Here is a 56032-nt window from a genome sequence, read left to right on the forward strand (position 1 = left end):
CTGATTATGTCTGGCGCATTTGATAAGTTAGGGCCACATCGTGCGGCGTTATCTAAGAATCTAGAAGATGCACTCAAAGCCTCTGATCAGCATGCAAAAGATGAGGCCATGGGGCAAACCGATATGTTCGGTGTGCTGACAGAAACACACGAAGAAGTGGAAAATGCTTACGCCCATACGCCACCTTACACAGAAAAACAAATTCTAGATGGTGAGCGTGAAACCCTTGGTTTGTATTTAAGCAGCCATCCGGTAAGTCGTTATTTAAAAGAGCTTTCTCATTACAGTTCTACGAGATTAAAAGATCTCACGCCAAATCGCCGTGGGCAAATTAGCACGGCAGCCGGTTTGTTGGTATCAACTCGTTTCGCAACGACGAAAAAAGGCAATCGCATCGGTATCGCAACCATTGATGACCGATCTGGGCGTTTAGACCTAACCCTATTCGGCGAAAGCTTAGACCAATTCGGCGAAAAACTACAAAAAGATACGGTTGTAGTGGTATCTGGTCAGGTGAGTTTTGACGATTTTTCTGGTGGATTAAAAATGTCGGTACGGGATTTAATGACCTTAGATGAGGCGCGTTCCCGTTATGCAAAATCTTTGGCTATCAGTTTGTCTGAGGAGCAGATTAGCCCAAGTTTTATTAAGAAATTGAAAGAAATGTTAGAACCTGTTAGTGGCGGTACTTTACCAATTAACGTATATTATCAAAGCGCAAAAGGTCGTGCGTTATTGCGTTTAGGGATTCAATGGTCGATTACACCAACGGATGAAATTCTAACTGAATTGGTGAATTTGCTTGGTGAAAATGCGGTAGAGCTAGAATTCGGTTAATATTCCAGTGAAAGTGCGGTCAAAAAATCAGTGTTTTTTTTACCGCACTTGGACTATGTAAACAAAGCGAGAGATAAAATGGAAAAAATCATTATTGATGCAGACAGATTTTTACGCACCATTTCACGTATTTCCCATGAAATTATTGAAAAGCACCAAGATTTCGATAATGTGATTTTAGTTGGGGTAAAACGTCGCGGAGCAGAAATTGCAGAATTGATTCAACGTCGTATTGAAGAATTGAATGGTGTAAGTCTTCCCATGATGGAATTGGATATCACGTTTTACCGCGATGACTTAGAGTATGTTGAACCTGAAAATCCAACTCCCGTGTATAGCGGCGCCTCCAGTTATATGAATATTCAGGGTAAAGAAGTCATTTTGATCGATGATGTTCTATTCACCGGGAGAACCATTCGTGCCGCTATGGATGCGTTAACGGATTTTGGTCGAGCAGCTAAAATTGAGTTGGTGATTTTAGTGGATCGTGGACATCGTGAATTGCCGATTCGGGCAGACTATGTAGGTAAAAATGTGCCGACCTCCCGTGATGAACAAGTTCAGGTGCGTACATTAAAATATGATGGTTGTTATGAAGTGGCATTATTGCCTAAATAACGATCAGCCTATTGTGAACCTTTGATAAAATTGATAATCTAACGAGCATTATCCTATTATTTTTTAAGACAACTAAAATGAAAAAATCAATGTTAAAATCTCTTTTGTTTGCCATGATCGGTCTGTTTACGTTTTCTCAAGTACAAGCAGAAGAACGCGTTGTGGCGACCGTAAATGGTACACCAATTTTACAAAGCCAAGTGAATGCTGTGATGGGCAAAAAAGGTAGCCAACGTGCAGCATTAGATAAGATTATTGATGATATGCTGACAGAGAAAGCGATCAAAGAATCAGGCGTAAAAGTAAACCAAGCTGAAGTAAACCGTATCGTAGAAGATATTGCGGCGAAAAATGGTTTAACTTATGGTCAATTCTTAGATGCGCTTGATTATCAAGGCATTTCCTTAAATGCATTTAAACAACAAATTTCTCGTCAAATGTTAATGGCGGGTGTGCGTAATCATGCTATTCAAAATAGCGTAGATGTGACTCGCGAGCAAGTGGATGCATTGGGTAAACAAATGCTCGATGAAGCAAAAGCAAAAGGTACCGCGCAAAAAGTGATGGGCAAAGAGTATGAAGTTCGTCATATTTTATTAAAACTAAACCCATTACTGAACGATGCACAAGCGAAAGCTGAATTAGAGCGTATTCGTGGTGATATTGTTTCAGGAAAAATGACTTTTGCAGATGCAGCCTTAAAATATTCTAAAGATTATTTATCAGGTGCGAATGGCGGCAGTTTAGGCTATGCCTTCCCAGAAGCTTATGTGGGCCCATTTGCAAAAATGGTTGAAACTACACCACAAGGTACTATTTCTGCACCATTTAAATCTGAATTTGGTTGGCATATTCTCGAAGTAACCGGCAGTCGTGATGGCGATAAAACAGAAGATGCTTATCGTCAAAAAGCTTACGAACAAATCGTGAATAGCCAATTACAAGAAGCAACCAAAGACTGGGTGAAAGCATTACGTAAAAATGCTGATATTCAATATTTCGATAAATAACAGAAAACGTTAGAATAAGGGGGCATTTTGCCCCTTTTGTCGTTTTTATAAAATGAGTGACGCATGAAAAAATTTTTTGTCTTTTTACTAATTCTTCTGCTAATTCTTGGCGGTGTTGGTTTTTGGGGTTATCAAAAACTAACGGAGTTTGTTCATACACCAGTGAATGTCACGCAAGATCAATTGCTGACAATTGAACGAGGAACTACGGGCAGTAAACTCGCCGCTTTATTAGAGCAAGAAAAAATTCTTGAACATGCCGATTTATTACCTTGGTTATTGAAATTACAACCGCAGCTCAACAAAGTGAAAGCCGGGACTTATTCTTTAACGGGTGTGAAAACGTTACAAGATTTATTGGATATGATTAATTCCGGCAAGGAAGCACAATTTAGTGTGAAGTTTATTGAGGGTAAAACGTTCAAGGAATGGCGTAAAAACCTTGAAAATGCACCGCACTTAAAACAAACCTTGCAAGGTAAAAGTGATAAAGAAATTATGGCGTTATTGGATATTCCAGCCGTTGCAAAAGCCGTTTACGAATGGAATAACATGGATGGATGGTTGTATCCTGATACCTATAATTACACGCCTAACTCGACTGATCTTGAATTATTAAAGCGTTCAACTACTCGTTTACAAAAAGCCTTAGATAAAGCGTGGAATGAACGTGATGAAAATCTCTCATTAACGGATCCATATCAGATGCTGATTTTGGCTTCTATTGTGGAGAAAGAAACGGGGATTGCGGCGGAGCGCCCACAAGTGGCTTCCGTATTTATTAATCGTTTAAAAGCCAATATGAAACTGCAAACTGACCCAACCGTGATTTATGGAATGGGTGAGAGTTATACCGGCAATATTCGTAAGAAAGATTTGGAAACGATAACCCCTTACAATACCTATATGATTGAGGGGTTACCACCAACACCAATTGCGATGGTGAGTGAGAGTGCTTTGCAGGCTGTGGCGCATCCAGCAAAAACAGATTTTTATTATTTTGTTGCCGATGGAAGTGGTGGTCATAAATTCACTCGTAATCTGAACGAGCATAATAAAGCAGTGCAAGAATATTTACGTTGGTATCGTAGCCAACAAAAAGGAGCCAACTAATGCAAGGCAAATTTATCGTCATTGAAGGGCTGGAAGGTGCAGGTAAAAGTACTGCTGTGCAAACGGTGGTGGATACATTAAAATCCCTTGGTGTAAATGATATCGTATTTACTCGTGAGCCGGGTGGTACACCGTTAGCAGAAAAATTGCGCCATTTAATTAAACATGAAACAGAAGAACCTGTTACGGATAAAGCAGAATTATTGATGCTTTATGCGGCACGAATTCAATTGGTAGAAAATGTGATTAAGCCAGCATTGGCAGAAGGCAAAATTGTGCTGGGTGATCGACATGATATGTCTTCACAGGCCTATCAAGGTGGTGGGCGTCAGTTTGACCAAACGCTTATGGCGAATTTAAAAAATATGGTATTAGGCGATTTTGAGCCTGATTTTGTACTGTATTTAGACATTGATCCTGCAGAAGGGCTTGCTCGTGCTAGAGGTCGTGGTGAATTAGACCGCATTGAACAACAAGGACTGGATTTCTTCCATCGTACCCGCCAACGTTATTTGGAATTAGTACAGAACAACCCAAAAACCGCCATTGTTAATGCAGGCCAGCCTTTGGAAAAAGTACAAGCAGACATTCAAAGTGCGGTCAAAAATTGGTGGGTTTCACAAGCAAAATGAGCGAACTTTATCCTTGGTTAGTGCCTATTTATCACAAAATTAGCCAAACTTTTAGCGAAGGTTTGGGGCATCATGCATTATTGATTAAAGCTGATCAAGGTCTCGGTGCTGAAGGTTTGTTTGAGGCTTTGACAAAACACATTATGTGTCAAACGCCAGATAATGCACCTTGTGGCCATTGTCATGCTTGCCATTTAATGGCAGCGCACAGTCACCCTGATTTTCATGTTTTAGCCTCTCAAGAAGGCAAAGACATTGGAGTTGATCAGGTACGGATGATTAATGAAGTTGTCAGCCAACACGCGCAACAAAACGGCAATAAATTAGTATATATTCAAGATGCAGAACGTCTTACGGAAGCGGCAGCGAATGCATTGCTCAAAACCTTGGAAGAGCCACGTCCGAATACGTATTTCTTATTGCAAACAGAACCCTCCTCTTCGTTGTTAGCGACTATTTACAGCCGTTGCCAGGTGTGGAATGTGCCTTTGCCAACGGAAGCGGAAGCCCTAAATTGGCTTTCTTCTCAATTTCAGGCAGAAACATCAGAATTATTGACCGCACTTGCGATGAATTTGGGGCGCCCACTGTTAGCATTGGAAACTCTCCAGCAAGGATTAATTGAACAACGGAAGAATTTCCTACGCCAATTTTGGCTGTTTTATCGTCGTCGTTCGCCTTTGGAAATTTTGCCTTTCTTTGAAAAAGAACGCACTATACAGCAAGTGGATTGGATTTTAGCGTTTTTAAGCGATGCCATTAAATACAAACTCGAAATACAAAGTGGCTGGCAAACACTTGATCTTAAAACAGGTGTAACTCAATTTGCAGACGAGCAAACAGCGCTTGGGTTATTAACCGCAAATAAAATTATGCAAAAAGTACGCTCGGATTTACTCACTATCAACGGCGTTAACACAGAATTAATGTTATTAGATGGTTTGACAAAGTTAATTACCGACGTATTTAAGGACTAAATAAATTATGTTTATCGTAGATTCCCATTGTCATTTAGATGCATTGGATTATGAAAATTTACACAAAGATATTGCTGATGTAGTGACCAAAGCCAACGCACGAGATGTGAAGCATTTATTGGCGATTGGCGTAACATTAAGCCGTTTTGAAAAAGCTTACCCTGAGTTAGCAAAATTTCCGAATGTGTCTTTAGCTTGCGGCGTGCATCCATTAGATCTTGAAGAAGAACCTTACGATGCCGATCGTTTATTACGTTTATCCCAAGATAAAAAAGTGATTGCAATTGGCGAAATGGGTTTGGATTATTATTACAGTGCAGATAATAAGGCATTGCAGCAAACGGTTTTTGCGGATCAAATCAGAATTGCTAATGAAGTGGATAAACCCGTGATTATTCATACGCGTTCAGCGCCAGAAGATACCATTGCCATGTTGCGTGAGCACCAGGCAGAAAAGTGCGGTGGATTAATTCATTGTTTTACGGAAACCTTAGATTTTGCGAAAAAGGCACTTGATTTAGGGTTTTATATTTCTTGTTCGGGTATTATTACCTTTAAAAATGCGGAAAGTATTCGTGAAGCTATTCGTTATGTGCCGGTAGATCGTTTGTTAGTTGAAACGGATTCGCCCTACTTAGCACCCGTGCCTTATCGTGGTAAAGAGAACCAGCCTGCCTATACGCGAGAGGTGTGTGAATATGTGGCAGCGTTAAAAGGGCTGTCTATGGAAGAATTTGCAAAAATTAGTACACAAAACTTCGAACGTTTATTTAAAATTAATGTACAATGATTCATTAATGTCAACGGAGGATTGTATGAATAAGTTTTTTCGATATTTTTTATTTTTAGTATTATTTGTTTTCCATGGATTTATGTTTGCTGTGGTCAACTATGTTTTTCCGCATTATGATGTAACGCGAGTAACCGGAGTGGAAGTGAAACGTGTGGATAAAGATGGCCCTATTACAAAATCGAATCCAGCTGATGGCCCAACGCGCGATGTGTATTTTATTAATACCCAGAATGATGATGGCAAAATCATGGTGTATCGTAATGAAGATACCCGTTGGGGTTTCCCGTTCTACTTTAAATTTGGTTCAGCGAACTTACAGGCTGAGGTACAAGCTTTAGGTAATGAAAACAAATTAGTGCAAATTAAGTATTACGGTTGGCGAATGACGATGTTTGATGAATATCGTAATGCCTTGTCAGTAAAAGAAATAAGCGGCGATATGACACCAAGCCATCCGATTTTATCTTGGGTATTCTATGCCTTCCTATTACTTACCCTTTTCCTTTCTATCCAATTTGTACGTGGCTGGTTCGACAGCGAAAATTAAAGCCTATCAATACTCAGGGCGCGTGTTGCGCCCTGAAAACATTTCTAATAAAAAATACGCGGTAAATTGACCGCACTTTTAAAACCAACAAAGAGAATATTATGAGTTTATCCGAAGCGATTTTTATTTTAATCGTGTTAATTGTGATTAGTGCAATCATGTCATCGGCAGAAATTTCTCTTGCCGGAGCAAGACGCATTAAACTACAAACCTTAGCGAATGAAGGTAATATTAATGCTGCAAAAGTTTTACAGTTACAAGAGCACCCAGGCCGTTTTATTACTGTGGTACAAATTGGGCTGAATATGGTGGCTATACTCGGTGGTGTAATTGGTGAAGCGACAATTAGTCTTCACTTACAGAGTTTTTTACATGAATACACTAGGGCGGAATGGGTTGAGCCTGCTTCCTCTTGGCTCGCTTTTTTCATTGTAACAACGACATTCATTTTATTAGCTGATTTAATTCCAAAGCGTCTTGCACTGATTAATCCAGAAGGCGTAGCGCTTCGAACGGTTGGTATTATGCAGACGTTTATTTTTATCTTAAAACCAATCGTATGGTTTTTTGATGGAACGTCTAATGTCTTATTCCGTTTAATGCGAGTTTCTACTCAGCGCGAAGATAACATGACTCCAGAAGACATTGTGGCGATCGTAGAGGCTGGAGCTGAAGCGGGTGTGCTAAAAACACAAGAGCATTATCTGATTGAAAATATCTTTGAAATGCAAGAGCGTACTGTGTCTTCAACCATGACGACTCGTGAAAACATCGTATTTTTAGACCGCACTTTTACTCGTCAGGAAGTGTTGAATACCTTATCAGCAGACTCTCATTCTAAATTAGTGATCTGTGATAATGGTTTGGACAAGATCTTAGGTTATGTAGAATCACATACCTTATTAACACTCTATCTTCAACAAGAAGTGGTAGATTTAACAGATAGCCGTTTATTACGCAAAGCGTTATTTATCCCAGATACTCTGTCGCTATACGAAGTATTGGAGTTATTTAAATCAACAGGTGAAGATTTTGCCATTATCGTTAATGAGTATGCTCTGGTCGTAGGCTTGATTACTTTAAACGATGTGATGAGTATTGTGATGGGCGAATTGGTTTCTAACGAAGAAGAGCAAATCGTCAGCCGTGATGAAAACTCTTGGTTGATTGATGGGGCAACGCCGCTTGAAGATGTGATGCGTGCTTTAGATATTGAATCTTTCCCTGATGAAGAAAACTATGAAACTATCAGTGGTTTTATGATGTATATGTTACGAAAAATCCCGAAAAAAACCGATTTTGTCGTATACGATAAATATAAATTTGAAGTCATTGATACCGAAAACTTCAAAATTGATCAAATTTTAGTTTCGATTGTCAAAGACAGCGGAGTGAGCAAAGAATCAGCGTAATGCTAGGTGCTGCCTTGCTTAATCCCCCATTCTAAGTATAATTAACAACGGTTTTAACCGCCTATAAATAAGGAAAATTTAATGTTAAAAAAAATCTCGATATTCTTTGTTGCAGTAATGCTTGCGGGTTGTTCTTCGATTTCAGATATGACCTCTTACATTCCGTTTATGGGTAAAGACAAAAAAGTCATTAATTTAGATAAAGATAAAATCGATCAAAAATCTTACGCGGCAGCTTATGAAGCCACTGTGGCAACCTATAAAGATCGCGTAAACAAGAATTTCTTTGTGGATAATTTTGCAAGTGGTGCAAATGACTGGTATCTCGGTCGCATCGTCGTACCAATCAAACAAATTCAAGATAAACTCTACACGGGTGGGCACGACTCTGATGTGTATGCTTACTATAGCGGTGTGTTACATGCAGAAGCATTACAAACTAACTTCAGCCGTTTAAGTGAAAATTGTTGGCAAAAAGTGGATTCGTCAAGTGTGACGCAAGGGATCTACGATGCAATGCGTGATTTGCAAAAAGGCAAAGAGCGCGGTGAAAATGACGCCTACATTTCCCAAGGTAGCGAAATGCTACTCAAAGCCTGTACCGGCCAATAATCAATTTGAGCTGTTGATGAGAGACCTCATCAGCAGCTTTTCTTTTTTTAAATCATCAATGTGAAGGAGCGAGAATGTTAGAACTTTCGGAAAGCAACATTCATTTAAATGCTACGGCAACAAATAAGCTGCAAGCTATTGAAATGGCTGCAAGTGCGTTGGAGCAAGCTGGTAATGTTGAACAAGGCTATTTACAAGGCATGCTTGGACGTGAACAACAAACCTCCACTTTTTTAGGCAATGGGATTGCGATTCCACACGGTACATTAGAAACCCGTTCGATGGTGAAAAAAACCGGTGTGCAAGTTTTCCAATTTCCACAAGGTATTGAGTGGGGAGAAGGTAATGTTGCTTATGTTGTGATTGGTATTGCTGCCCGTTCTGATGAGCATCTTGCTTTACTTCGTCAATTAACGCATGTTTTAGGTGATGAAGACACTGCGGTACAGTTAGCGACATTAACCGATGTTGAAAAATTCCGTGCGATTTTATTAGGTGAAAGCGATGCTTTTAGCATGACTGAAGAAACATTAAGTTTAGATATTGAAACGCAAAGTTTGCTCACCCTTACCGCCATCAATGCAGGTAAATTACAACAGCAAAGTACGGTTGAAAATAGCTTTGTTTCTGAAGTGGTATCCAATTCTGCTCTGCCACTAGGTAAAGGTTTATGGGTTACAGATGCCGTATCAGGTAATGTGAAAAATGCGTTGGCATTCAGTCGTGCGAAAACCATTTTTAATCATAATGGCAAAGCGGTGAAAGGCGTATTGACGATTTCGGCGGTTAATGATCAAATTAATGAGACATTAGCGCGTTTATTAGATGATGAAGTCCAAAATATTTTATTAAGTGGTAATACGCAGCAAATTTTGACCGCACTTAATGGTGGTAAAGTGCCTGTTGCAGCTGCTCAATCTGAAGGTCAAATCGCTACGGGTGCAGTGATTGGGACCTTTACAGTTCGCAATGAACATGGCTTACACGCTCGCCCAAGTGCTGTGCTTGTTAATGAAGTGAAAAAATTCACCTCCAAGATTACGGTACAAAATCTTACTCGAGAAACCGCACCAGTTAGTGCAAAAAGTTTAATGAAAATCGTGGCATTGGGTGTAATTCAAGGTCATCGCTTACGTTTTGTTGCGGAAGGTGATGATGCGAAACAAGCCATTGAAGCCTTAGGTAAGATTATTGCGAGTGGGCTTGGCGAAAGCGTATCTGCCGTACCACCGGCTGAACCCGATACCATTGAAGTAAGCAGCGAGCATGCACCACAAATTCACGAAGAAAACACAGGCTTACCAGCCGATGCCATTGAAGCGGTATTTATGATTCGTAATGAACACGGTTTACACGCTCGTCCAAGTGCCGTGCTCGTTAATGAAGTGAAAAAATATAATGCGTCTGTTGCGGTGCAAAACTTAGATCGTGACACCCAATTAGTCAGTGCAAAAAGTTTGATGAAAATTGTGGCGCTCGGTGTCGTGAAAGGTCACCGCCTACGCTTCGTAGCGAGTGGTGAAGAAGCTCAACAAGCGATTGAAGGTATTGGTGCAGTCATTGAAAGTGGTTTAGGCGAAGGTCGGGGGTAAGTGATGGTAAAAGTAGCAACAATTACCTTAAATGCCGCTTACGATTTAGTCGGGCGTTTGCCTCGTATTGAAATCGGTGAAGTGAATACCGTTGAAACACTCGGTATTTTCCCTGCCGGGAAAGGTATCAATGTCGCTAAGGTGTTAAAAGATTTGGGCGTAGAGGTAGCCGTTGGTGGCTTCTTAGGTGAAGACAACATTGGTGATTTCGAAACCCTATTTAAAAAACAAGGATTAGAAGACAAATTCCATCGTGTTGCGGGTAAAACTCGTATTAATGTAAAGATTACGGAAACCGAAGCAGATGTAACAGATTTAAATTTCTTAGGCTATCAAATCACCCCAGAAGCTTGGCAGCAATTTACAGCAGATTCATTAGCGTACTGCCAAAACTTTGACATTGTCGCGGTATGTGGCAGTTTACCGCGTGGTGTGAGTCCTGAATTGTTTGCTGACTGGCTTAATCAGTTACATAAAGCTGGTGTGAAAGTCGTATTAGATAGCAGTAATGCCGCACTCGCGGCTGGTTTGAAAGCGCATCCTTGGTTGGTGAAACCAAATCATCGCGAATTAGAAGCGTGGATTGGTTATCCGTTAAATTCTCTTGATGAAATTATTGCTGCATCCAAAAAACTTAAAGCAGAAGGCATTGCTAATGTGATTATTTCGATGGGGGCAAACGGTTCTTTATGGCTGAGTGAACAGGCTGTGATTCAAGCTCAACCACCTAAATGTGAAAACGTAGTGAGCACCGTAGGCGCAGGCGATTCTATGGTGGCTGGCTTAATTTACGGTATTGAAAAAGGCTTATCTCAAGCGGAAACCTTAGCGTTTGCGAGTGCTGTTTCCGCCTTTGCGGTTTCACAAAGTAATGTGGGCGTGAGTGATATCGCCTTGCTTGAGCCAATTCTGGCGAATGTCAAAATTTCTGTGATTGAAGGATAATGTAATGAATTTGTTTTTAACTCAATCTCCGCAAATTGGTGCGGCAAAAGCCTATTTACTTCGTCAAGCATTGAGCGAGGTAGCGAAAAAAGCCAATCATACTGTGGTTGAACAAGCCAAAGAGGCGGATTTAGTGATTGTTTTCGGTTCTACTTTGCCAAACTCTGTTGATCTTGTGGGCAAAAAAGTATTTTTAGCTAATGAAGACGCAGTAATTGCCTCACCAGAAGTGACGCTTACGAATGCTCTCAATCAAGCAGTGGACTATGTTCAACCGACTCAAAGTGCGATTGGCTTTGGTGGCATTTTTGGCGTCAAAAATATTGTCGCAGTTACAGCTTGTCCGACAGGGGTTGCGCATACCTTTATGTCTGCTGAAGCCATTGAAACTTATGCGAAAAAACAAGGGTGGCAGGTAAAAGTCGAAACGCGTGGTCAAGTGGGTGCAGGTAATGAAATTACCCCTGAAGAAGTTGCTGCAGCAGATTTAGTCTTTGTTGCGGCCGATATTGATGTGCCGTTAGATAAATTCCAAGGAAAACCGATGTATCGTACGTCGACCGGTTTGGCTTTAAAGAAAACGGCACAGGAATTCGATAAGGCATTTAAAGAAGCGAAAATTTATGAAGGTGGCGCAGCAAAATCTTCTGCTAAATCAGAAGAAAGTGGCGAGAAAAAAGGCGTCTATAAACATTTGATGACCGGTGTATCGCACATGTTGCCGTTGGTGGTTGCCGGTGGTTTATTAATCGCGATTTCCTTTATGTTTGGTATTGAAGCCTTCAAAGATGAAACGATTTTCCATGGTATTCCAAAAGCCTTAATGGATATCGGTGGTGGAGCGGCATTCCATCTGATGATTGCAGTATTTGCCGGCTATGTGGCCTTTTCTATAGCAGACCGTCCGGGGCTTGCGGTAGGTCTTATTGGCGGTATGTTAGCCACCACGGCGGGTGCCGGGGTTTTAGGTGGGATTATCGCGGGTTTTTTAGCGGGTTATGTGGTGAAAGGATTAAATGCAACCATTAAATTGCCGGCAAGTTTAACTTCCTTAAAACCGATTCTAATTCTCCCGCTCTTTGGTACCTTGATTGTTGGTCTTGCCATGATTTATGTGATTAACCCACCGGTTTCACAAATTATGACCACCTTAAGCGATTGGTTAAAATCCATGGGTGAAGTCAATGCGATGGTGTTAGGCGCGATTATCGGTGCGATGATGTGTATTGATATGGGCGGTCCAGTAAATAAAGCGGCTTATACGTTCTCCGTGGGAATGTTAGCTTCTCAAGTTCACACACCAATGGCAGCTGCCATGGCAGCCGGTATGGTGCCACCAATTGGGATGGCGATTGCAACTTGGATTGCTCGCAGTAAATTTACCAGCAATCAACGTGATGCAGGTAAAGCCTCTTTTGTCTTAGGCTTGTGCTTTATCTCTGAAGGGGCATTACCGTTTGTGGCTGCCGATCCATTACGTGTTATTATTAGCTCGGTTATTGGTGGTGCAACTGCCGGTGCCATTTCAATGGCATTAAATATTTCTCTGCAAGCACCACATGGTGGTTTATTTGTGATTCCATTTGTTTCTGAGCCATTACTCTACTTAGGGGCAATCGCAACGGGGGCATTATTAACCGGTGTGGTTTACGCGGTGATTAAACCAAAGGCGACAGAATAGCCAATTCTTTGATTAAAAAAGTGCGGTAATTTTTAACCGCACTTTTCATTTATCAGGTATAATTACAATGATTTAGGGATAAATTATGGATAAATACAATAAACTCCGTATTGAATGGGATTGTCGTCGAGGTATGCTTGAGCTGGATAAAATCATCATGCCTTTTTATAAAGCGCATTTTGACCAATTAACTGACGACAAAAAAGATATTTTTATTCGTTTACTTGCCGCCACGGATTTACAACTTTTTTCGTGGTTTTTTAATGGCAGTCAATCAGACGATGCCGAAGTGCAAGCGATGGTTGAATATATCCAAGATGTGCAGAAAACGAATGTCTGTTAATTTTTTTGAAATTTTTTATACATAAGGAACTTTTCAATTTTAACTCTGTCTGATAAAGCAACAATAGCTTGCTGTCTTGAATATATGAAGGCGTGTTAGACGTAGCATAGGAGATATATGGCTGAACAGCTAACAGATCAGGCTTTGGTAGAAAGAGTGCAGCAAGGCGATAAAAAAGCCTTTAATTTATTGGTTTCTCGTTATCAAAACAAAGTAGCCGGACTTTTAACCCGCTACATTTCTCATAACGACATTCCAGATGTTGTACAAGAATCCTTTATTAAGGCCTATCGTTCCATTGAATCCTTTCGGGGCGATAGTGCATTCTACACTTGGCTATATCGAATTGCCGTTAATACGGCAAAGAATTACTTAACGGCACAGGGGCGCCGTCCACCGAGCGAAGATATTTTGGCTGAAGATGCCGAAAGCTACGATGTGGGAACTCATCTACGTGATGTAGATACCCCTGAAAATGAAATGTTATCTAGCGAATTGGAAAAAGTGGTGTTTGATACTATTCACAGTTTGCCAGAAGATTTAAGAACCGCGATTACCCTACGTGAGCTTGAAGGGTTAAGCTACGAAGAAATCGCAGAAATAATGGATTGCCCAGTAGGCACTGTACGTTCTCGCATTTTCCGTGCTCGGGAAGTGATTGAGAACAAAATACAACCGCTTATGCAACGTTAAAATAAAGTCGGAGTTTATAAAATGCAAAAAGAGTTACTTTCAGCCTATATGGATGGAGAAGAAGTCAGTGCCGAGTTGACGGAACAACTTTGTCAGGATAAAGATTCACAAGAATCTTGGGCGGCATATCACACCGTAAGAGCAGTTATGCGTAAAGAGTCACCAGTATTATTAGGTGCTGATTTTACCGCGAAAATGGCTGATTTAATTGAATTAGAAGAAGTAAAACACGTTGAGATTACTGTCTCTCAACCAACACCAGAAGAAGCTGACAGCTTACCATTCGTGCAAAAATTAAAAGCATTCTTTGCACCAATGACACAAATTGCGGTGGCTGCGGGGGTGTGTTTAGTGGCAGTAGTAGGTGTGCAATCATTTAATGCGAAAAGCACGTCGGTTACACCAGAAAACCCTGTTTTACAAACCTTACCATTTAACAGTTCAGTTCAAGAAGTAAGTTACAACGCTCCGACCAAAGATGTAGCCACTTCGGAACAGGTTGAACAAAAAAATCGCCGTATTGGTACGATGTTACAAAACTATGAATTACAGCGTCGTATGCATGCAGATAGCTTAAATGTGGGTAGCAACCAAGCGAAATAATTACAGCAATTAATCGATAATTCACCACCTTAGGCGTGGTGAATTTTTTTATGGATCAATTGATTTATTTATGAAAAAAACGTTTCTAAAATTAACCGCACTTTTAGGCTTATTCTTGTTGCCTTTCATGGCATTTGCAGAAGAGCCAATCCAGTCATTAAATAAAATGTCGCAAGCCATGCGAGATTTAAATTATGAGATTGCTTTTGTGCAAACGACACCAACGAATATGGACTCGTTCCGCTATCGCCATATTAAGCAAGGGCAAAAAGTGTATGCGCAGTTGGTGACATTAGATGGTGAACAGCAAGAAATCATCCAGCGCGGTAATTTAGTTAGCTATTTCCAGCCGGGTTCACGTGCTTTCACGATTAACAGTGGTGAGATTGTGGATGCGCTTCCGGCAGTGATTCGTACTGATTTTAGCAAGCTGAGTCAGAATTATGACTTTATTAAGCTTGGAAAAGACCGAATTGCAGGCCGATTCGTCGATACCATTCGTATTGTGCCAAAAGATGATTTTCGCTATCAATATCTCGTTTTCTTAGATGAAGAAAATGGTTTATTATTACGTGGCGATATGCTTGATCGCGAAGGCAAATTATTGGATCAATTCCGCGTGGTGACGTTATATATCGATGATCGTCTACGTGGTTTAACCGATTACCTTAATAAGGTATCAGTGCCGCCACTTTTAAATGAAGGAAAACAAGAATCATCGCTTTCAATCAATTGGAAAACTGATTGGTTACCGCAAGGGTTTGATTTAATTCGCCAGAATCAAGATGTGATAGATGGTGAAGTGATTGAAAATGCGTTATTTAGTGACGGTCTTTTCACTTTCACACTTTATATCAATAAAGCGGATAGCACTGCTGCAAAAGAAAACACGTGGAAACAAGGGGCTTACACGATTTACAGTGAAGTCATAGGCGATAAAGAAATTACCTTTATCGGACAGCTTCCAATTGCCGCAGCTAAACGAATTGTACAAGGTGTAACATTCCTAAAATAATTCAGTAGCAGTGAGAAAGTTGCTATTTTGTTTCCCCTTGCTATACTTTCTTCACCTAATGGATTTTGATAGCTAAACCCCGTCCTGCGGGGTTTTGTTTTATCAAGTGCGGTCATTTTTCTTAAGGTTTTTACAATGAATAATCCCCTTCCTCTTCTTGGCATCACAGGTTACAGCGGTAGTGGCAAAACCACATTGCTGGAAAAATTGCTTCCTCAATTAATTAAAAAAGGCCTACGTGTTTCAGTGATTAAACACAGTCATCACAACGCTCATGTGGATAAAGAAGGAAAAGACAGTTGGCGCATGAAAGAGGCGGGGTCTGCGCAAGTTATTATGGCTTGTGATACTCGCTGGGCGTTGATGACAGAAACCCCTCAAGAGCCGGTTTCATTAACCTATTTAAGCCAACAATTTGATTGTCATTTAACGGATTTAGTTTTGGTGGAAGGATTTAAACAAGAACCCATTCCAAAGATTCTATTGCATCGACAAGAGATGACAAAACCGTTGCCGGAATTAGATGAAAACGTGTTGGCTTTAGCAACAGATTATTCGCTTGAAACTGACCGCACTTTATTAGATATTAATCACATTGAACAAATCGCTGAGTTTATTTATCAATGGTGGAAAAAGACGCAGTAATAGAACGTCAGCATTATAAAGGGCTGGCTTGGGTGGCTTCCATGGCTTTGTTTATGCAAAGCTTGGATGCGACTATTTTAAATACTGCCTTACCCACCATCGCAACAGATCTGCAAACCCCCGTCTTTGAAATGCAAATGGCGATTATCGCCTATTCTCTTGCCGTAGCCTTATTTATTCCTTTAACTGCTTGGGCGGCAGCTAAATTTGGTACGCTTACTGTTTTCCGCTCAGCAGTTTTTACCTTTGTATTCGGTTCAGTCGCTTGTGCGATGGCAACGTCTCTCGAGACCCTTGTGCTTGCACGGATTCTCCAAGGTATTGGCGGGGCATTTATGATGCCTGTCGCTCGCCTTGCGATTATTCAAACGGTACCGAAAAATCAATTAATTAATGCCTGGAATTTAATGGCGACAGCAGGACTCATCGGCCCGATTCTTGGCCCGATTTTAGGTGGTTGGCTTGTTGTACATACGTCATGGCATTGGATTTTCTTAATCAATATTCCGATTGGCATGTTAGGCTTTTGGGCGGCGGCTAAAGTGATGGGAAATCATAAGGGTAATGCGAATAAGTTAGACTGGACAGGCTTTTTACTCTTTGCATTTGGTTTAGCCGGTTTAACGCTTGGGCTTGATTTACTGGGCGAAAGTCACCGTGACAATATGACTACATATAGTGCATTGTCGATTGGTATTGCATTATTGGTGGCCTATTATTTTTATGCAAAAGGTAATGAACGTGCCATTTTGCCTTTATCTCTTTTCAATACAAGAACATTTCGATTAGGCATTGCAGCCAATATCTTTATCCGTCTTTCCGGTTCGGCTGTGCCGTTCTTATTGCCATTAATGTTCCAACTTTCTTTTGGATATTCAGCTGAAGAGTCAGGTTGGTTGCTTGCACCCATTGCGCTAATGTCTGTCGTATTTAAACGTTTTATTGGGCATATCTTAAATATCTTAGGTTATAAAACCACGTTAATTTTATCGTCACTTTTAATGGCAGGTTCAACGGTTTCCATGTCATGGCTTGATACCTCATCATCAACGACGTGGATTATATGTAATCTGATGTGGTATGGTGCCTGCATGTCGATGATTTTTACCTCAATTAATACACTTACCGTTGGCGATCTATCACAGGCACAAAGCGGTGTAGGCTCAACGGTGCTGAGTATTGTGCAACAAGTGGGTATTGGATTTGGTATCGCTGTAGCATCTATTATTTTGACGTTATATCGTCAATTCATGGGTAACGACGACGGCGCATTACAACATGCTTTCAGTTATACATTTCTGACCACTTCCATTTTTGCTATCGCATTAGTTTGGATATTGAGTTATTTACGTAAAACAGACGGGGATCATTTGCGGAAAAAACGCTGATATTGAATGTCTTAGTCTAATTTGTTATAAGAAAGATCTTTTTCTTATTTCGTAAAAGTTTGATTTGCTTATATCTTAGGTAAAATTTTATATTCATGTTTGGGTGTTTTGCCCGATTAAAGAAGGAAAACTTATGAAATTAAAAGCGACCTTAACTCTTATTGCTGCTAGTTTGTTTTTAGCGGCTTGTGATCAATCTGGTTCTGCTGCAAAAGAAACCGCAAAAGCAGAAACAGCGAAACCTTCAGGCAATAACACATTTGTGTACTGTACAGCGAAAGCACCACTTAGCTTTAGCCCTGCATTGGTAATGGAAGGCACATCTTACAATGCAAGTTCACAACAAGTGTATAACCGTTTGGTTGAATTCAAAAAAGGTTCGACTGACCTTGAGCCAGCCTTGGCTGAAAGCTGGGAGATCAGTGACGATGGTTTAACTTATACTTTCCATTTACGTAAAGGGGTGAAATTCCATACGACAAAAGAATTTACGCCAACACGTGATTTTAATGCAGATGACGTGATCTTTTCTTTCCAACGTCAGTTAGATCCTAATCACCCTTACCACAATGTATCAAAAGGGACTTATCCGTATTTCAAAGCAATGAAATTCCCAGATTTATTAAAATCAGTTGAGAAAGTGGATGACAACACCGTTCGTATCACCTTAAATAAAAAAGATGCGACTTTCTTAGCTAGCTTGGGTATGGACTTTATCTCTATTTACTCAGCTGAATATGCAGATGCGATGTTGAAAGCGGGTAAACCAGAAACAATCGATAACAAACCAGTGGGGACAGGTCCGTTTATTTTTGTGGATTACAAAACTGACCAAGCGGCACAATACGTAGCGAATGAAACCTATTGGAAAGGTCGTACACCACTTGACCGCTTAGTCATCAGCATCGTGCCAGATGCGACTACGCGTTATGCGAAGTTACAAGCGGGTTCTTGTGATTTAATTCTCTTCCCGAACGTGGCGGATTTAGCCAAAATGAAAACAGATCCAAAAGTACAGCTTTTGGAACAAAAAGGTTTGAACGTGGCATATATCGCATTCAATACAGAAAAAGCACCGTTTGATAACGTGAAAGTGCGCCAAGCATTGAACTATGCAGTGGACAAAAAAGCGATTATTGAAGCGGTTTATCAAGGTGCAGGCACTGCAGCGAAAAACCCACTACCACCAACAATCTGGAGTTATAACGACGAAATCCAAGATTATCCGTATGATCCAGAGAAAGCGAAACAGCTTTTAGCGGAAGCAGGTTATCCAAACGGTTTTGAAACAGACTTCTGGATTCAACCGGTGGTGCGTGCGTCTAATCCAAATCCAAAACGTATGGCTGAACTTGTGATGGCAGACTGGGCGAAAGTTGGCGTAAAAGCAAATCCAGTAACGTTTGAATGGGCTGACTATCAAAAACGTGCTAAAGCAGGCGAATTAACGGCAGGTATCTTCGGTTGGTCAGGTGATAACGGTGATCCGGATAACTTCCTTTCTCCATTACTTGCAAGTGCTAACGCTGGCAACTCAAACTTTGCTCGTTTCAAAAATGCAGAATTTGATGCCTTATTAGATAAAGCGATTGGCTTAACCAATAAAGATGAACGCGCGGCGCTTTATAAACAAGCACAAGTGATTTTCCATGAGCAAGCACCGTGGATTCCAGTTGCACACTCTGTTGGTTTCGCACCACTTAGCCCTCGCGTAAAAGGTTACGTACAAAGCCCATTCGGCTACGATGCGTTTTATGGCGTGAGTGTTGATGGTAAATAATTAACGGACTATACTAGCCCTTGCAACTGCAAGGGCTTTTTGTTTTCAAGCAAAAGGAGAAAGAAAATGGACTTACATGATATTCGTGAGGATTATTGCAAACAGGCGCTTTCTCAGCATGATTGCGATCCCAACCCAATAAAACAATTTGAAAAATGGCTCAACGAAGCGATTACGGCTAAAGTCAATGAGCCAACAGGTGTTAATGTCTCGACAGTCAATGAAGATGGTCGTCCAACAAGTCGAATGGTGCTGTTGAAAGAAGTGAACGAACAAGGCTTTGTCTTTTTCACAAATTATCACAGCCGAAAAGGTCGCGCCATAGAACATAATCCTTTCGTCGCCCTGACATTCTTTTGGCCAGAATTAGAACGTTCTGTTCGCATTGAGGGCAAAGCCGAAAAAATCTCGCCTGAACAATCAGATGAATATTTTGCAACGCGCCCTTACACCAGCCGAATCGGCGCTTGGGCAAGCGAGCAAAGTGCGGTCATTTCTAGTCACAAATCTTTATTAGCAAAAGCCGCATTGATTGCAGCAAAACACCCATTAAACGTACCTCGTCCACCACATTGGGGCGGTTATCTTGTGATTCCTGATCGTATCGAATTCTGGCAAGGTCGTCCAAGTCGTTTACATGACCGAATTTGTTATTTATTCAATGATGGAAAATGGGAAAGAGAGCGGTTATCGCCGTAAGTTTCTTAAAAACATTCAAAAAAACAACCGCACTTTGATTTTTAACCAAAGTGCGGTTTATTTTTACGTTATTTTTATTTACCGATGATTTCTGCTAAATCAACTTTGCGGTTTTCGTAACGAGAACGGGTACATGCATCGGCAGTAGCGATAGCAGCGCGGGCAGCCTCACCGGTGAGTAATTTTGCAAATTCCTCCGTTGGTTCCATACCATGAAGAATATCGTTTAAATAACGCATTTCTTTTTTCATGATAGAACTCAACCAGAGCGGTGTGCGTTTGCCTGGTTTACCGTATTGAATCGCACCGTCCATTTCTGTGCTGTTGTAAATACGGGTACGGTCATCATCTTCTTCTTGGGTTTCGTGAATGAGGAAATAGGTGTCTTTTCCATCCACGCGAAGGGTGCCTTTGGTATTGTACATATCAAGTTTGATCGCGCCTTTTTCCCCTTGAATTAATACATAATGCTCACCCCAACGGAAAGCGGAACCCCATTCTAGAACTGCGAAGCGATTATCATCGTATTCCATAGTGACAAAAATCATATCGTCTTCATCACCGAATTTTTCGCCTTTGTGTGCAACATTGGCTGCTGCCATGGTGACGGTTTTTGGCATACCACCCATAATGAATTGTACGCAGTCTAATTCGTGAATATGGTGGTATAAGTGACCGCCAGATTTTTCACGGATTTTTTTCCATGAAATAGTCGGTTGTTGTTCTTCCCAGCCATTACGTGCGGTATGGCAGTAAAGCACTTTACCGATCACGCCTTGATTGATTAATTCTTTGGCATGGTGAACACCGTTAAAGAAGTTCATTACATGGCCAGCCATAAAGGTGACGCCATTCTCTTCGCAAGCGCGCACCATGTCATCACAGTCTTGATAACTTAAGGCGATTGGTTTTTCACAGAAAACATGTTTTTTGTTTTTCGCTGCAAGGATGACTGGTTCTTTGTGTAAGTAGTTTGGAGTGGCGACAATTACGCAATCCACCTCAGGGGAAGTGACTAATTCTTCAAGCGATTTTGCCGCTACGCATTGTAATTCTTTAGCAATGGTTTCACCATTTTCAGGGTCGTATACCATGGTAATCTGTGCATCATCAAATTCATTCATGAAACGGGCTAAATCCGCACCAAAATAGCCAACGCCAACAACACCATATCGCATCATAATAAACTCCTTATTTTTTCACTGAGATTTGTTTTTCCGTTACCATGGATTGCTTCGCTGCTTCTGCAACTTCGATGGCTTCAGTTAAACATAGACTTAATGGGCTGGTTTTTCCTTGCGTTAATTGCTCTACCACGCTTTGCACTTCGATTTCAGCCGCTCGGCTTAACCAAAGTTGGCAAGGTGCGTGGGTGACATTATATTGCTGTGTGCCTTTGGCACTTTCGCGTAAAGATAAATCGGCCTCAAATTCATCAAATAAATCAACGTGTTCTATTTTTCCATCTAGATAATTAAACGTGACACTCGAGGTAAAGAAATTGACTTCAATCACACCGTTTTCACCATGAATTTGAATGCCCCATTGGTGTAATCGATAAGCCGTGCCCATTTCGAGCGAACCTAACACGCCATTTTTAAAACGTAATAACAACTGCAACACATCACGGCTGTCTGGCGTATCGTGATGCGCTTGATTAGCCGCTTGAGCAAAGACCGCCTCAATATCGCCTAGTAACCAACAGAGTAAATCCAGTTCATGAATGAGGTGGAAAAGCTCGCCGCCTGTAAGATTGGCATCTAATTTCCACCATTCTTTGTTTGGTAGATTTTCAATCCAACGCTGACGCATAGCACGAGCTACTGTAATGCGGCCTAATTTTCCTTGTTCTAAAGCCGCTTTGACTTTCAACATGCCAGGTAAAGTACGTTCTAAATGGCCTACAAAAATGAATTTGCCTTTTTCTTCGGCAAGATGGCGTAAATGTTGGCCTTGGGAAGAACTTAAGGTAAAAGGTGTTTCAATAAAGACATGACATCCGGCATTTAACGCCAAAATAGCCGGAGAATAATGAGCGTAGTTTGGTGTGGCGATGACCACTAAATCAGGTTTGGTTTCAGCCAACATTTCTTCCACACTAAAAAAGGCTTGGCTGCCGTATTGGTCTGCAAGTTTTTGTGCAAGAGAAGGGTTGATATCGGTCACCGCAATTAAGTTTGCTTGGGCTTTATCAAATGCTGAAGCCAACTGAACGCCAAAAAAGCCACAGCCGATTAAGGCAATGTTTAATCCATTAGTTTGCATCATGCCCTCCTTGTTGTAAGCGTTGGCGAATACTTTGGAAATATTGCAAGATCGCGCGTTGCATCCGTACCAAATCATGTGCTTCTACCGCATCAATTAATTCACGATGTTGCATGGCTAATTTTTCAGGAGAAAGTATTGGTGGCGGTAAGCTTTTTTCTACTTGCTGATAAATTTGCCAAAACGCATCTAAATATTGAATCAGTAATGGGTTATTTAATGGTTCATAAAGTTTTAAATGAATGTGGTATTCATCTTTAGGCGAAAATTTTTGCTCACGGGCATTTTTTTCCATATTGGCCACTGATTTTTGCAAAAGTGCGGTCTGTTCTTGGCTAATTTTTCCCAACACCATTGGAGCAAAGCCGTATTCCAAAATTTCCCGAATATCCAAAATATTAATCAGCTGATTATGATCATTATGCAAATTCAGTTGAGTGTGAAAACTTAATCCGCGAATCATGGGTACAAGAGACGATTCGCTCACAAAGGTGCCGACGCCATGGCGAATGTCTAAAATGTGTAGCGCCTCTAAAGATTTAATGGCTTCACGTAAACTGGAACGGCTCACACCGAGCTGTTCAATCAGCTCATTTTCTGTTGGCATCAAATCGCCAGATTTAAGATTTTGTTTGATGATGAGCGATTTGATTTTATCCTGCAAAACGAGACTTGCTTCTTTTTTACTTGTTTTTTTCATTTCTGTTCTCATTTTCTAATCTATTTTCTGAATTTGTGATCCAGCTCTCATTCTCTCTAATTGACATAAGACATCATACGTCTTATCTTTATTTATGCAAGCAGAAATTAGCAGTGATTTTAAATTCTGTGATCTATACCACAAAATTCTCAAATACAAGGAAGGAGGTTGTTATGGCAACATCATTACCATGGTATAAAGAAGTCAGTCCTACGCAAAAAAAAGCGTTATTTGCGGCTTGGTTAGGTTATGTTTTTGATGGCTTCGATTATATGCTTATCACTTACGTGCTTTTGGATATTCAAAAAGAATTCGCCATGAGCACAACGGAAACATCTACATTATTACTTGCAGCGTTCGTCGCACGTCCATTAGGTGGGGCAATTTTTGGTAGTTTTGCCGATAAATATGGTCGTCGTTTGGCGATGATTGTTTCCATTATCACGTATTCCGTTGGCACATTCTTGTGCGGCTTATCCACCAGTTATATTTGGCTTTTCATCTTCCGTATGATTATCGGCATGGGGATGGCGGGTGAATATGCGTGTTCTTCCTCTTATGCCATTGAAAGTTGGCCACAACATTTACGTACAAAAGCCAGTGCATTCTTAGTGAGCGGCTTCTCCATTGGTAATATTCTTGCTTCTCAAGTGATTCCTTGGGTGTCTCAAACTTATGGTTGGCGTATGGCTTTCTTCATTGGTTTAGCACCAGTCGCTTTAGTGCTCTACGTTCGTCGCCATGCCCCTGAAAGTGAAGAATGGGCGCAAGCAAAAGCGGCGGGTAAAGTGAATAAAGTTCCACTTACTGACCTATTCACTAAAAAACAATTACCAATCACCTTAATTATTTTCTTAGTTTGCTATTCAATTTTCTCCGTAAACTGGCCGGTAGTAGGTTTACTTCCACTTTACCTCAAAGAAAACGGCTATGCTGAAAATGTGAAATCACTGATGTTTTGGGCAGGCTTTGGTATCCTCATCGGTACCTTAATTGCAGGCTTTATCGGGGACAAATTGGGTGAGAAGAAAACCTTTGTATATAGCTTATTGTTATCACTTTTCTTCCTCTTCCCAGTATTCTATTTGCCAGAAAATAATGTATTAGCACTTGGTGCGTTGCTCTTCTTCTTACTTGCAACTAACTTAGGGATTGCCGGTTTGGTACCAAAATATATGGCGACTTTCTTCCCGGCTGAAATGCGAAGCACAGGTATCGGTTTCATCTATAACTTCGCTGCGATCGGTGGTGGGGTGTCTCCTGTGATTGCCGCCGCACTTAGCGAGAGAGTGGGACTTGGTTCAGCCCTTGTGTATGTAACCTTATTCTGGACAATTGTCCTTGTTGCTCTCGTTGGATTAAGATTGCCAGAACGTATTCAAGCTCGTATGCAACAATAAAAAACGAAAGAAAATAGACCGCACTTTTAGGTGCGGTTTGTTGTTTATACAAAAATAGTTTGAAGCGTGTCACAAATTTGTTAAAAATATGTTTTAATTTTTTCGGTTAAATGCTAATTAATAATCTCCCCTATCGTTTTATAGGAGATTGTATATGCAAACTCAACAAACCTTTCTCTCTAAATATAAAAGTCTCATTATTCTTGCCTCAGACTTTGTCTTCATGTTGGTGTTAATTAAAATACTGCCGTTCTCTGCTCAAGAGAATCGCGGGTTAGCCTTGCTGATTTTTATTGGTATTTTATGGTTAACGGAAGCCTTTAATATTACTGTGACATCCCTTATGGTGCCTGTCGTGGCCATAGGATTAGGCTTGATTAATACGCAAAAAGCGCTTGCTCCATTCTCTACCCCAATTATTTATATGTTCTTTGGGGGATTTGTGGTAGCTGCGGTGCTGCAAATTCAGAACCTAGATAAGATTATTGCGAATTACATTATCCGTTTGGCCAAAGGAAACTTAAAACTTTCTATCACATATCTTTTCACCGCAACTACATTCCTTTCCATGTGGATTAATAACACCGCTGTGGCGGCGATGATGTTACCGCTTACTATGGGGATGTTAAAAGGTATCAATGCAGAGAAAAATCATCGGTTGTACGCCTTCGTATTATTAGGCATGGCATTTAGTGCCAGCATCGGCGGTATTGGTACATTAGTGGGAAGTGCGCCGAATGCGATTTTGGCATCTCAAATTCAAGTGACCTTCACGGAATGGTTAGGTTACGGTTTCCCAGTGATGGTATTACTTGTGCCTTCAATGATTTTTTCTTTATGGGTGATTTTACGTCCAGACTTTTCTGTGGATTTTAATCCATCACTTGAGAAAGTCAGCTTTAATCGAAAAAATATCATTACCTTAATGATCTTTATCGGTATGGCGATTATGTTGCTTTTCAGCTCTCTCTTAAACCCATGGATTAGTGCTTTCCTTGAATTACCGAGAAAAATCGAAAACTTTGATACGGTAATTGCGCTATGCGTTGTGATCTTTATCTGTGTTTCAGGTGTCGCGAGTTGGAAAGAAATTCAAGAGCGCGTTGAATGGGGCGTGCTCGTTTTATTCGGTGGGGGTTTAACACTCAGTATCGTGATGAAAGATTCTGGCGCCAGTAAGATTATGGCGGATAGTATTGTTCAGTTTGTGCAAACCAAACCACTTTGGGTACTTTGCTTTGTGATAACCGCATTTATTATTTTCTTAACAGAATTCACATCGAATACTGCCAGCGCTGCATTAATTATGCCAATTGTGATTTCAGTGGCACAATCGATGAATTTACCGCCTATCGCTTTAGCCGCAATTATCGCTTGTGGGGCAAGTTGTGCATTTATGTTGCCAATCGCTACACCGCCTAATGCTATCGTGTTTGCAACAGGAAATGTGAAACAACTCGATATGGCTAAAGTCGGTTTGATTTTAAACCTATTCTGTATCGCCATCATCGGCAGTATGACTTATTTTGTTTGGCTGTAAATGTGGTTAAAACTGACCGCACTTTATTAGCCTATAAAAGTAAACCGCACGTTAACGTGCGGTTTATTATTTATCTCGAAATAACCTCTTTTGTGAAGGCTTCCATTTCGGCTTTACGCCATGGCGTTGAGAAGAAAATGGTATCTTTCAAACCAGATTCACTATTTAGTGGACGAACACCGAATTCTTGGTTTAATTTCTGTTGTACTTCAGGTGAGGTAATCCAATGGACGAAAACAAGTGATGCGGCTGGATTTGGTGCATTTTTTGCTACAGTTACAACATTACCACCACCAGGCATCCCAAATTTTGGTACATAGAATTTTAAACGGTCAGTAATTGCACCTTGTTTTTGTAAGCTGAACAAGTGATCTTGCCATGCGGAGACAATTACTAACTCGCCGTCGTTTAAACGGGTTAGACTATCAGCATTTGAAGCGGTACGGATTAACGCATCTTTTTTACTGGTAAACCAATCCCAGGTTTTCTTCCAATTAGCAATCTGTGCTTCATCGATTTTATCGGTGCGATAATCATAATCCCCATTGATGTACACTAAAGCTCGTTGAATGAAAGCATTACCAGAGCTACCACCATTTGGATCTGAATAGCCGAATTTTTTTGGATTTTTATCAATATAGCTTTCCATGTCTGCCCAAGATTGTGGTAATTCCTCTTCTTTGATTCGCATAGGATCATAAGCTAGACCGGTTTGGTTTCCCCAATAACCTACTGCCATATCGCCCAATTCAACACCTTGTAAGTGGTGATTTAATTTATCGAAATTTGGTAAGTTATTGAGTTTTACAAGAATGTCATTTTTCGCTACGTTGCTTAAACGGTCAGCATTTAAAACAACCACATCCATTTTGCCGGTTTCTAGATTTTTTTCAGCGATCAGTTTATTGATATTACCGTCCAAGGTGCCTTCAGGTACTTTGACTTTAATACCGTATTGATTTTCAAATTCTTTAACAAAATTACGGAATTGCGGCTGCAAATACCAAACGCTAACTGTCAATTTTCCTTCTTTTTTAGCGAGTTCTTCGATTTCACTCCAAGATTTACCACTTAAGTCAGTGGAAGCCGAGGCGAAAGTACTGACAGCCAAGGCGGCAGCGGTAAGACCAATGGATAGAAGTTTACGGATGTTTTTTTGCATAAGATGCTCCTTGTGAAAATTATGCTTTTCCTGTGGATTGAGAGAGATAATTCCCTTTCAACAATTTTTCGATAATCATCATCAAAATAATGTTTGGTACCAACAAAATAATCGATACAACGGCCGCATTCGGACGAATAAAAGAATAACCGAGGAAAGAATATAAAATGGTTGGCACGGTAATAAAGTCTGGTGAGCCGATAACGAAAGCGATAGCAAACTCTTCAATACTTTTCACTAAACAGAAAATAATTGATGCTAAAAAACTTGGTTTTAACATCGGCATATACACGTCTTTGAAAACGGTAAATTTAGATGCACCTAAGTCACGGCTAGCATCAATAAGGTCTTGCGGTACAGAAGAAAAGCCCGCGGATAAAATCCGAATAGCATAAGGTAACGTGAGTACCACATGCCCAATAACAATGCCGATGAATGGATTATTAATATTTAAATCCAATAACATACGGCTAAAGAATAGGGCAATAATCATGCCTGGAATAACTAATGGAATCAGTGTTAATAATTCTGCTAATTTTTTACCTCTAAACTCCATACGTCCAAATGCATAAGCTGTTGGGAGAGAGAGTAAAATAGTGATCAATGAAACCGTAGGCGCAATAGTATAGCTATTAAACATTGCTTCAGGTAAAGAGGTGGTTTCCCAGACGATTTTCCAACGCTCAAAAGATAATGATTGAGGGAAAATATCTGGATAACTCCACGGTTTAGCAGGATCAACCAATGACCATAAACCTGCCATTAAAAAGGGTAGGAACAACCAAATAAAATTAGCAAGAATAAAGAAAGTTAAGGAAATACGTGCGATTAATCGACCATTTTTCGTTGTGATTTGTACGGAACTACTCATTTGACTTCTCCACGTTTGACGGCTAATGGTTTAATCAATAATGACACTAGGATGGTGAAGAAGGCAGAGGTCAACATAATAGTTAATGCCATGACCGCACTTTGATTCCATTCTTCAAATTCATAGGCAGACATTTGCATTAAACGTGCTAAAGAATAGGTACTACGAGGACCTGCAATACTATAAAAGGCGAAATCGCCTAGTGCGCCGATAAAGATCAAAATAAAGGAAACTTGTACCGCACCTAAGGTTAGTGGGAAGATCACATAACGAAAACGTTGCCAAGGACTCGAACCTAAATTAGCTGCCGCATCTAATAAGTCAGTTTTCAGTGAATTGACCGCTCCACCAATAAGAATTAAAGCAAAGGGGATATTTTTCCACATTTGTAAAATCACGACCCCCCAACCAAACTCATCATTTTGTAAGGTTTTTGGTTCGTCCCAAATGCCTAAATAAACAAATACCTCATTAAGAATACCGTGGTAAGAAATCATATTGACGAACAAGAAGGCTGCAACTAATCCTGGTACCAACATAGGCGCCCGCAAGATGGTTATAATTGTTACCTTGGCTGGTAATTTTTTACGTAACCACATGGCAATGGGATAAGCCACGATGATAGATAAAACCGCCCCTAATAAAGACACTTTTACGGAATAAATATACGAATTTTGGAATACAGGACTATTTAATACAGCTTGCCAATACTCCAAACTAAATTGGCTTTCTTCCCCGCCCATACTGTATAAACCAAGGCTTTGAGATACTACAATGTAGAACGTGGAGCCCATTAAAAATAGGATCGTACCTAAACCACTGCACAGCAATAACCATGCTTTTACATCATTTTTGAGACTTTTCATTTAACGGACTCCAAGAATTTAATCGCATGGCGGGGAACCGTAAAGGTAAGTTTATCGCTCAAATTCGGACATTTTGTTAGTTGCAGGCGTAATTTTTTCTCTTCATCATTACGTTTAATGACTCCTTGCACTTCCGTGATATTGCCCATAAAAGCGGTGTTGATGATATCTACTGTAATTTGGTTTTCCGCTTCTGTTTGTGCGTTTGGTAACAATTCAATGTCTTCTGGTCGAAAGCAAATATAAATTCGTTCTGATTCCGGTTTTTTCTCAGAAAATACGGTGAAATCGCCAAAAATAGAACTAACAGCATAAAGGTTATCGGCGATGTTTTTTACATTGGCTTCTGTGATATTGGCAATGCCAATAAAATCTGCTACAAAGCGGTTTTTAGGGTGATGATAAATATCTTGAGGAGAGCCAATTTGCTCAATAGCACCTTTATTTAACACAATAATTTTATCTGACATAGTTAGGGCTTCTGCCTGATCATGAGTCACATAAATACTAGTCAAATTATATTGTTTTGAGAGTTGCTTAATTTCAAAACGTACACTTTCGCGTAATTTGGCATCTAAGTTAGAAAGCGGTTCATCAAATAAAATTACATCTGGACGAGTTACCATGGCTCTGGCTAATGCGACACGTTGCTGTTGACCACCAGAAAGCTCATTGGGTAATTTCAATTTATGGAATTCTAAATCCATTTGTTTCAATGCGAGATTTAAACGCTGTTTTTGTTCTTCAATATCAATTTTACGTTGCTTTAAACCATAGCAAATATTGTGAGAAACGTTGAGGTGAGGGAAAAGGGCATAAGATTGGAAACACATGGCTGTATTGCGTTTTTCTGGAGGAACATTGTTAACATTTTTTCCTCCGATAAGGATTTCACCTTCATCAGCCACATGAAATCCAGCGATTAATTTTAATAAGGAGGTTTTACCACAGCCGCTTGGTCCCAATAAGGTGACAAACTCACCTTCTTCGGCAGTAAAAGTAATATTATTTGCCGCGTAAAAATCACCAAATTTTTTTGTGATATTTTTAATTTCTAACTTTGCCATTTTTACATCCTCTATTTGGCTTACAACTATAGAGGTAACCATAAAAACACTTAGTTATTTTTTCAATAAAATAAAAATATTTTTCATGAATTTGTGATGAAGATCACGCATTTAGCTAAAATATGGTTTTATTACATTTTAATAATGCGGAGGTGGCGTTTCTTCTGCTTGGCTAGCTATATTAGAAGGTTGCATATCTTTTAATTTGCCGGCGAGATAGCGGAGTTGAAGTTGAATTTTATCCATATCAAACTGTTGTTGAACTAATGCTTGGTTGAGTTCGTCTAAAAGTTGTTCTTGAAAAGCAATTTTCATTTCAAGTTCGGCGATGCGATCTTCTAAAATTTGTTGATTTTGCATAAAATTTCTCTAATTTTTAAAAAAATGTTGTGAATTTGGTCAATCCGATTTAACCTATTCACTATTCCGTTTCTATTATAAAGGATCAAGCAAAATGTTGAAAATTCAAAAGCTTTCTCTTGCTGCACTTATGGTAAGTGCGGTCGTTTCAGGTTCTGTTTTTGCAGAAGATAAAGCAGCGCCAAGCGCAAGCGATGCGTCTTATGCTGTAGGTGCATTAATGGGTAACCAAGTAAAAGATTTAGTGGATGCTCAAAAAGAAGTGATTCAATACGACAATGCGCGTATTTTAGATGGCTTAAAAGATGCATTAGAAGGTAAAGTTGATGTTCGTAAAGACGAAAAAATTCAACAAACCTTAGATGGTATTCAAGAGCAATTAGTGTCTGCAGCGAAAGCAAAAGTAGAACAACAAGCGAAAGCCGCAAAAGAAGAAGGCGATAAATACCGCGCTGAATTTGCGAAAAAAGATGGCGTAAAAAGCACTAAAGATGGCTTACTTTACAAAATCACTGAAGCAGGTAAAGGTGATGCGATTAAAGCAACAGATACTGTGAAAGTACATTACACTGGTAAATTACCAGATGGTAAAGTATTTGATAGCTCTGTTGAACGTGGTCAACCGGTTGAATTTAAATTAAACCAAGTGATCAAAGGTTGGACTGAAGGTCTTCAGTTAGTGAAGAAAGGCGGTAAAATCGAATTAGTGATTCCACCTGAATTAGCTTATGGCAAACAAGGTGCAGGCGATTCAATTCCACCTGATGCAACACTTTACTTCGAAGTTGAAGTATTAGACGTTAATCCTAAAAAATAATCCTTAATTTAACCGCACTTTGTCCAAAGTGCGGTCATTTTCCCTACCAGATTTGAAAAATGATACTAACCGATAGACAACCTTTCACCGATGAAGATCGTACCATTCTGATTTCCTATAAAGCGGTAGTTGATGGCGTGAGCGCGTTGATTGGCGAGCATTGTGAAATCGTCTTACACTCTTTGGAAGACATTGAACATTCTGCCATTTGTATTGCCAATGGGCATAATACCAATCGCCAAGTGGGTTCACCAATTACGGATTTAGCCCTGAAATCCTTGCGTAACATGCAAAGTGAGAGTGTGTCTAAGCCTTATTTCACGCGAGCGAAAGGTAATGTGTTGATGAAGTCTGTGACCATCGCTATTCGAAATGGCAAACAACGCATTATTGGTTTGCTCTGTATCAATATTAATTTGGATGTGCCGGTCTCTCAATTTATGCAGGCCTTTATGCCAACGCAGGAACAAAATGAAACCTCTTCCGTTAATTTTGCAAGTTCAGTGGAAGAATTGGTGGCACAAACGGTAGAAAAAACCATTGAAGAAGTGAATGCAGATCGCTCGGTTTCGAATAATAATAAGAACCGTCAAATTGTGATTTCACTTTACGAAAAAGGTATTTTTGATATTAAAGATGCGATCAATTTAGTGGCTGATCGCCTCGCGATTTCTCGCCACACCGTGTATTTGTATATTCGTCAAATCAAACAAGAGCAAGAGTAATGAACTATGTTCTCGCTGTGAAAAGTCCCGTTTATGGAAAACAAGGGGCTTTTCTTGCCTATCAATTTGCCCAAGCTTTACTTGAAAAAGGGCATGTCATTAGTCAAATTTTCTTTTTCCAAGACGGTGTGAGTAATGGCAATGGTTTAGTTTATCCTGCCAATGATGAATTTAATCTCACGCAAGCTTGGCAAGCCTTTTCAGCGCAACATCATATTCCTTTGCATTTATGTGTAGCCGCTTCACAACGTCGTGGTGTAGTGGATTCACTTACGGCAAAAGAGACTGATAAAACTAATCTGGCAGAAGGTTTTGAGATTACAGGCTTAGGCGAGTTTATGGCGATGGCATTAAAAGCAGATCGGGTGGTGACATTATGAAGCTGGCATTCTTATTTCGTACCGCACCGCATGGAAACGCGATTTCTCGTGAAGGTTTAGATGCTTTGCTTGCCGCGACGGCATTTTGTGATGAAGAGGAAATTGGTGTCTTTTTTGTTGATGATGGCGTGTTGAATTTACTCGATGGGCAAAATCCTGAGTTATTGTTACAAAAAGATTTTATCCGTACTTTTAAATTATTGGATTTATACGATATTGAACAGCGCTTTATCTGTGCCGATTCACTCGACCAATACAATTTACATGCTGAACAGCTTATTATTTCTGCTGAAAAAATTGACCGCACTTTGCTGATCAATAAACTTAGCCAAGCCGAAAAAGTGTTTACGTTTTAAGGAATATTATGCTTTATACCTTTTCTCAAGCTCATTATTCTGAGACAGAACTTCAACGTTATTTGACTGAAACCACGGAAAATGATGCAGTGGTTTTATGGCAAGATGGCGTGTTGCTAGCGGTAAAGTACGGGGAAATGTTTATCCAATGCAAAGGGCAATGTTTTATGTTGGAACAGGATGTTTTGGCCCGAAATTTAACCGCACTTTTGCCAGAAAACAATCAAGTGCGGTCAATTTCATTAACAGATTTGGTGGATCTAACTGCTCAATATTCGCCTCAAATCGCCTTATAGTGGGCGTTCTTTCGGTAACAAGAGCGGTAATACCATAACAGAATAAAGTGCCAAACCTGCGGCCATTAAGCAGGTAATTTCTAATCCTCCAGCGCGTAACCATTCGCCAAATCCCATGTCATTCACTAGCGTTGCATAAAAGATCCCCGCTACGACGGTATAACAAAATCCAATTAATACCGAAATTAATGCGATGGCTTTTACGTGATAACTCGCATAACGGTGAAATGCTGCCCAAAGTGTAATGAGAAAAGTCGGTACCGCAGCCACGATAAAGACGGTAATCGCTGAAGACTGAAATCCATCGGCATCATTGTTTGCGAACATTAGGCCAATAGTGCCGATAATTTGAATAATCAACGGTAAAAGAATAAATGCTTTAAGATATTTTTTCATGAGATGTCCAGTTAATAGAAAAACGGAAGCATTGTATCAATCAAATGAAAGACAACCAATCTTTTCCCTATTCAGTTTTTATTACATCCACTAATGTGGGCTGAACGATTGAGGCATAATCTTGCGTGTTAAGAATAATGGAGCGTTCTAACGTACCTGCATTAAATGCCAATTCATCATAACGAGAAAGTAAGCTAGGGTCAGCAATTAATAACAAATCAGGATGAAAGCTAAAAGGCGGAATTGCACCAAATACACAGTCAGTTAGGGTGTCTACTTCTGCAGGGCTGGCAAGCGAGGCTTTCGTGCCACCTAAATAGGCCGCCACTTTGCTTAAATCAGATTGTTGATCGGCAGGTAATATGACTAATACTGCTTGTTTTATGCCATTCCCTTTTACTTTGCATACCAAGGCTTTTGCCCCTTGTCCTAATTCTGTACCTCGGATTTTAGCCACTTCCTCTGATTTTCCTGCGGTGGAGTGTTCAACCACGCGATAGCGTGCTTGATGCTTATCTAAAAGTGCGGTCAATTTTTCAAATGTTTTGACAGACATGAGAGATTCCTTCAATAGCGATGTTTTTAATCAGTTTAGCAAGGATTGATTCATGTGAAAATCAAAGAAAAAGAATTCATCTTTTGAGTCGTTTTTATTATGAGATAGACAAATACCTTTATGCCCCGTACTATGTTTCTTTTTCTTTGGTATCGATTATGACTCGAATTAATCTTGTTCCGCCAGCGGAGCTGTGTGATCAGCATCTTTTAGCTGAACATCGTGAATTAACCCGTATTCCTAATGCCGTAGCGAAAGGTAAATATCACTTAAAAGGACAGCCTGCAGAATATAAGTTAGGTGAAGGGCATGTGCGTTTTTTCTTTAATAAATTGGCGTTTTTAAAGAAACGGTATGATGCATTACATGCGGAATGTAAAGCCCGAGGCTTTAACGTGCAGTATATTTGGAATGAAACATTACCCGATGACCCAAGTTTATGGTTGGACTATGAGGCCACAGAGGCTGCATTACAGATTAATCGGGAACGTATTCAGGAACGAATGCCATTAAAGGCGAGATTTACACCGCATCTTTCAAAGAGCGGTCAAAAATAAAGGAGTTTTCACTTATGAAAGGCAGTGAGAATATAAAAAAGGTGAGCATCGCTCACCTTATGAATTGTTTAATCTTTCAATTTAATAAAAAACGTACCACTAGGTATGATAGGCAAATAGTTTTTATGGAAATCCATAAAGGTTTTTTGTGGGTCTATGTCTTCAAAAAGTTTTGGGTAAAGTGCTTTTGCCATAAATTGAGCGGCTGCTAGATCACTTAGTGAGCGAGAAGCCGTATGATAAATACCGTAAACACGGTGGTTTTTAACTGCAGGTAAATCTTGCCACCCTGCACGGGTTAAGAAACCTTTTAGGCGTTTTTGTGCATCCTGTTCATTGATGTTTATTCCCATCGCCATCATTTCATCGTTAGTTTCATGCCCCATTTCTGTGCCAGAAATCATAATCACTTCAGGTTGTGCGGCAAGAAGTTGTTCTGGATTAATTGGTCCCCAATTTTCGACAAAAGGCGCGCTTACGTTATCCCCGCCAACAGTTTCAGCAATAGCACCCCACATATTTTTACCAAAGGTAAAGCTATATTCACTAGGACCTTTATTGCCAAATTCTACATAGATTTTAGGTTTAGGTAGGTTAGCCTCTTTTACACGTTTTTGAATATCAGTAATGCCTTGAGCATATTCATCTGCAATTTTATTTGCTCGTTCTTCGGTACCTGCAAGTTGCCCAAAAATCTTTGCGCTTTGGGTGTGTCGTTCTACACTTTGAGCATTAAAATCGACAACAATAATTGGAACGCCAGCTTGTTCTAACTTTGGTAGTTCGGAACCAATAGTTTGATATTGCCATTCTGCAAGAATCAATACATCAGGTTTTAATGCCAAGGTTTTTTCGGTTGAGAAAGTTCCTGTATTTACATTACCAATATCAGCAATATTTTTGAGTTCAGGCATTTTTTCAGAAAACAATGCCCAACTTCCTGGATTAAATTTTTCCCAAAATTCACGTGAGATACCTTTAACATATTTAAAATTTTCAACACCCGTAACAGCAATGTAATCAGGATAGTAAAAGCCTAACACGGCATTTTTTACGGGCACATCAACGTTAACTTCTCGTCCTAATACATCTTTGATTGTTTTTATTTCTGCTTGAGTAGTGATACCAAAAGTCAGTAATAGAACGGCCAAAATTAAACGAATTGTTGATTTTTTTTGCATATAAACTCCTGTCTGAATAAAACATCAGAATATTGCCATAAATAAGAATCATTATCAAATTTAGATGTTATAAAGTGATAATACAAGAAATGCTGTTGAAGGGTAAAATAGGCATATATCTAGAAAAAACATATTTCGCATTTAAAATTGGAAGTGCGGTCAAAACTTAGTAAGTTTTCACTTCTCCTTGAGTTGGACTAAAGGAGAAGTGAATGTGGGAGAATTATTTATATTCAACCACGATATCGCTTTCGCTGACAGTATCACCATAAACTGGCAATAAGGTTTTTTCGTAAGCTTGTTTTAAACGACCATCTTTGCCTAAGGTTTGGATTTCGTTGTTTAACCAATTTAACAATTCAGGTGCATCTTTGCGAACAGCTGGTGCAATAACATCTTGATCACCAAAGTTTTTTACGCCTACGGTATAACCTGGATTTTGTTTTGCCCAAGCGAATAAGAAGGTATTGTCATTAGATAATGCATCACCACGACCATCACGTAAGGCTTCAAAGGTTTCTGTATTTTGTTCGAATTTTAATAACTTCACATCTGGATAGTTTTTGGTGAAGAAAATATCAGCCGTGGTACCTTTATCTACGATTAAAGTTTTGCCTTTTAATTGTTCAAGGTCAGTAATCACAGAACCATCTTTTGAGACGACACCGAGTGCTACTTTCATGTATGGATTCGCAAAATCTACCACTTCTTTACGTGCTGGGGTTACAGTAAAGTTGGCGAGAATAATATCAACTTTCTTAGAAAGTAAGTATTCAGCACGGTTTGCGGCATCCACTAAAACAAATTCCACTTTGTTTTCATCACCTAATAAATCTTTACCGATCGCTTTACCAATTTCAACATCAAAGCCTTGGCTTTTGCCTTGCGCATCTACATAACCAAATGGTGGTTTATCGCTAAATACACCAATGCGCACTTTGCCATCTTTTTGTATTTGCTCAAGGCTTGAAACTGTTTTTGCCCCGTCTTTAGCGGGTTCTTTATCATTACATGCGGTTAAGCCAAATGCTAAGGTGGCAGTAGCGAAAAGTGCGGTCAATGTTTTAAATGTTTTCTTCATAGTTTGTCCCTCTCGGTTCATAATTTAAGATATTTAAGAATGTTTTCGCACGATCCGTGGTTGGATTCGTGAAGAAATCTTCCGGTTTTGCTTGTTCAATAATTTGCCCTTTATCCATAAACACGATGCGATTAGCCACTTGACGGGCAAAATTCATTTCATGGGTAACGATGAGCATCGTCATGCCATCTTTGGCAAGACCTAAGATCACATCAAGTACTTCACGTACCATTTCAGGGTCAAGAGCGGCAGTTACTTCATCGAACAGAATAATTTCAGGGTTCATGCAAAGTGAACGTACAATGGCAATTCGCTGTTTTTGTCCACCGGATAATTCACGTGGATAGGCATTTTTTCGATCATATAGGCCTACACGTTTAAGTAACTCATCGGCTTGTTTTTCAGCTTCTGCACGATCGCGTTTTTGTACTTTTAAAGGGCCGAGTAAAATATTGTCAATCACTGATAAATGAGCGAAGAGTTCATAACTTTGGAATACCATCCCAATGCGTTGACGCGCTTTGACCCAAGGAATGTCTTTGCCTAATTCGCCTGCATTTTGCAGCAAAATATGACCGCGCTTTATTTCCTCTAGCCCATTTAGGCAGCGTAAAAAAGTACTTTTACCACAACCCGATGGACCTAAAATAACGACAACTTCGCCTTTCTCTATAGAAAGATTGATGCCTTTGAGTGCTTCTACATCACCGTAATTTTTGACGAGGTTTTTAATTTCTAATAACGCCATGTGTTTTCCTAATAAAAATTAACTTTCCCAACGGGTTTCTAAATAACGGGAAAATAAGGATAGTGGGTAACAAATCACAAAATATAAACCGAAAATGACACCGTAAATCCAAAGCGCTGCCGATTGATTACTAAATAATGAATGTTCGATAATTTGTTGGCCGACTTTAATTACTTCAACTACACCGATTAACATTGCCAAGGAACTGGTTTTTACCATGCGGGTAAAGAGGTTAATAGCACTTGGTGTCACACGTTTTAAACTTTGTGGCAGTAAAATATACACAAAGGTTTGAAACGGCATTAAACCTAAAGCGTAGGCTGATTCCACTTGATGTTTTTCAATGGAAGTTAATGCGCCACGCACTAAATCCCCCATTTCTGCCGTTCCCCAGAAAATAAACACCAAAATACATACCGAAATGCCATCTAAGTGAATATCAAACCATTTTGCCAAACCGAAATACGCGAGAAAAAGTAACGCTAATAATGGAATGATACGTATAAATTCTAAATAAAAGCGGCAAATGGCTTTGATAATGGGATTTCTGCTTGTCATGATTACGCCAAAAATCACACCTAAAATACAGGCGAAGAAGACGGAAACGAATGCAATTTCAGCCGTCACCCATAAACCGTTGAGCAAGCGTTCAATGTTGCTGCCTTGGAATAATAACTCAAGCCCCATATTTTGCTCTCCGAGTACGGCGTTCTAAATAACTGATAAACAGAGACATCGGTAATAGAATGATCAAATAAAACACCACTAATAAAAATAAGGCTTCATTGGTTTTGTAATCGAGCCCGATGACTTCTTTCGCTACAAACATCAGTTCAGCGACGGCGACAGCACTGATCACTGAGGTTTCTTTCATTAAGAATAAGCAATTTGCCCCGATTGCAGGTGTGGCAACCGCAAAGGCTTGTGGGAAAATCACATAGCGAAAAGCTTGAAAAGGGGTTAGACCAATACTTAAGGCTGACTCAATTTGTCCTTTTGATACGGCTTCCAGACCTCCGCGAATGGCTTCTGCCATATAGCTTCCACCTAGAAATGCTAGGCCGATAATGCCGCAAGTAAACCCGTCTAATTTCAGGCCAATTTTAGAAAGCCCAAAATAGAGAAAAAACACTTGAATTAATAAAGGCGTATTACGAGAAAGCTCGATATAGCCTTTTACAAGCCAAGTTAATGATTTGACTTTGTAGGTGGTAATCACAGCACAAGCCACACCAATCATCAGCGACAACAAAATGCCCCAAAAGGCGAGATGAAGCGTCATTAATGTGGCGTGAATAAAACGTGGTGTGACGCTTAAAATATAATCCCAATTCATTTCTTATAATTTAATCGTTTGCTTGACGATATAGTAAAAAATTTTGAATCGGTGAGAAAAGAATGGAAATGCATTATTTATAATGAAATGTAATAAGAGATGTGTTTTAAATGAGATAGGCGAGGATGAAATAATAAAAACGGGGCTTTATTCAGCCCCGTCATTGTTTATTTTAATCACGTTTTGCGATAAGTGCGGTTGGTTCTTCGTCTGTTTTTACTTCAGTTTGTGTTTCAGCGGGTTTGTCCTGAATAGACATGGCTGATTTTAAACTGTCCTGACGAATTTTTTCAGCTGCTTCTTTGTCACCAGCTTGTTCAAACACATAAGACGCCATCATAACATCATTTGGTTGAAGCTGAGTTGGGCAAGCGGTCACTTCTTTAAATGCTTCTGCTGCTTTAGCGAAGTCATTATTACGCACATAAAGGTAACCTAATGCACGATTGAGACAACAACGTTGGCTTTCATCGGCGCGTTTTGCACGTTTTTCCACGAGTTTGAGCAGTTTGCTGTTATCCTCTGCTTGTAAACGAGTAATTTGCGTGCAAAGCTCAGGGCTGATTGGAGTGTTATCACCCAATTTTTTCATGATTTCAAGCGTGAATTCGTAAGCAGACTCATGATCGTTACAATCAATTAAACGCTGAATTAAAGCGGTTTTTAATTCTAAGTCATTGCGACGACGGCGTGGCTGAGCTTCCCACCATGCGAGCAAGCCTTCAACGCCTTCTTCATTCATTTTCTCATCTAACAAGCCATTTTCTGTTTCTTGTTGAAGTGCTTTAAATTCTTCTGCTGAGAATAAGCCAGAACCTTCAATTAAATCTAAGATGCCATCAAGTGCTTGATAAGCTTTGGAACGGCTATAAATTTCAGCCGCAAGTTTTAACACTTCTTTGTTGCGATCTGACATTTCAAGCAAGCTATCGACGGAACTACGCGCTGCCGGTAATTTATTTTGTTGCAATAAAATACGGGTGCGTGCAATTTCGACTAACAGGTTATCTGATCCAGCAAGCTCCGTTGCTTCAATTAAGTAACGGTTTGCGCTGAATTCATCACCGCGTTGTTGAGCAGCTTCTGCGGCTTTAATCAGATTTAATACTGGCTCTGCAGAATGTTTCGCATTTTTACCAATCAGTTTTTCTGCTTTGGCATAATCGCCTTCATTCATTTTCATCAAGCCTTCAAGGGTTTGACGTTGTGCTTTCACACGTTTACGGAGAGAAAACCAGTTATAGGTATTGCTACTTAAACGGAAGAAACGGGTCACCAACCACTCTAACGAATAAATCACAGCAAGCGTGACTACAAAGAGAATCACTAATGTGGTGAGTGACATTTCATATATGGTGTTTGCCGTTTCAACTCTGACATAACCTTGCTGACCGGAGAGGTAAGGCCCTGCAATCAATCCGGCAAGTAAGGCGATCATTAAAAAGAGAACTCTAAACATTATCTATCCTTATTGTTGGGGTTCAGTTGCCGGTTGTGCTGGTGCTTCAGCGGGTTTTTCTTCAGCTTTTGGCTCTTCCGCTTTCGCTTCAGGTGCTGGTTTTACTTCTTCTTTTCTTGGTGAATTATCAACCGCTTTTTCTGCTTCAATTTCCACTTTCTGCACATCTAAAGGTGTACGATTTAAGTACTTATCAAGCATGCTTAAGCTTTGTAATTGGCTTGGCACATCCACATAGATGGATACTTCAGATAATTCATCCACTGATTTTAAGAAACTTTGAGTCACTTCAGCATTGGTATCAAAATAGCTACGAATCCAAGATGCAACGGCTTCTAAAGATTGTTTATAAAGCTCATTTTGCTGACGAGGCACTGCCATAATCGCTAATTGTAAGCGTAAACGAATGTTTTCACGCAAATAGATATCTTGGTTTGGCGCTAATAATTCTTTGCGATCCGCACCATGTTTCGGCGAAATACGGATAAAGTGATTCAAGAATGAGGTCGCACTTTTTTCTGCATTTTCTGCCCAGTCAGACAGAGAATCTGATAATTTTGTTGCATTTTGATCATCACCGAAATTCACATCTAACACAGGTAACTCATCAACCGTATTAGCTAATTGCGATAATTTTTGCATGACCGAATTTTGATCCACGCCAGCTACGGAGAGAAGTTGTTTCAGATCTTGATTGATAGCACTACGAATAGCTGCAGATTGTGAGTTATTCACTTTAGCAAGGGTTTCATCAGCGAGTTTTAAGAGTGAAACTGCTGTGTCCACATCATTATCTAACACTAATTTGCGTAATGCATTGTTGAGCAAGAAATCCGCTTCTGAGAATAACCAATCAGTAGGTTGTTGAGCATTAGCTTGAGCGCTCACTTTATTGATTTGTGATTGTAAGCCAACTAACTCATGTGATTTGGCATTGATTAGCTCTTCTACTTGCGCAATTTTGTTTTGCGTTGCTTTATTCGCAGACTCTAATTGAGCAAGCTGTGTAGTATCAAATTTTACTTCTTGAGCAGGTGCTGAAACCACCGTTTTATTATTGATTTGAGCTTCAAGTGCGGTCAATTTTTGTTGGAATTCATCCACTTTTTGTTGGCCAAAATAATAACCTGCACCACCCACGCCAAGTGCAATGAGAATAGCCAATAAACTTAATCCAGTACCACTTTTCTTCACAACGGTTTGTGTACGTGGCGCAACAGGCTCGCGATCTTCAGTTTGAATTTCCACTGCATCTGTTTCTTGGATTTCATCTGTCGTTTCAGGGGTTAATTTCTCTTTCGCCATATTTTTTCCTTAGTGAGAAAGGGGAGTTACTTTATTAAGTAAGGTATTAAGTAAACTTTGATTGTCCGCACCGGCGGAAACCACCACATTATGCCAACCTTGTTGTGCTGCGACATCCGCAATGCGTTGACTTACCGTGACTAAACAGCAATTTTTTAGCCAATTTTGTTCATTTTCAGGCACAAATTCGATTAATGCCTGCAAAATTTCAAGGCTTGTGACCACAAGGGTTTGCACACCAGAACGAATACAAATACTGGTTTGCTCTTCGTTATTATAACTAATCGGCGTGCGTTGGTAACATTCGACTGTCTCAACAGTTGCACCGCGTAGTGTAGCCTGTTCACGCAGTAATTCTCGTCCACCGTTTCCACGTAAAATTAACAAGTTTTTATCTGTTAATTCTGCCATTTGCGGTAAATTTAATACACCTTCAGTATTTTCCGACGTTATTGGATAACGAACAGTACATTCAGTTTGACAGGAAAAATGCTGTGCCGTTCTATGTCCAACTGTAAAGTATTGTAAATCTTGACGCCAGCTAAAGCCAATATCTTTCAGGGTTTTATCCGCAAAATCGACCGCACTTTTTGAAACCAAAAACACATAATCACCACTTTTTAGCTGATTAAGTTTTGTCGGTAATTGTGTCAACTCAGCACCTGCCTCAATAGAAAGCAAAGGCAAATGCAAGGCAACCATACCGGCTTGATTCAGCTGGTCAACTAGGTTTTTTCCTCGTTCATCGGGGCGAGTGACTAGTACGGCCATGGTGATTACCTATGCTGAGTAAATCTTCGCCAGAATCTTATCTGCGCCTTGTGCTAGAAGTTGTTCAGCAATGGTCACGCCTAATGCTTCGGCATTTTCAACCGCACTTTTACCTTCCGCGCGAATAATCGCAGAGCCATCAGTTTCGCCGACGAGTGCACGCAAGAAAATTTCGCCATTTTGCTCAATGGCATAGCCACCGATTGGCACTTGGCAGCCACCTTGTAAGCGAGTATTCATTGCACGCTCAGCCAAAACACAAGTCGTCGTGGTGGCATCTGAAAGTGGAGCAAGTAATGCTTTTACTTCTTCATCATCAACACGGCACTCAATGCCTACCGCGCCTTGTCCGGCAGCCGGTAACGACTGTTCTACTTCAATAAATGAGGCAATACGTTCCGCTAGCCCTAAACGAATTAAGCCAGCTGAGGCTAAAATAATGGCATCGTATTCGCCATTGTCTAATTTACTTAATCGGGTTCCTACATTGCCACGTAAGGAGCGGATATCAAGATCAGGGCGTAATTGTTTTAATTGGCATTGACGACGCAAGCTTGATGTTCCAACAATAGCACCTTGTGGCAATTCATCTAATGAACAGTATGTATTAGACACGAAAGCATCGCGTGGATCCTCACGTTTACAGATCACACTTAATCCTAAACCTTCTGGAAATTCCATCGGCACATCTTTCATTGAATGGACGGCAATATCAGCACGTTTTTCAAGTAAAGCGTTTTCTAACTCTTTAACAAATAAGCCTTTTCCACCAATTTTAGCCAGAGGGGAATCTAAGATTACATCACCTTTTGTCACCATCGGAACTAATTCAACAGAAAGTGTCGGGTGAAATTTTTCTAATTGATCTTTCACAAAATTTGCCTGCCAAAGTGCTAAAGGGCTTTGACGGGTCGCAATTTTTAAGGTTTTAAGTGCTGCCATAAATACCGCTGATTTTAAATAGAAATATGTTCTATGCTACCATTTTTAGGGCAAAAAGTCAGATCATTTAAATTTTTGATTTCCGACTAGGTAAGTGGTACATTAACGTCAATTATTTGGTCATAGGTAGGAAGCCTTGAAATACGATTTCACTCAAGCCCGAAAATGTATTGAAACATTAGACAAGCGTCGTTTTGATCGAGCATTATTGGGCTCAGGTGATGCATTCCGACACATCGTCTCTTTGGTGCCGCTGTTGTTGCATCTTAATCATCCAACTCTGCCGGGTTATGTGGAAGATGCCCCGGCAGGCATTGCCGATTTTATCCTTTCCAATTATCAGCAAAATTTTCTCTCAAAAGAACATCCTGAGCTCATTGAAGACGTGCAAAGTGCGGTCAATTCTGCTGCTGTTTTTTCACCGATCTTAGGTATTTATGTGATGGGCAGTTTTGGCTCTATTAGCCAAAACTCAGCTTCGGATTTGGATATTTGGATCTGCCATCAAGATGATTTATCTGAACAAGAACAGCAGCGCTTAGCGGAAAAAACGAAGAAAATTAGCCAATGGGCATCCACATATCATGTGGAAATGCATTTCTATTTGATGACACAACAACGTTTCCGTAACGAACGTTATTCCGATCCACTAACTAAAGAAAACAGTGGTTCAGCTCAATATATGTTGCTGTTGGAAGAATTTTATCGCTCCGCTGTACGTCTTGCTGGCAAGCCATTATTGTGGCTCCACTTGTGGGTGGAAGATGAAAAACAATATGAGGCCGAAGTTGCTCGTTTAGTCGCGGCTGGTGAGCTTAATTTAAATGATTGGGTGGATTTCGGTGGATTAGGGCAATTCTCAGCCAGTGAATATTTTGGTGCGAGCTTATGGCAACTTTATAAAGGTATTGATTCACCTTATAAGTCGGTGATGAAAATCTTGTTGTTGGAAACCTATGCCCAAGAATACCCAAATGCCCAGTTAATTGCTCGCCAATTTAAAGAGGATTTGCTTTCTGGTCACAGCACGGCTATACATCATTTCGATCCTTATATTGCGATTTTAGAGAGAATTAGCCAATATTTGACCGCACATTCAGAATTTAAGCGTCTTGATTTTGTACGTTCTTGTTTTTACGTGAAAGCCACAGAAGACTTTGCGTTATATCACGCCTCAAACTGGCGTATTTCTTATATGAAAATGATGGCCCAAGAATGGGGTTGGTCAAAAGAACGTATTGAAGAATTAGATCTGCGTCCAAATTGGAAAATTAAACGGGTGAAAGAAAGTCACAATAATTTGGTGAATTTCTTGATGATGAGTTATCGAAATCTAGTGGATTTTGCACGCAAACATAAAATTAATTCTAGCGTGATCCCGCAAGATATTACGGTGCTTTCTCGCAAACTTTATACTGCCTTTGAAGAATTGCCGGGTAAAATTACGTTACTAAACTCACAAATTTCCTATAACTTAACAGAAGAACACCTCACATTTATCGAAGTTCTCGGCAATAAGAATTTTAAGGATGGGTGGTATATGGTGAATCAGCCACCACATCATATGATGTTCTCGAAAGAACGTGTGATTGAATACGGTGAAAGTTTAAATAAAGTCGTCGCATGGGCTTATTTTAATCGCTTGTTGACCGCTGAAACTCATTTGCACTTAATCAGTCAAAATATCGACCAACTCACTTTACGTAATTTTGTCGCCGATTTACGGTTGTTTTTCCCGCATACAAATGGTCAAGCTCCAACAAATGAGGCGCTTTCGTCCCAATGTGAAATCCGCGATCTATTTATTGCAGTGAACTTAGTTAATGACCCAACTGCCCAAGTCGAAGAACTTAAATCCAATATTTCACCAAGTGATTTATTTAGTTTTGGTCAGTTAGAACAGAGTTTGGTCGGCAGCATTGATTTCACTTACCGTAATGTGTGGAATGAAATTCGAACTTTACATTTTGAAGGGCAGAATGCGATTTTGCTTGCCTTAAAAGTGCTTTCTAATAAAATTGATCAAGGTGTGAATCAGCCCCGTTCTATACAGGTTTTCTGTTACAGTAAACACTACAACCGCACATTGCGAAACTTAGTGAGCGTACTTGTAAACCGTTGTATCAGTATTCAATTAGGCGACAGTCGCCCAACAACGCACTCCCGTTTACGTGTGGCAGGGAAAAACTGGCAATTCTTCTTTGAAGAAAAAGGGATCAGTTTGCAACCTATTGATGGTGGAAAAGAAAGTGCGGTCAATTTTGAGGACGTTTTACCGACTCAGTTGGAAGAAAAAGAAATTATTCCAGAGGCCCGTCGATATCCGCCTGAAATTGATTTGTTTGCCAGTGAAGGTTTTTTACAATTCTTCTTTGAGGATAATGCCGATAATAGCTTTAACGTTTATTTGTTAGATGAAAAGAATCGTCTCGAAATTTATCGTCAATGTGAAGGTTCAAAAGATGATAAAGTGCGTGAAGTGAATCAGATTTATCAATCACTCGGCTCGAAAGATTGTAAAAATCCGTATAAAATGGTGCAACGGAATTTTAATTATCCTCAATTTTATCAATTGCATCCGACAGAAAGTGGCATGCGTATTATGCCGTTCAAATTTAAAAGCAAAAGGACTTGCGAATAGCTCAATCAAAACAAGCATTGTTTGAGGTAAATCAAATTTATCTGCAAATTATGCATTGGAAGATAGGCAAAATCCCGATAGAATCCTTCGTTCGAAAATCTATTGAGAAATAATCTAAGGCTGTGGACGTTTTCGCCTTCAGGCGATAGAATGTTTGTCCGCTTATCTCTTGGAGAATATTATGCAAGAAAAGTTAAAAGTATTAATTATCGACGACCATCCATTAATGCGTCGTGGTATCAAACAATTAGTTGAATTAGAAGAGAATTTTGAAGTCGTTGCCGATGTAGGAAGCGGTACAGAAGGCATTTCCATTGCGATTCAAGAATCCCCGGATTTAATCATTTTAGATCTGAATATGAAAGGTCTTTCTGGTTTAGATACCCTTAAAGGCTTGCGTGCAGAAGGTGTTGATGCACGAATTTTGATCTTAACTGTGTCTGATGCGAAAAATGATATTTTCACTCTCATCGATGCGGGTGCTGATGGCTATTTATTGAAAGATACTGAGCCAGATGTGCTACTTGAGCAAATTAAACGTATTGCACAAGGTGAAGTGATTTTAAGTGATTCGATTAAAAATCTTCTTTTAGAACGCAAACATACTGTTGATCCAATGGATTCTCTCACCGATCGTGAAATGGATGTATTACGTTTAATCGCAACAGGTTTATCTAATAAACAAATTGCGGGCCAACTTTTCATTTCTGAAGAAACAGTTAAAGTGCACATTCGTAACTTACTTCGTAAACTTAACGTTCACTCACGCGTTGCAGCAACCGTCTTGTTCTTTGAGCGAAATGGTCGATAGGTAAATTTCAAATGATAAAAAAGAGCGGTTTTTTTAACCGCTCTTTTTGTTATCTTGGCACGCCCCGTAATAAAGGGATTGGCTCAAACGGCGCGACTGAAGTTGGCGCAGGAATATCATTAAAAATTAAGATAAATGGTTTAGGTGGCAAGATTTTTTCATTTCGCCACAAGCTTCCCATGCCGACTAATTGAATATCATCGGGTAAATTTTTGATTCCTGATTTTAATACGGCTACGGTATTTGGACGAGGGTGTCCAATAGCAATGGCGGTGCCATGTTTACGTGCATATTGAATTGCACTTTGAAATTGGCGTTGAACATCTGCCAAATTATCACTGTCATCTAAAAACACATGGCGATCTAATACACGTACGCCTTGTTCTTTTGCTATTTTGCCCGCGACTGATTTTCCAATGGTGCGACTATCTAAAAAGAATAAATTCTGCTCGCGAAGTGTGGTCATCAAATAGGTCATTAATGTGGTATCGGCTGTGGCTGCACTGCCCATATGATTATTCATTCCGATGGCATTGGGCACAATAGCTTTCGCTTTTTTCACCCGCTCATTCACTTGCGCTTCAGATAACCCTAAAGTCAAACCACCTTCTTCAATTTTAATGTTGCTGACAGGCTGCATTGGCATATGAATGAGAATATCGTGATTCTGCGCTTTTGCTTCTTGATTGCGTATTTTGGCATAGGGTGCTGCTGGAATGATCGCAACAGAGACTTCTTTTGGCATGGCTAAAACTTCGGCATCTTCTTTCGGATGATAGCCAATGTCATCAATTACAATAGCCAGTTTGCCTTGTGCAAAAGTAAACGCAGAAAAAAGTGCGGTTGAAAAAATGATCGTATTTCTGACCGCACTTTGAAAGAATGCCGCCATTATTTAATCCACCCAGCTGGATTTACAGGCACCCCTTTACGGCTAATTCCAAAGTAAAGTGCCGGTTTAGAGAGCTCACCCGTATTACCTACTTGCGCAATGGTTTGTCCCGCAGACACCAGCTGACCTTGTTTCACAAATACCGCTTGGTTGAAACCATATAAGCTCAAGTCGCTGTCGCCGTGTTTCACAATCACCATATAACCATAGCCATTAAGATGACCCGCTAGAATGACACGACCACTTGCAATAGCTTTTACCGCGGTACCCGTTGGTGCGCCGATAACCATGCCTTTCCAACGTACTTCGCCCGCTTGGATTGAACCAAAGGAATATAACGTCGGGCCAGAAACTGGACGACTGTATTGACGTGCGGCCGTACCTAAACCACTGGTGCTGTTAATCAACTTACGTTCTTGATCTGTTGGTTGATAAGGTTTTGAGGTACGTTTTTCTTCCTCTTGTTTTTTCTGAGCAAGGGCTTCACGCTCACGTTGTTCTTGTTGGCGAGCGGCTTGTTCAGCACGTTGAATTTCTTGGCGAAGGGCATTTTCGTTCGCTTTCAACGTTTCCAATTTATTCTGATCTTTCGTTAAGTTTTTGTTGAGTTCATTTAACGTAGATTGACGTTCTTGTTGCGCTTTTTGTAATTCTTGTTGCTGTTTCTTTTGCGTAGAAAGCTGATCGCGATGATTCTTTTGTTGGCCTGAAATCGCTTCGCGTTGTTTTGCTAAATTCTCTTGTGTTGCTTTCAGATTATTAATCATATCAATGCGAACTTGATTTAAGTGCTGATAATACACTTTCATGCGTTCCGCTTTTTTCGCATCCTCTGAAAGCATTCTTTCCAAGGTAGAAGGATTGACACCTGAACGATAAATGGCATCGATTTGCTGTGCGAGTTTCGCTTTTTGCACGCGCTCTTGCTTTTCTAATTGCTTGATTTGCTTTTCGGTTTCCGCCATTTGCTTGCGGATTTCTTGCAAACTTAATTCTGTTTCACGTAATTCACCGACAACGCTATTAATTTTGCTTTCTTGATCTTTAAGACTGGCTTGGAGTTTAGCTTGTGCGCGTTTTTGCTCGGCGATCTTCGATTCTTGTTGTTTAATTTGTTTTTGAATTTGATTGAGATCGTTGCCTTGCGCGAAAGATGAAAAGCCAAGCAGACCGCAAGCCAAAAGTGCGGTCAGTTTTGATAAGATTTTTTTTCTACGATTGCTTTGCTGCATACATCTAAACTTGAGAGAAATTAAGGGACGAATAAGGCTTAAATACTAGCATTATTTTTGAGTGGCTAAAAGTTTACAGACGTTTTTTTGCGAAAGATCAGTAAATACCGCCTTTTTGCTTTTAAACATAACGATTTTTTGCTATAAAAGAGCCATTCATTTTTTTATTAATACTTAGGAGATCCTTATGGAATTAGTATTCATTCGTCACGGTTTCAGTGAGTGGAACGCAAAAAATTTATTCACCGGTTGGCGTGATGTAAATTTAACCGAGCGCGGCGTAGAAGAAGCAAAAGCTGCGGGTAAAAAATTGTTCGAGAAAGGCTATGAATTTGATATTGCCTTCACTTCTGTTTTAACTCGTGCAATCAAAACCTGTAACATCGTGTTAGAAGAATCTCACCAATTATGGATTCCTCAAGTGAAAAACTGGCGTTTAAATGAGCGTCACTATGGTGCATTACAAGGCTTAGATAAAAAAGAAACAGCAGATAAATACGGTGATGAACAAGTTCATATCTGGCGTCGTTCTTATGATATTTCTCCTCCAGATTTAGATCCGAAAGATCCAAATTCTGCACATAATGACCGTCGTTATGCAAACATTCCGTCTGATGTTATACCAAATGCAGAAAACTTAAAATTAACCTTAGAACGTGCATTACCATTCTGGGAAGACCAAATTGCTCCAGCAATGCTTTCTGGTAAACGTGTTTTAGTGGTGGCACACGGTAACTCACTTCGTGCATTAGCAAAACACATCATCGGTATTTCTGATGCAGAAATCATGGATTTTGAAATCCCAACCGGTCAACCGTTAGTGTTAAAACTTGACGATAAATTAAACTACGTAGAACACTACTATCTTTAATTTATAAGTGAATTTCAAAGTGCGGTTAATTTTGACCGCACTTTTTGTTTAAGGAGAATAAAGGATGAAAAAATTACTCGCGGTGATTTTTGCCTTGTTACCTGTTTTGGCCTTTGCAGCATCGCCAAATCATACGGCAAAATCAACTCAAACTAAATCAGTGAAAACGGCAGTTAAAAAAGTGGAAGCCAAGAAAACAACCACACCTAAAGCCGTAGCCAAAACAGCTAATAAAAAAGCGGATGCTAAAAAAGCAGAAGCGAAAAAGCCAGCTAAAATTGTGGAAGCGAAAAAAGTGGTAACGAAAAAAGAAAAAATAAAAAATAAAACGACAAATAAAGCCGCTAAAGCAGAGCCGACAAAAACGAAAGGCAAACAGCCAGTAGAAAAAACGAAGCAAACTGCAGTAAAAGACAAAAAGACTGTAGCGAAAAGCAAACAAAGTGTAGTTAAAGAATCAGCTAAACCTGAAAAGGTAATTGCTAAAAAAACACCCGCAGTTAAAACTGAAGTGAAGAAAGCGGAACCCAAGGCTGTTGAAAAAGTGACTGAAAAGAAAGTAGATACTGTCGCACAAAAAACAGCGAGTATGGTGACAAAATCCGTCGTCGTACCAAGATGTAATGATTCAAAAGTTTTTGCGGTATTATCTGATGCCTTCAAAAAACAAGGTGCAGCCACTAACACCCAAATGACAGTGAAACAAATCGCGCAAGCCCGTGAAACGCAATCTTATCCACAACAAGGCATTCGCAGCTGTAATGCGATAGTGGAAACCAACGGTGTTAAATATGTTACCGATTACAGCATAATCTTGAATGATAAAGGCTTTTTCGTGCAAGTTGAAAATGCACAACCCGCTCAACGTTTCTAATCTTAACGTGCGTTATTTAAATGAAGTTGTTTGAATAACGCACGTATTTCTTCTTCATTCAAACGGCGATATTCACCATTACTTAGTCCATCAAGTGTTACATGGCTCATTTGATAACGGATTAGACGTAATGTCGGAAAGCCGATATGTGCCGTCATTCGACGCACTTGTCGATTACGCCCTTCACTAATTTTGATTTCCAACCAGCTCGTTGGAATACTTTGTCGTTCACGAATAGGTGGATTACGAGGCCAAAGAAAATCTGGTTCTGAAATCAACCGCACTTTTGCTGGCATCGTCATTCCATCTTTCAATTCAACACCTTGACGAAGCTTGTCTAAATCAGACTCTTCAGGAATCCCTTCCACTTGCACAAAATACGTTTTTTCCGTTTTAAACTTAGGATCAGCCAAACGATGTTGCACTTCACCATTATTCGTTAAAATCAGCAGTCCTTCGCTATCACGATCCAATCGTCCAGCCGCATACACATTAGGAATGGCAATAAAATCTTTTAATGTGGCTCGGCCATTTTCATCGGTGAATTGTGTCAGCACATCAAACGGTTTGTTAAATAAAACAACGATTGTTTGTTCTAGTGTGAGTAGCTTCGCTTTAGGCTTAAATGAACGAGTAGGTTTTGCCGTTCGTTTGGTTGTAAATGAGCGAGAAGGGAAAGATTTCGACATATTATTTATTTAGTAAAAAGAGAAAAAGGGCGGATTTTACTCCGCCCTTTTATATTACCATTGATAGCGATAAACCGCTTGAATTGCATAAGGTTTATCGAAGTTTTTACCGTCAGCACGGCTTACTTCTAAACCAAAACGATGATTTGCAAATCCAGCATTTAAACCAACTGCACTTTCAAAACGTCCACGGCTGCTTGCGACATCAAGCGCACTGTTTGTGTAATGAATTTTGCTGCTACGGTTTTTGCTAGTAATCGCATTTACTTCTGCATAAGGCTGTAAATTCCAACCATTACTTAATGCAAAGCCTTTCGCTACACGTAAACCAATTCGAGAATAAACAGAAGATAAACTATCTTCATTCTCTTGTGATGAAATATGTGTCCACGCTAATTGTGCTTGCGGAGTGATTGTCCAATCGTTTACAAGGCTAAAGCGTTTACCTAATTCACTCGAAATCGTATAAGCGTTGTAATGACGTTTTTCGGTGAGATCAGAGTTAGCGTGTAAACGGCTGTATTTCACAATGTTATCTACATAAATACCGTTATCTGCAAGGTAAGCTGCATATAAGCCCAGGCTGTTGCTTCTTACTTTGCCATCACCGTAATCACCATTGAAATCAACGTTAGCTTGGCTACGACCTACAAATCCACCAACACGGAGGTTATCTGTTACAGCAGTATCAGCGCCCACTTGTAAGCTATGTACGTTTTGTTTGAAACCAGAAGTTTCACTTTTTCCAGTAGAAAGTGCGCCTAATTTTTGGTGAGAATTTACATTACGAACCCATACATTACCTTTTTCACCGTTTTTCACCTCACCTAGACGTTGATGAATGCTAGTTAAATCATCTTCCACTAAAAGCAATTGTGCTTGGCGAAGAGAAACTTGAATATTTGATAAGTTTGTAAGCAATGGTTTTTTAGGGATCGATGTATAATCTGGCACATTTGGATTATTTGAGGCGGCGTTATTAGATCCAGTATTGTCTGGAACATTAGTTTCTACAGAACTCGTTGAATCTAATGCTTTCTGAGAATGCACTAACACCCAATTATTTCCTTCTTTTGTGAGGAAATATTGGTAAGCCCCTAAATCTACACGATTATTCGGGTTCGTTAAGCTAAATGCAGCGTTACCACCATTGGTTTCAACAAGTGTTACTTTACCGTTAGCAACATTTGCACCTTGGTTCGTTACCCCAATTTTATGATTACCTTCGGCACTGCCTTTAACAACGATTTTATCGCTTTTGTTTTCAGCAATATTCGTGTTTAGATTGAATGTGCCTGAGCCAGATAGATTGCTAAAGATAGTTAACGTTTGGAAATTAGTTGTTTTTTCTAAATTTACAGTACCCTTATTTAGAGATAGGCTCGTTAGAGAATTATCAATTAGTCTATGATCTTCTTCATCAAAATAGTTTGATGTGCTCCAGGAGGAATTATTTAATGTAAGATTCAGCTTACTATTTGAACCATCAACATAAGCTATACCCGATAATTTAGAATCATTTGAGATGATAGTTAGATTTTCTGACAAGCTATCAGCTTGACCATTAACATCATCTTCAGCTGATGTCAGTCCTAATCCTTGAACTGTTGAATTATTAAATGTAATGGAAAAGTTACCATGTGTTTCTCCATTTAGCCCTGAGCTAACGCCAATAATTCCGCCATTTGGTGCAGAAAGGCTTGAATTATTAATCACTACTTTGGAGTTTTGATTTTCATTAGATGCTTCATAGGCCAAAATAGAGCTATCATCATATGTGGTGATTTCGCTATTATTTATTGTCAAGATGCTATTATTATCTATATGGAAAATATCAAAAAGCCCATTACTAGATGCGCCAATTGAAAGTTTAGCATTGGAAATATTGGTTGTTGAATTGTTAATATCAAATAAGTAACCTGCAGGAGATGAATTATGTGGGTTGGTAATAGAGTAATTACCGCCATCAATATTAACGGATGAATTAGTGATATTAACAACTTCAAATGAGTTTCCACGGTTAGCAGGTATTTCAAGAGATGCATTGACGTTATTTAATTGTCCGCTTGAGTTTGTCATTGTTACTGCGGATAGAGAACCCCATTCAGGATCATTTGTTGGACTGGTTGGATTAATCGAACATTGATTCAACACAACCCCACTTTGTCCAGTAATTGTCACGCCTCTGCTATTACAAGCCACATCGGCTGCTAGCGCTGAATTTACCAATCCAAGAGCTGCAGCGACTAAACTCATTTTAAAAGTGCGGTTAAAAATTTTGTTGTTTTTCATATTAATTCCTTGGGATTATAAAAAAAGCCAACTTATTGAATAAGCTGGCTTAAATTTTAACGATTTAATAATTAACCTGCAACTGCGATACGTTTCATATCTGTCATGTAGCCACGTAACTCTTGACCGATTAATTCAACCGGGTGGTTACGGATTGTATCGTTTACATCGCGTAAAGTGATGTTGTCGATAGCGACTGCTGGTGTTGGTTCACCTAAATCACCTTTTTGTAAGGTTGGGATGATTTCTTTAGCAAGAATTGGCGTTGCTACGTTAGAGAATAAGTAGTTACCATATTCTGCAGTATCAGAAATTACTACGTTCATTTCGTATAAACGCTTACGTGCGATAGTGTTAGCGATTAACGGTAATTCGTGAAGTGATTCATAATAAGCTGATTCTTCATAGATACCGCTTGCCACCATCGCATCAAAGGCTAATTCAACACCTGCTTTCACCATTGCAACCATTAATACACCGTTATCAAAGTATTCTTGTTCAGAAATTTTGATGCCGTCTGCTTTTGGTGCATTTTCAAAGGCAGTTTTGCCAGTTGCTTCACGCCATGCGAATAAATCTTTGTCGCCATTTGCCCAGTCAGCCATCATAGTTGCTGAGAAGTGACCGCTGATGATGTCATCCATGTGTTTGTAATATAAGAAACCAAGGCTTTCTTTGATTTGCTCAGCAAGTTCAAATGCACGTAATTTTGCGCTGTTTGATAAGCGATCCATCATTAATGTGATACCGCCTTGTTTTAAGGCTTCGGTAATGGTTTCCCAACCGTATTGGATCAATTTACCTGCGTATGCTGGATCTTTGCCATCAGCAACAAGTTTGTCGTAACATACGATTGAACCTGCTTGTAACATACCGCAAAGAATGGTTTGTTCACCCATTAAGTCAGATTTTACTTCTGCAACGAATGAAGATTCTAATACGCCCGCACGGTCACCACCAGTTGCTGCAGCCCATGCTTTCGCAATTGCCATACCTTCACCACGTGGGTCATTTGCAGGGTGAACTGCGATTAATGTTGGCACACCGAAACCACGTTTGTATTCTTCACGTACTTCAGTACCTGGACATTTTGGTGCACTCATCACCACAGTGATGTCTTCACGGATTTGCTCACCTACTTCAACGATGTTGAAACCGTGTGAGTAACCGAACGCAGAATCTTTTTTCATTAATGGCATTACATCAGCCACCACTTTAGAGTGTTGTTTGTCTGGTGTTAAGTTGATCACTAAGTCTGCAGTTGGGATTAACTCTTGGTAAGTGCCAACTTTAAAGCCGTTTTCTGTTGCACGTTGGAATGATGCACGTTTTTCTGCAATCGCTTCAGGGCGTAATGCATAAGAAATGTCTAAGCCAGAGTCACGCATATTTAAACCTTGGTTTAAACCTTGCGCACCACAACCTACGATAACGATTTTTTTGCCTTTTAAGTAGTTGCAACCGTCAGCAAATTCGCTGCGATCCATAAAACGACAACGACCTAATTGGTCTAATTTTTCGCGTAAATTTAATGTGTTGAAATAGTTAGCCATTTTTCATCCTTTCTATGATGTTGATTAATGTGTATGAGGTTGTGTTTGAATATAGTTTTTTGTTGTGAAGTGGATTATAAGGTTTTTAGTTGTTGCGTAAAGTGATATTATTGACACTTAGTGTTGCAATTTTTGCAACGTTATTTGCTTTTAACGATATATATGAACTTTCAAGACCTCCAAATATTTCTTCATCTTGCAGAGACACAAAATTTTGCTAAAACCGCTACGCAAAATCATATGTCTCCGTCTACGCTTTCACGCCAGATTCAACGCATGGAAGAGGAATTAGAACAACCTTTATTTATTCGTGATAATCGACAAGTACGCTTAACCGAACAAGGCGAGAAATTTCTGCAATTTGCGAAAGCAGAATGGCAAAACTGGCAACAGTTTAAGCGTCAACTGCGGGATAATTCAGCGGAATTAAGCGGAGAGTTACGCTTATTTTGTTCGGTAACGGCTTCATATAGCCACTTGCCACAGGTGTTAGCCAAATTTCGTTCTCGTTATCCAAAGGTTGAAATACAACTGACCACCGGTGACCCCGCTTCTGCGGTACAATTCATTCAATCAGAACAAGTAGATCTCGCTTTGGCGGGGAAACCAAATAATCTGCCGGCTGGGTTGGAGTTTTATAAAATTGATGATATTTCCCTTTCATTAATTGCACCACGAGTCGCTTGTTTAGCCACACAATTATTACAAGAAGAACCCATCAACTGGCAACAGATGCCTTTTATTTTGCCGTTAGATGGAATGGCACGCCAGCGTATTGAACAATGGCTACGTAGCAAACATATTAAACATCCCAAAATTTATGCCACTGTGGCGGGGCACGAAGGTATCGTACCAATGGTGGCACTTGGTTTCGGATTAGCGATGTTGCCGGATGTGGTGATTGATAATAACCCTATGTCAAAAGACGTGTCTCGGTTAAATTTAGACAATCCCGTTGAGGCGTTTGATTTAGGGGTTTGTGTGCAAAAAAGAAATTTAGCGAACCCCCTAATTCGTGCATTTTGGGAGATGTTAGACTAAAATAATAAGCAGAATTAACCTAAGGATTTATTATGTTAAGAGGCATACTTATTTCACTTTTAGC

Annotated in this window: 59 protein-coding genes (2 of these 59 only partly in view); 35 read left to right on the forward strand and 24 right to left on the reverse strand. The window is 39.8% G+C overall.

The window, feature by feature from the left end; all coding sequences use genetic code 11:
* The 21 genes from dnaE to pdxH all read left to right on the forward strand — a co-directional run.
* Positions 1-837 carry the 3' portion of a DNA polymerase III subunit alpha gene (dnaE, locus tag HMPREF3020_RS00525; RefSeq protein ID WP_070775175.1) on the forward strand. It extends 2643 nt beyond the left edge of the window, so 837 of the gene's 3480 nt are visible here — the last part of the coding sequence; its start codon lies off the left edge, out of view; the stop codon is at positions 835-837.
* Positions 838-915: 78 nt separating this feature from the next.
* Positions 916-1455 carry a bifunctional pyr operon transcriptional regulator/uracil phosphoribosyltransferase PyrR gene (gene pyrR, locus HMPREF3020_RS00530; protein ID WP_049365120.1) on the forward strand — a complete coding sequence of 180 codons (540 nt, stop codon included), beginning with the start codon at positions 916-918 and terminating at the stop codon, positions 1453-1455.
* A 77-nt stretch (positions 1456-1532) separates the two neighbouring features.
* A complete protein-coding gene (locus HMPREF3020_RS00535; protein WP_054420115.1) occupies positions 1533-2465 on the forward strand; it encodes a peptidylprolyl isomerase in 933 nt (310 codons plus the stop codon).
* 63 nt (positions 2466-2528) lie between these two features.
* The gene (mltG, locus tag HMPREF3020_RS00540) at positions 2529-3578 is read left to right on the forward strand and encodes an endolytic transglycosylase MltG (RefSeq protein ID WP_070775176.1); all 1050 of its coding nucleotides are present in this window, start codon (positions 2529-2531) and stop codon (positions 3576-3578) included.
* Positions 3578-4210 (forward strand): dTMP kinase, encoded by a 633-nt coding sequence (gene tmk, locus HMPREF3020_RS00545; RefSeq protein WP_070775177.1) that lies wholly within the window; start codon positions 3578-3580, stop codon positions 4208-4210. The genes mltG and tmk overlap by 1 nt, the downstream gene beginning before the upstream one ends.
* Positions 4207-5187 (forward strand): DNA polymerase III subunit delta', encoded by a 981-nt coding sequence (locus HMPREF3020_RS00550; RefSeq protein WP_070775178.1) that lies wholly within the window; start codon positions 4207-4209, stop codon positions 5185-5187. The genes tmk and HMPREF3020_RS00550 overlap by 4 nt, the downstream gene beginning before the upstream one ends.
* Positions 5188-5194: 7 nt before the next feature.
* Positions 5195-5977: a YchF/TatD family DNA exonuclease gene (locus tag HMPREF3020_RS00555; RefSeq protein WP_070775179.1), complete on the forward strand. Its 783-nt coding sequence runs from the start codon at positions 5195-5197 to the stop codon at positions 5975-5977.
* 25 nt (positions 5978-6002) lie between these two features.
* Positions 6003-6527: a DUF1523 family protein gene (locus tag HMPREF3020_RS00560; protein WP_070775180.1), complete on the forward strand. Its 525-nt coding sequence runs from the start codon at positions 6003-6005 to the stop codon at positions 6525-6527.
* Positions 6528-6628: 101 nt separating this feature from the next.
* A complete protein-coding gene (locus HMPREF3020_RS00565; RefSeq protein ID WP_070775181.1) occupies positions 6629-7939 on the forward strand; it encodes a polyamine export protein PaeA in 1311 nt (436 codons plus the stop codon).
* 81 nt (positions 7940-8020) lie between these two features.
* Positions 8021-8551, forward strand: a complete 531-nt coding sequence (locus HMPREF3020_RS00570; protein WP_070775182.1) for a hypothetical protein — start codon at positions 8021-8023, stop codon at positions 8549-8551.
* A 74-nt stretch (positions 8552-8625) separates the two neighbouring features.
* Complete coding sequence (fruB, locus tag HMPREF3020_RS00575; protein ID WP_070775183.1) at positions 8626-10143, forward strand: fused PTS fructose transporter subunit IIA/HPr protein; 1518 nt, start codon at positions 8626-8628, stop codon at positions 10141-10143.
* Positions 10144-10146: 3 nt separating this feature from the next.
* Positions 10147-11088 (forward strand): 1-phosphofructokinase, encoded by a 942-nt coding sequence (gene fruK, locus HMPREF3020_RS00580; protein ID WP_070775184.1) that lies wholly within the window; start codon positions 10147-10149, stop codon positions 11086-11088.
* Between the two features lie 4 nt (positions 11089-11092).
* Positions 11093-12769, forward strand: a complete 1677-nt coding sequence (locus HMPREF3020_RS00585) for a fructose-specific PTS transporter subunit EIIC (protein ID WP_070775185.1) — start codon at positions 11093-11095, stop codon at positions 12767-12769.
* Between the two features lie 85 nt (positions 12770-12854).
* A complete protein-coding gene (locus HMPREF3020_RS00590) occupies positions 12855-13112 on the forward strand; it encodes an FAD assembly factor SdhE (protein WP_070775186.1) in 258 nt (85 codons plus the stop codon).
* 117 nt (positions 13113-13229) lie between these two features.
* Positions 13230-13805 (forward strand): RNA polymerase sigma factor RpoE, encoded by a 576-nt coding sequence (rpoE, locus tag HMPREF3020_RS00595; RefSeq protein WP_014064431.1) that lies wholly within the window; start codon positions 13230-13232, stop codon positions 13803-13805.
* Between the two features lie 21 nt (positions 13806-13826).
* A complete protein-coding gene (locus HMPREF3020_RS00600; protein WP_049366672.1) occupies positions 13827-14408 on the forward strand; it encodes a sigma-E factor negative regulatory protein in 582 nt (193 codons plus the stop codon).
* Between the two features lie 70 nt (positions 14409-14478).
* Positions 14479-15423 (forward strand): sigma-E factor regulatory protein RseB, encoded by a 945-nt coding sequence (gene rseB / locus HMPREF3020_RS00605; protein ID WP_070775187.1) that lies wholly within the window; start codon positions 14479-14481, stop codon positions 15421-15423.
* A 135-nt stretch (positions 15424-15558) separates the two neighbouring features.
* The gene (gene mobB, locus HMPREF3020_RS00610; RefSeq protein WP_070775188.1) at positions 15559-16068 is read left to right on the forward strand and encodes a molybdopterin-guanine dinucleotide biosynthesis protein MobB; all 510 of its coding nucleotides are present in this window, start codon (positions 15559-15561) and stop codon (positions 16066-16068) included.
* Positions 16047-17456 carry an MDR family MFS transporter gene (locus HMPREF3020_RS00615; RefSeq protein ID WP_070775189.1) on the forward strand — a complete coding sequence of 470 codons (1410 nt, stop codon included), beginning with the start codon at positions 16047-16049 and terminating at the stop codon, positions 17454-17456. The genes mobB and HMPREF3020_RS00615 overlap by 22 nt, the downstream gene beginning before the upstream one ends.
* 133 nt (positions 17457-17589) lie before the next feature.
* Complete coding sequence (locus tag HMPREF3020_RS00620) at positions 17590-19236, forward strand: ABC transporter substrate-binding protein (RefSeq protein ID WP_070775190.1); 1647 nt, start codon at positions 17590-17592, stop codon at positions 19234-19236.
* Positions 19237-19302: 66 nt separating this feature from the next.
* Positions 19303-19935 carry a pyridoxamine 5'-phosphate oxidase gene (pdxH, locus tag HMPREF3020_RS00625; RefSeq protein ID WP_049365139.1) on the forward strand — a complete coding sequence of 211 codons (633 nt, stop codon included), beginning with the start codon at positions 19303-19305 and terminating at the stop codon, positions 19933-19935.
* Positions 19936-20009: 74 nt separating this feature from the next.
* On the opposite strand, the gene HMPREF3020_RS00630 is transcribed toward pdxH, so the two are convergent.
* Genes HMPREF3020_RS00630 through HMPREF3020_RS00640 form a run of 3 tightly spaced genes read right to left on the reverse strand, consistent with a single transcriptional unit; the run spans position 20010 to position 22900 of the window.
* Positions 20010-21116: a Gfo/Idh/MocA family protein gene (locus HMPREF3020_RS00630; protein ID WP_070775191.1), complete on the reverse strand. Its 1107-nt coding sequence runs from the start codon at positions 21114-21116 to the stop codon at positions 20010-20012.
* A 10-nt stretch (positions 21117-21126) separates the two neighbouring features.
* Complete coding sequence (locus HMPREF3020_RS00635; protein ID WP_049356875.1) at positions 21127-22200, reverse strand: Gfo/Idh/MocA family protein; 1074 nt, start codon at positions 22198-22200, stop codon at positions 21127-21129.
* Positions 22190-22900 (reverse strand): FadR/GntR family transcriptional regulator, encoded by a 711-nt coding sequence (locus tag HMPREF3020_RS00640; RefSeq protein ID WP_049356873.1) that lies wholly within the window; start codon positions 22898-22900, stop codon positions 22190-22192. The genes HMPREF3020_RS00635 and HMPREF3020_RS00640 overlap by 11 nt, the downstream gene beginning before the upstream one ends.
* Before the next feature lie 173 nt (positions 22901-23073).
* Here HMPREF3020_RS00640 and HMPREF3020_RS00645 point away from each other — a divergent pair, with 173 nt between their 5' ends.
* Complete coding sequence (locus HMPREF3020_RS00645; protein ID WP_049365141.1) at positions 23074-24300, forward strand: MFS transporter; 1227 nt, start codon at positions 23074-23076, stop codon at positions 24298-24300.
* Between the two features lie 154 nt (positions 24301-24454).
* Positions 24455-25840, forward strand: a complete 1386-nt coding sequence (locus HMPREF3020_RS00650) for an SLC13 family permease (protein ID WP_070775192.1) — start codon at positions 24455-24457, stop codon at positions 25838-25840.
* A gap of 70 nt (positions 25841-25910) precedes the next feature.
* On the opposite strand, the gene HMPREF3020_RS00655 is transcribed toward HMPREF3020_RS00650, so the two are convergent.
* The 5 genes from HMPREF3020_RS00655 to HMPREF3020_RS00675 form a co-directional block, all read right to left on the reverse strand.
* On the reverse strand, positions 25911-27002 hold the full coding sequence (locus HMPREF3020_RS00655) for an extracellular solute-binding protein (RefSeq protein ID WP_070775193.1): 1092 nt from the start codon (positions 27000-27002) through the stop codon (positions 25911-25913).
* A 19-nt stretch (positions 27003-27021) separates the two neighbouring features.
* On the reverse strand, positions 27022-27873 hold the full coding sequence (locus HMPREF3020_RS00660) for an ABC transporter permease (protein WP_049369977.1): 852 nt from the start codon (positions 27871-27873) through the stop codon (positions 27022-27024).
* Positions 27870-28739: an ABC transporter permease gene (locus tag HMPREF3020_RS00665; protein ID WP_070775194.1), complete on the reverse strand. Its 870-nt coding sequence runs from the start codon at positions 28737-28739 to the stop codon at positions 27870-27872. The genes HMPREF3020_RS00660 and HMPREF3020_RS00665 overlap by 4 nt, the downstream gene beginning before the upstream one ends.
* Positions 28736-29806 (reverse strand): ABC transporter ATP-binding protein, encoded by a 1071-nt coding sequence (locus HMPREF3020_RS00670; protein ID WP_070775195.1) that lies wholly within the window; start codon positions 29804-29806, stop codon positions 28736-28738. The genes HMPREF3020_RS00665 and HMPREF3020_RS00670 overlap by 4 nt, the downstream gene beginning before the upstream one ends.
* A gap of 138 nt (positions 29807-29944) precedes the next feature.
* Positions 29945-30166 (reverse strand): SlyX family protein, encoded by a 222-nt coding sequence (locus tag HMPREF3020_RS00675; RefSeq protein WP_005699194.1) that lies wholly within the window; start codon positions 30164-30166, stop codon positions 29945-29947.
* A gap of 94 nt (positions 30167-30260) precedes the next feature.
* Here HMPREF3020_RS00675 and fkpA point away from each other — a divergent pair, with 94 nt between their 5' ends.
* From fkpA to HMPREF3020_RS00700, 5 genes are read left to right on the forward strand one after another with little or no spacing between them, the layout of a single operon-like run.
* Positions 30261-30983 carry an FKBP-type peptidyl-prolyl cis-trans isomerase gene (gene fkpA, locus HMPREF3020_RS00680; protein ID WP_014064414.1) on the forward strand — a complete coding sequence of 241 codons (723 nt, stop codon included), beginning with the start codon at positions 30261-30263 and terminating at the stop codon, positions 30981-30983.
* A 59-nt stretch (positions 30984-31042) separates the two neighbouring features.
* A complete protein-coding gene (locus HMPREF3020_RS00685) occupies positions 31043-31708 on the forward strand; it encodes a helix-turn-helix transcriptional regulator (protein ID WP_083315407.1) in 666 nt (221 codons plus the stop codon).
* The gene (gene tusD, locus HMPREF3020_RS00690) at positions 31708-32088 is read left to right on the forward strand and encodes a sulfurtransferase complex subunit TusD (protein WP_070775196.1); all 381 of its coding nucleotides are present in this window, start codon (positions 31708-31710) and stop codon (positions 32086-32088) included. Before HMPREF3020_RS00685 ends, tusD begins: the two co-directional genes overlap by 1 nt.
* Positions 32085-32444, forward strand: a complete 360-nt coding sequence (gene tusC, locus HMPREF3020_RS00695) for a sulfurtransferase complex subunit TusC (RefSeq protein ID WP_070775197.1) — start codon at positions 32085-32087, stop codon at positions 32442-32444. Before tusD ends, tusC begins: the two co-directional genes overlap by 4 nt.
* Before the next feature lie 8 nt (positions 32445-32452).
* Positions 32453-32740, forward strand: coding sequence for a DsrH/TusB family sulfur relay protein (locus HMPREF3020_RS00700; protein ID WP_049365149.1), 288 nt, complete (start codon positions 32453-32455; stop codon positions 32738-32740).
* Here HMPREF3020_RS00700 and HMPREF3020_RS00705 read toward each other — a convergent pair.
* Together HMPREF3020_RS00705 and HMPREF3020_RS00710 are read right to left on the reverse strand one after the other, a co-directional pair.
* A complete protein-coding gene (locus HMPREF3020_RS00705; RefSeq protein ID WP_005699125.1) occupies positions 32735-33136 on the reverse strand; it encodes a hypothetical protein in 402 nt (133 codons plus the stop codon). The two genes, HMPREF3020_RS00700 and HMPREF3020_RS00705, sit on opposite strands and share 6 nt — an antisense overlap.
* A gap of 67 nt (positions 33137-33203) precedes the next feature.
* Positions 33204-33692: a YbaK/prolyl-tRNA synthetase associated domain-containing protein gene (locus HMPREF3020_RS00710; RefSeq protein WP_005699117.1), complete on the reverse strand. Its 489-nt coding sequence runs from the start codon at positions 33690-33692 to the stop codon at positions 33204-33206.
* Between the two features lie 158 nt (positions 33693-33850).
* On the opposite strand from HMPREF3020_RS00710, the gene HMPREF3020_RS00715 reads away from it, so the two are divergent.
* Positions 33851-34249: a pyrimidine dimer DNA glycosylase/endonuclease V gene (locus tag HMPREF3020_RS00715; RefSeq protein WP_070775198.1), complete on the forward strand. Its 399-nt coding sequence runs from the start codon at positions 33851-33853 to the stop codon at positions 34247-34249.
* A 68-nt stretch (positions 34250-34317) separates the two neighbouring features.
* On the opposite strand, the gene HMPREF3020_RS00720 is transcribed toward HMPREF3020_RS00715, so the two are convergent.
* From HMPREF3020_RS00720 to hemC, 9 genes are all read right to left on the reverse strand, one after another.
* Complete coding sequence (locus HMPREF3020_RS00720; RefSeq protein WP_049356856.1) at positions 34318-35430, reverse strand: ABC transporter substrate-binding protein; 1113 nt, start codon at positions 35428-35430, stop codon at positions 34318-34320.
* A gap of 223 nt (positions 35431-35653) precedes the next feature.
* Positions 35654-36511: a cysteine ABC transporter substrate-binding protein gene (locus HMPREF3020_RS00725; RefSeq protein ID WP_014064400.1), complete on the reverse strand. Its 858-nt coding sequence runs from the start codon at positions 36509-36511 to the stop codon at positions 35654-35656.
* Positions 36495-37259, reverse strand: a complete 765-nt coding sequence (locus tag HMPREF3020_RS00730) for an amino acid ABC transporter ATP-binding protein (protein WP_049366650.1) — start codon at positions 37257-37259, stop codon at positions 36495-36497. The genes HMPREF3020_RS00725 and HMPREF3020_RS00730 overlap by 17 nt, the downstream gene beginning before the upstream one ends.
* 18 nt (positions 37260-37277) lie before the next feature.
* Positions 37278-37946 (reverse strand): amino acid ABC transporter permease, encoded by a 669-nt coding sequence (locus tag HMPREF3020_RS00735; protein WP_070775199.1) that lies wholly within the window; start codon positions 37944-37946, stop codon positions 37278-37280.
* A complete protein-coding gene (locus HMPREF3020_RS00740; RefSeq protein WP_049375122.1) occupies positions 37936-38595 on the reverse strand; it encodes an amino acid ABC transporter permease in 660 nt (219 codons plus the stop codon). Before HMPREF3020_RS00740 ends, HMPREF3020_RS00735 begins: the two co-directional genes overlap by 11 nt.
* 172 nt (positions 38596-38767) lie before the next feature.
* Positions 38768-40054, reverse strand: a complete 1287-nt coding sequence (locus tag HMPREF3020_RS00745; RefSeq protein ID WP_070775200.1) for a heme biosynthesis protein HemY — start codon at positions 40052-40054, stop codon at positions 38768-38770.
* Positions 40055-40063: 9 nt separating this feature from the next.
* Positions 40064-41359 (reverse strand): uroporphyrinogen-III C-methyltransferase, encoded by a 1296-nt coding sequence (locus HMPREF3020_RS00750; protein ID WP_070775201.1) that lies wholly within the window; start codon positions 41357-41359, stop codon positions 40064-40066.
* Positions 41360-41368: 9 nt separating this feature from the next.
* A complete protein-coding gene (locus tag HMPREF3020_RS00755; protein WP_070775202.1) occupies positions 41369-42130 on the reverse strand; it encodes a uroporphyrinogen-III synthase in 762 nt (253 codons plus the stop codon).
* Between the two features lie 9 nt (positions 42131-42139).
* The gene (gene hemC / locus HMPREF3020_RS00760; RefSeq protein WP_070775203.1) at positions 42140-43072 is read right to left on the reverse strand and encodes a hydroxymethylbilane synthase; all 933 of its coding nucleotides are present in this window, start codon (positions 43070-43072) and stop codon (positions 42140-42142) included.
* A gap of 136 nt (positions 43073-43208) precedes the next feature.
* Here hemC and HMPREF3020_RS00765 point away from each other — a divergent pair, with 136 nt between their 5' ends.
* Positions 43209-45713, forward strand: coding sequence for a class I adenylate cyclase (locus tag HMPREF3020_RS00765; protein WP_070775204.1), 2505 nt, complete (start codon positions 43209-43211; stop codon positions 45711-45713).
* A 181-nt stretch (positions 45714-45894) separates the two neighbouring features.
* Entirely contained in the window at positions 45895-46524 is a 630-nt protein-coding gene (locus HMPREF3020_RS00770) for a response regulator (protein WP_005694852.1), read from the forward strand.
* A 49-nt stretch (positions 46525-46573) separates the two neighbouring features.
* On the opposite strand, the gene HMPREF3020_RS00775 is transcribed toward HMPREF3020_RS00770, so the two are convergent.
* Positions 46574-47416 carry a divergent polysaccharide deacetylase family protein gene (locus HMPREF3020_RS00775; protein WP_049373701.1) on the reverse strand — a complete coding sequence of 281 codons (843 nt, stop codon included), beginning with the start codon at positions 47414-47416 and terminating at the stop codon, positions 46574-46576.
* A complete protein-coding gene (gene envC / locus HMPREF3020_RS00780) occupies positions 47416-48648 on the reverse strand; it encodes a murein hydrolase activator EnvC (protein ID WP_070775206.1) in 1233 nt (410 codons plus the stop codon). Before envC ends, HMPREF3020_RS00775 begins: the two co-directional genes overlap by 1 nt.
* A 187-nt stretch (positions 48649-48835) precedes the next feature.
* Here envC and HMPREF3020_RS00785 point away from each other — a divergent pair, with 187 nt between their 5' ends.
* Positions 48836-49519 carry a 2,3-diphosphoglycerate-dependent phosphoglycerate mutase gene (locus HMPREF3020_RS00785; RefSeq protein WP_070775208.1) on the forward strand — a complete coding sequence of 228 codons (684 nt, stop codon included), beginning with the start codon at positions 48836-48838 and terminating at the stop codon, positions 49517-49519.
* Positions 49520-49583: 64 nt separating this feature from the next.
* Entirely contained in the window at positions 49584-50393 is an 810-nt protein-coding gene (locus HMPREF3020_RS00790; protein WP_070775209.1) for a hypothetical protein, read from the forward strand.
* Positions 50394-50395: 2 nt separating this feature from the next.
* Here HMPREF3020_RS00790 and rluE read toward each other — a convergent pair whose 3' ends face one another.
* From rluE to ilvC, 3 genes are all read right to left on the reverse strand, one after another.
* On the reverse strand, positions 50396-51082 hold the full coding sequence (gene rluE / locus HMPREF3020_RS00795) for a 23S rRNA pseudouridine(2457) synthase RluE (protein ID WP_070775211.1): 687 nt from the start codon (positions 51080-51082) through the stop codon (positions 50396-50398).
* 54 nt (positions 51083-51136) lie between these two features.
* Positions 51137-53374, reverse strand: coding sequence for an autotransporter outer membrane beta-barrel domain-containing protein (locus HMPREF3020_RS09520; RefSeq protein WP_070775213.1), 2238 nt, complete (start codon positions 53372-53374; stop codon positions 51137-51139).
* A gap of 71 nt (positions 53375-53445) precedes the next feature.
* Positions 53446-54927: a ketol-acid reductoisomerase gene (gene ilvC, locus HMPREF3020_RS00805; protein WP_070775214.1), complete on the reverse strand. Its 1482-nt coding sequence runs from the start codon at positions 54925-54927 to the stop codon at positions 53446-53448.
* Between the two features lie 162 nt (positions 54928-55089).
* Between ilvC and ilvY the strand changes: the two genes are divergently transcribed.
* A complete protein-coding gene (gene ilvY, locus HMPREF3020_RS00810) occupies positions 55090-55968 on the forward strand; it encodes an HTH-type transcriptional activator IlvY (RefSeq protein WP_070775216.1) in 879 nt (292 codons plus the stop codon).
* Positions 55969-56000: 32 nt separating this feature from the next.
* A protein-coding gene (gene rarD / locus HMPREF3020_RS00815) for an EamA family transporter RarD (RefSeq protein WP_070775218.1) crosses the window boundary here: on the forward strand, positions 56001-56032 show its 5' end (the start). Its footprint extends 856 nt past the window's final position; 32 of the gene's 888 nt are visible here — the first part of the coding sequence; the start codon lies at positions 56001-56003; its stop codon lies beyond the right edge, outside the window.

The organism is Haemophilus sp. HMSC068C11, from assembly GCF_001815355.1.
GTDB lineage: Bacteria > Pseudomonadota > Gammaproteobacteria > Enterobacterales > Pasteurellaceae > Haemophilus_D.

What these genes read in the sequence shown, in the direction of transcription:
- pyrR (WP_049365120.1), top strand. Translation starts at nt 916, where the DNA reads ATGGAAAAAATCATTATTGATGCAGACAGATTTTTACGCACCATTTCA.
- HMPREF3020_RS00535 (WP_054420115.1), top strand. Translation starts at nt 1,533, where the DNA reads ATGAAAAAATCAATGTTAAAATCTCTTTTGTTTGCCATGATCGGTCTG.
- mltG (WP_070775176.1), top strand. Translation starts at nt 2,529, where the DNA reads ATGAAAAAATTTTTTGTCTTTTTACTAATTCTTCTGCTAATTCTTGGC.
- tmk (WP_070775177.1), top strand. Translation starts at nt 3,578, where the DNA reads ATGCAAGGCAAATTTATCGTCATTGAAGGGCTGGAAGGTGCAGGTAAA.
- HMPREF3020_RS00550 (WP_070775178.1), top strand. Translation starts at nt 4,207, where the DNA reads ATGAGCGAACTTTATCCTTGGTTAGTGCCTATTTATCACAAAATTAGC.
- HMPREF3020_RS00555 (WP_070775179.1), top strand. Translation starts at nt 5,195, where the DNA reads ATGTTTATCGTAGATTCCCATTGTCATTTAGATGCATTGGATTATGAA.
- HMPREF3020_RS00560 (WP_070775180.1), top strand. Translation starts at nt 6,003, where the DNA reads ATGAATAAGTTTTTTCGATATTTTTTATTTTTAGTATTATTTGTTTTC.
- HMPREF3020_RS00565 (WP_070775181.1), top strand. Translation starts at nt 6,629, where the DNA reads ATGAGTTTATCCGAAGCGATTTTTATTTTAATCGTGTTAATTGTGATT.
- HMPREF3020_RS00570 (WP_070775182.1), top strand. Translation starts at nt 8,021, where the DNA reads ATGTTAAAAAAAATCTCGATATTCTTTGTTGCAGTAATGCTTGCGGGT.
- fruB (WP_070775183.1), top strand. Translation starts at nt 8,626, where the DNA reads ATGTTAGAACTTTCGGAAAGCAACATTCATTTAAATGCTACGGCAACA.
- fruK (WP_070775184.1), top strand. Translation starts at nt 10,147, where the DNA reads ATGGTAAAAGTAGCAACAATTACCTTAAATGCCGCTTACGATTTAGTC.
- HMPREF3020_RS00585 (WP_070775185.1), top strand. Translation starts at nt 11,093, where the DNA reads ATGAATTTGTTTTTAACTCAATCTCCGCAAATTGGTGCGGCAAAAGCC.
- HMPREF3020_RS00590 (WP_070775186.1), top strand. Translation starts at nt 12,855, where the DNA reads ATGGATAAATACAATAAACTCCGTATTGAATGGGATTGTCGTCGAGGT.
- rpoE (WP_014064431.1), top strand. Translation starts at nt 13,230, where the DNA reads ATGGCTGAACAGCTAACAGATCAGGCTTTGGTAGAAAGAGTGCAGCAA.
- HMPREF3020_RS00600 (WP_049366672.1), top strand. Translation starts at nt 13,827, where the DNA reads ATGCAAAAAGAGTTACTTTCAGCCTATATGGATGGAGAAGAAGTCAGT.
- rseB (WP_070775187.1), top strand. Translation starts at nt 14,479, where the DNA reads ATGAAAAAAACGTTTCTAAAATTAACCGCACTTTTAGGCTTATTCTTG.
- mobB (WP_070775188.1), top strand. Translation starts at nt 15,559, where the DNA reads ATGAATAATCCCCTTCCTCTTCTTGGCATCACAGGTTACAGCGGTAGT.
- HMPREF3020_RS00615 (WP_070775189.1), top strand. Translation starts at nt 16,047, where the DNA reads ATGGTGGAAAAAGACGCAGTAATAGAACGTCAGCATTATAAAGGGCTG.
- HMPREF3020_RS00620 (WP_070775190.1), top strand. Translation starts at nt 17,590, where the DNA reads ATGAAATTAAAAGCGACCTTAACTCTTATTGCTGCTAGTTTGTTTTTA.
- pdxH (WP_049365139.1), top strand. Translation starts at nt 19,303, where the DNA reads ATGGACTTACATGATATTCGTGAGGATTATTGCAAACAGGCGCTTTCT.
- HMPREF3020_RS00630 (WP_070775191.1), bottom strand. Translation starts at nt 21,116, where the DNA reads ATGATGCGATATGGTGTTGTTGGCGTTGGCTATTTTGGTGCGGATTTA.
- HMPREF3020_RS00635 (WP_049356875.1), bottom strand. Translation starts at nt 22,200, where the DNA reads ATGCAAACTAATGGATTAAACATTGCCTTAATCGGCTGTGGCTTTTTT.
- HMPREF3020_RS00640 (WP_049356873.1), bottom strand. Translation starts at nt 22,900, where the DNA reads ATGAAAAAAACAAGTAAAAAAGAAGCAAGTCTCGTTTTGCAGGATAAA.
- HMPREF3020_RS00645 (WP_049365141.1), top strand. Translation starts at nt 23,074, where the DNA reads ATGGCAACATCATTACCATGGTATAAAGAAGTCAGTCCTACGCAAAAA.
- HMPREF3020_RS00650 (WP_070775192.1), top strand. Translation starts at nt 24,455, where the DNA reads ATGCAAACTCAACAAACCTTTCTCTCTAAATATAAAAGTCTCATTATT.
- HMPREF3020_RS00655 (WP_070775193.1), bottom strand. Translation starts at nt 27,002, where the DNA reads ATGCAAAAAAACATCCGTAAACTTCTATCCATTGGTCTTACCGCTGCC.
- HMPREF3020_RS00660 (WP_049369977.1), bottom strand. Translation starts at nt 27,873, where the DNA reads ATGAGTAGTTCCGTACAAATCACAACGAAAAATGGTCGATTAATCGCA.
- HMPREF3020_RS00665 (WP_070775194.1), bottom strand. Translation starts at nt 28,739, where the DNA reads ATGAAAAGTCTCAAAAATGATGTAAAAGCATGGTTATTGCTGTGCAGT.
- HMPREF3020_RS00670 (WP_070775195.1), bottom strand. Translation starts at nt 29,806, where the DNA reads ATGGCAAAGTTAGAAATTAAAAATATCACAAAAAAATTTGGTGATTTT.
- HMPREF3020_RS00675 (WP_005699194.1), bottom strand. Translation starts at nt 30,166, where the DNA reads ATGCAAAATCAACAAATTTTAGAAGATCGCATCGCCGAACTTGAAATG.
- fkpA (WP_014064414.1), top strand. Translation starts at nt 30,261, where the DNA reads ATGTTGAAAATTCAAAAGCTTTCTCTTGCTGCACTTATGGTAAGTGCG.
- HMPREF3020_RS00685 (WP_083315407.1), top strand. Translation starts at nt 31,043, where the DNA reads ATGATACTAACCGATAGACAACCTTTCACCGATGAAGATCGTACCATT.
- tusD (WP_070775196.1), top strand. Translation starts at nt 31,708, where the DNA reads ATGAACTATGTTCTCGCTGTGAAAAGTCCCGTTTATGGAAAACAAGGG.
- tusC (WP_070775197.1), top strand. Translation starts at nt 32,085, where the DNA reads ATGAAGCTGGCATTCTTATTTCGTACCGCACCGCATGGAAACGCGATT.
- HMPREF3020_RS00700 (WP_049365149.1), top strand. Translation starts at nt 32,453, where the DNA reads ATGCTTTATACCTTTTCTCAAGCTCATTATTCTGAGACAGAACTTCAA.
- HMPREF3020_RS00705 (WP_005699125.1), bottom strand. Translation starts at nt 33,136, where the DNA reads ATGAAAAAATATCTTAAAGCATTTATTCTTTTACCGTTGATTATTCAA.
- HMPREF3020_RS00710 (WP_005699117.1), bottom strand. Translation starts at nt 33,692, where the DNA reads ATGTCTGTCAAAACATTTGAAAAATTGACCGCACTTTTAGATAAGCAT.
- HMPREF3020_RS00715 (WP_070775198.1), top strand. Translation starts at nt 33,851, where the DNA reads ATGACTCGAATTAATCTTGTTCCGCCAGCGGAGCTGTGTGATCAGCAT.
- HMPREF3020_RS00720 (WP_049356856.1), bottom strand. Translation starts at nt 35,430, where the DNA reads ATGCAAAAAAAATCAACAATTCGTTTAATTTTGGCCGTTCTATTACTG.
- HMPREF3020_RS00725 (WP_014064400.1), bottom strand. Translation starts at nt 36,511, where the DNA reads ATGAAGAAAACATTTAAAACATTGACCGCACTTTTCGCTACTGCCACC.
- HMPREF3020_RS00730 (WP_049366650.1), bottom strand. Translation starts at nt 37,259, where the DNA reads ATGGCGTTATTAGAAATTAAAAACCTCGTCAAAAATTACGGTGATGTA.
- HMPREF3020_RS00735 (WP_070775199.1), bottom strand. Translation starts at nt 37,946, where the DNA reads ATGGGGCTTGAGTTATTATTCCAAGGCAGCAACATTGAACGCTTGCTC.
- HMPREF3020_RS00740 (WP_049375122.1), bottom strand. Translation starts at nt 38,595, where the DNA reads ATGAATTGGGATTATATTTTAAGCGTCACACCACGTTTTATTCACGCC.
- HMPREF3020_RS00745 (WP_070775200.1), bottom strand. Translation starts at nt 40,054, where the DNA reads ATGTTTAGAGTTCTCTTTTTAATGATCGCCTTACTTGCCGGATTGATT.
- HMPREF3020_RS00750 (WP_070775201.1), bottom strand. Translation starts at nt 41,359, where the DNA reads ATGGCGAAAGAGAAATTAACCCCTGAAACGACAGATGAAATCCAAGAA.
- HMPREF3020_RS00755 (WP_070775202.1), bottom strand. Translation starts at nt 42,130, where the DNA reads ATGGCCGTACTAGTCACTCGCCCCGATGAACGAGGAAAAAACCTAGTT.
- hemC (WP_070775203.1), bottom strand. Translation starts at nt 43,072, where the DNA reads ATGGCAGCACTTAAAACCTTAAAAATTGCGACCCGTCAAAGCCCTTTA.
- HMPREF3020_RS00770 (WP_005694852.1), top strand. Translation starts at nt 45,895, where the DNA reads ATGCAAGAAAAGTTAAAAGTATTAATTATCGACGACCATCCATTAATG.
- HMPREF3020_RS00775 (WP_049373701.1), bottom strand. Translation starts at nt 47,416, where the DNA reads ATGGCGGCATTCTTTCAAAGTGCGGTCAGAAATACGATCATTTTTTCA.
- envC (WP_070775206.1), bottom strand. Translation starts at nt 48,648, where the DNA reads ATGCAGCAAAGCAATCGTAGAAAAAAAATCTTATCAAAACTGACCGCA.
- HMPREF3020_RS00785 (WP_070775208.1), top strand. Translation starts at nt 48,836, where the DNA reads ATGGAATTAGTATTCATTCGTCACGGTTTCAGTGAGTGGAACGCAAAA.
- HMPREF3020_RS00790 (WP_070775209.1), top strand. Translation starts at nt 49,584, where the DNA reads ATGAAAAAATTACTCGCGGTGATTTTTGCCTTGTTACCTGTTTTGGCC.
- rluE (WP_070775211.1), bottom strand. Translation starts at nt 51,082, where the DNA reads ATGTCGAAATCTTTCCCTTCTCGCTCATTTACAACCAAACGAACGGCA.
- HMPREF3020_RS09520 (WP_070775213.1), bottom strand. Translation starts at nt 53,374, where the DNA reads ATGAAAAACAACAAAATTTTTAACCGCACTTTTAAAATGAGTTTAGTC.
- ilvC (WP_070775214.1), bottom strand. Translation starts at nt 54,927, where the DNA reads ATGGCTAACTATTTCAACACATTAAATTTACGCGAAAAATTAGACCAA.
- ilvY (WP_070775216.1), top strand. Translation starts at nt 55,090, where the DNA reads ATGAACTTTCAAGACCTCCAAATATTTCTTCATCTTGCAGAGACACAA.